The following is a 53696-nucleotide window of genomic DNA, read 5'->3' on the forward strand; positions in this document are numbered from 1 at the left end:
CGAGCTAGAGCGTCAGCGGGCCGAGCTTGACACCAGCATCGACGATCTGCGCGCCCTGCGCGGCACCGCGCATGACGAGCTGTCGCGCCTGACCGGGCCGGACACGCTCGGCTGACATCACGTCACGCTGCGCTCTGACGTGACGTTACATTTACGTTAACGTCAAGCACTCTACTAAGGTGGTCGGCAAGCCCCCAACTGCGTGGGACAGCCCCCGCGTGAGAGTGCCATGACCGATCCGACCGCCACCAAATCTGCCGAGACCCTGACCATCCGCGAGATGTGTGACAGCTTTGATGTCACCCCGCGGACGCTGCGGTTCTATGAGGCCAAGGAACTGCTTTTCCCGATAAGGGAAGGCACGAAAAGGCTTTTCACCCGCAAGGACCGCGCCCGGCTGACGCTGATCCTGCGCGGCAAGCGGTTCGGCTTCACGCTTGAGGATATCCGCCAGCTTCTGGGCATGTATGACCCGACCGGCTCGAATGCCGATCAGTTGGACAAGACCTGTGCCATTGCCCGCGAACGCCTTGCCCTGATGGAGGGGCAGCGCGCCGAACTCGACATCGCCATCACCGATCTGAAGGCCCAGCTTGCGGAGGGAGAGCGGCTTCTGGCCGCGCGCCGCAGGCAAGCGGCCGAGTGAACCGAACGACCAAGGGAGAGAGACGCCATGACCAGCTATACCGCCCCGCTCAAGGATATGCAGTTCCTGCTGCATGACGTGCTGAAACTCGCCGAACAGCCGATCCCGGGCTATTCCGACCTCGACGAAGGCTTCACCGCGGCCGTTCTGGACGAAGCGGGCAAGCTGGCCCGCGACGTGCTGGAGCCGCTGAATGCCGTGGGCGACCGCGAAGGCTGCGTGCTGGAAAACGGCGTGGTGCGCACGCCGACCGGCTTCAAGGCGGCTTTCGATCAGGTGCGCGACGGCGGCTGGACCGCGCTGGACTGTGACCCGGACTACGGCGGTCAGGGCCTGCCCTATATCATGGGCACCGCGGTGGGCGAGATCTTCGTATCGGCCAACATGGCCTTCAACATGTATCAGGGCCTGACCCATGGCGCCTATTCGGCGATCCACACCCATGGCTCGCCCGAGCAGAAGGCGAAATATCTGCCCAAGATGGTGTCTTGCGAATGGACCGGCACCATGAACCTGACCGAACCGCATTGCGGCACCGATCTGGGTCTGATGCGCACCAAGGCCGAACCGCAGGCGGATGGCAGCTACAAGATCACCGGCCAGAAGATCTTCATCTCGGCCGGCGAACATGACATGGCCGACAACATCATCCATCTGGTACTGGCCAAAGCGCCGGGCGGCGGCGAAGGGACCAAGGGCATCTCCCTCTTCATCGTGCCGAAATTCCTTGTGAACGAAGACGGCAGCCTCGGCGCCCGCAACCCGGTCTCGGTCGGCAAGATCGAAGAGAAAATGGGCATCCACGGCAACGCAACCTGCGTGCTGAATTATGACGGCGCGACGGGCTGGCTCTTGGGCGACCTGCACAAGGGGATGCGCGCCATGTTCACCATGATGAACGAGGCGCGGCTGGGCGTCGGCCTGCAAGGCTATGCCGTGGCCGAAGCCGCCTATCAGAACGGTCTGGCCTATGCGAAAGACCGGCTTCAGGGCCGCGACGTGACCGGGGTGAAGAACCCCTCCGGCCCGGCTGACCCGCTGATCGTGCATCCCGACATCCGCCGCAACCTGATGGAGCAGAAAAGCTTTGTCGAAGGCGCCCGCGCGCTGACCTTCTGGGCCGCTTCACTGATCGACCGCCACCGCCGGCTGGACGATGCCGCAGCGGATGGGCTGGTCTCGCTGATGATCCCGGTGATCAAGGGCTTCCAGACCGACAAGGGCTTTGAAATGGCGGTGCAGGCGCAACAGATCTGGGGCGGCCACGGCTATATCGAGGAACAGGGGATGAGCCAGTTCGTCCGCGACGCCCGCATCGCCCAGATCTATGAAGGCGCCAACGGGGTGCAGGCGCTTGACCTTGTGGGCCGCAAACTGGCCCAGGACGGCGGCAAACATGTCATGGCCTTCTTCGAGATAGTCAAGACCGAGGTGAAGGCGCATGACGGCGACGAGCGGATGAAGCCCTTCGCCGAGCCGCTAAAAGCCGCCTCCAAGCAATTGCAGGCCGCCGCGATGTTCTTCATGCAAAGCGGCATGAAGAACCCCAATGCCGCGCTGGCCGGGGCCTATGACTTCATGCATCTGATGGGCCATGTCTGCATGGGCCTGATGTGGACCCGCATGGCCAAGGCGGCGCATCTGGCGCTGGACGAGGGGCGCGGCGATGCCGCCTACCTCAAGACCAAGATCGCAACCGGGCAATTCTACATGGCCCGCCAGCTTCCGGCCTGCGCCACGCATCTGGCGCGGATCGAAAGCGGCGCCGATCCGGTGATGGCGCTGGCGGCCGAGGCGTTCTAGTCTTCGCGGGGTAAAATTCTTGAAGAAAGAATTTTGCCCCACCCCCAACCGGAGCCGCCCATGCCCAAACGCTTTCGCCTGACCCGCCGCTTCCCGGTCGCCATGACCGAAGACGGATACCGCCGCCTGAAACGCTTTGCGGGCGAGGCCGGGCTGGACGAGGGCGAGGCGCTGTCGTTCCTCTTCGAGCATTTCGACAGCGTGATGGACAAGGACAACCTCACCCACCGGCTGCGGTTGTTCAATTCGGAACTGGAGGGACGCAAACGGTAAGGGCGCGGGGGCGGAACCTGCGGATGCCTCCGGCGGGGATATTTTGGCCAAGATGAAAGGCGCTTTGGCTAAGGCTTTCATCTTGGCTCAAATATCCCGCGGGGGTGCGGGGGCGCGAAGCCCCCGTCAACGGCGGGCAGAGGCGGAACGATGGGAGGAATGCGATGACGATGCAGCTTTATTGCTTTGGCGAAAGCGGCAATGCCTATAAATGTGCTTTGGCCTTGCAGGTATCGGGGTCGGACTGGACCCCGGTCTATGTCGATTTCTTCAATGGCGAGGCGCGCAGCCCGGCCTTTCTGGCGATCAACGAAATGGGCGAGGTGCCGGTTCTGCGCGATGGCGCGGCGGTGCTGACGCAATCGGGCAATATCCTGTTCCATCTTGCAGCCAGGACCGGCCAGCTTGGTGGCGCGACCGAAGCCGAGCGGCAGGAAGTCTTGCGCTGGGTATTGTGGGACAATCACAAGCTTTCGGGTCAGGCGGGCACCTGCCGGTTCCTGATGAACTTCCTTGCTCCCGAAAAGCGTCCCGAAGGGGTTGCAGCCTTTCTGCAAGGCCGCCTCAAGGCCGCCTATACCGTGCTGAACCGCCATCTGGAGGGGCGGGACTGGATCGTGGGATCCGGGCCGACCCTCGCTGATCTAAGTTGCTGCGGCTATCTCTATTACCCCGAGCCCTTCGGCTTTGACCGCGCCGACTGGCCCCATATCGACCGCTGGCTGGACCGCATCGCGGCGCTGCCCGGTTGGAAACATCCCTATGATTTGATGCCCGGCAATCCGTCGGACCGGGCCTGAGGAGAACAGCATGACCGAAGCTTACATCTATGACGCCGTCCGCTCTCCGCGTGGCAAGGGCCGTCCCGATGGTTCCTTGCATGAGCTGACCTCGGTGGCCTTGTCGGCAAAGATCCTGAACGCGGTGAAAGAGCGCAACGGGCTTGAGGGCCATGCGGTCGAGGATGTGATCTGGGGCAATGTCACCCAGGTCGGAGAACAGGGCGGCTGCCTTGCCCGTTCGGCGGTGCTGCTGTCGGACCTTGACGAAAGCATCCCGGGTCTTGCCATCAACCGTTTCTGCGCCAGCGGGATGGAGGCGGTGAACCTTGCCGCCAATCAGGTGAAGGGCGGTGCGGGCAGCGCCTATATCGCCGGCGGGGTCGAGATGATGGGCCGCGTTGCCATGGGTTCGGATGGGGCGGCGATTGCCGTGGACCCCGGCCTTGCCATGAAGACCTATTTCGTGCCGCAGGGGATTTCGGCCGATATCATCGCCACCGAATACGGTTTCACCCGCGACATGGCCGATGCACTGGCGGTGGAAAGCCAGCGCCGCGCCGCCGAGGCGTGGAAAGACAACCGCTTTGCCAAATCCGTCGTCACCATCCGCGACCAGAACGGGCTGCCGATCCTGGCCCATGACGAATACATGCGCCCGGGCACCGATATGCAAAGCCTTGGCGCGCTGAAGGCCAGTTTCAAGGACATGGGCGAGGTGATGCCCGGTTTCGACAAGGTGGCGATGATGAAGTATCCGCATCTGGAGCGGATCAACCACATCCACCACGCCGGCAATTCCTCGGGCATCGTGGACGGGTCGGCGGCGGTGCTGATCGGCAATGCCGAGTTCGGCCGCGCCCATGGGCTGAAACCCCGGGCCCGCATCCGCGCCACCGCCAAGATCGGCACCGATCCGACCATCATGCTGACCGGCCCGGTGCCGGTGACCGAGAAGATCCTGCGCGATTCTGGCATGACGATCAGCGACATCGACCTGTTCGAGGTGAACGAGGCTTTTGCCTCGGTCGTGCTGCGCTTCATGCAGGCGTTTGATGTCGATCCGGCCAAGGTGAACCCCAACGGCGGCTCGATCGCGATGGGTCACCCCTTGGGCGCCACCGGCGCCATCATCATCGGCACCCTGCTGGATGAGCTGGAGCGCACGGGCAAGGGTGTGGGCCTTGCCACGCTCTGCATCGCCAGCGGCATGGGTGCTGCCACGATCATCGAGCGGGTCTGACCCATGCCGGACCGGCCCCTTTCCGCCGATTGCCGTAGCGTCACAAGGGATGTCCCCTTGAGAATGGTCAGTACTGTTGACCATATGCACGGCTTTGTAGCGGAGATGGGCCGTGCAGGCACAATTGTTGAATCTGATGTCGTGGCGGGCGGGATTGCTGCTCTCGGGCTGTCTGGATGCTTTGGCGAACGAGCATCTCTTGCCCTATGCGGTCTATTGCGGCGACCGTCTGGTGCCGCTGACCTCGCGGCGGGATTTGCTTCACGCGCTGGAGGGGCTGCATCTGCGGCTGATCGCTTTGGGCGCGCGGCGCCTGCAGCCGCGCATCACCACGCTGGGCCTGCCCCGCGGCAAGCGACAGCGCATCTGGGTCGAGTGGGAGGCCACGCTGGGCGACGGCTCGCGGCAGGTGGTGGCGCAGACCGTGGAATATCTGCGGCACACCGACAGCGGGCTGCGCGGCGAGATGACGGAATATACCTGCCTGCTGAAACAGGCGGCCTGAGCGGCGGGTGCCCTTCGGTCAGGCGCGGATTTGTCCTGCAACCAAAGGTGCAAGATGCCCAAGCTTGATTTGTCGAAAGTGCCCGTCAAAACCGGGTCGATCTATCCCGAACCCTATGCCACCATGATGAAGGGTCGCAGCAGCCTGCGCTTGGGCGATGCGGCGGGGCTGACGCAGTTCGGCGCCAATCTGGTGATCCTGGAACCCGGCGCGCTGTCGTCGCTGCGGCACTGGCACCTGAACGAAGATGAATTCGTCATGGTGACCGAAGGCGAATGCGTCATGGTGCAGGACGAGGGCGAGACCGTGATGCGCGCGGGCGATTGCGCGGGGTTTCCGGCGGGCTCTACCAACGGCCACCATTTCCTGAACCGCAGCGACAAGGTGGCCAAGTTCCTTGTCGTCGGCACCAAGGCCCCGCGTGAGGTGGCGACCTATTCCGACCATGATTTCCGCATCGAGATCGAGGGCGGCAAGGCGCGGTTCACCTACCGCGACGGCACCGAGTGGACGGGTGTGCGATGAGGGTCGATCCCGCCCATGCCCCCCTGCACCGGCAGGATGGGACCGAGACGCTGCATCTGTCGGATGCCGGCGGGCTGACGCAGTTCGGCGCCTATGTCGAGGTGCTGGCCCCCGGCGCCCGTTCCTCTGAACGGCATTGGCATTCGGCCGAGGATGAGTTCCTGGTCGTCTTTTCCGGCACCGCCACTGTGATGGATGAGGACGGCACACATGTGCTTTTCCCCGGCGATGCCTGTTGCTGGCGCCACGGGCAGCCGAACGCGCATCATGTGCTGAACGCGGGCGATGTGCCCCTGCGCTATCTGATCCTTGGCAGCCGGGTTCTGGGTGACATCTGCACCTATCCCGACAGCGGGCGGCGGCTGGTGAACACCGCCACGCGCTGGCAGGTCGAGGCGGCGGATGGCACGGTGCTGCGCGCGGGCGATCTGCCGCCGCACCTCTTGAACCTTGCGCCGGACTGGGGCCGGCCTTGGGACGGCATCCCCCTGCCCCGCATCCTGCGCGCCGACCGGCGGGAATGGGTGAGCGAAGACGCCTATGTCCACCCGATCCTTGGCGGCGGGCTTGGCCCCTATCGCCATTCGGTGCTGGGCGATCTTGGCGGCCTCAGCCAGTTCGGCGTGCATCTGGAGGAGTTGCCGCCCGGCAGCCGGTCCAGCTTCCGCCACTGGCATGAAGCCGAGGATGAGATGATCCTGATGCTCGAAGGCGAGGTGGTGCTGATCGAGGATCAGGAAACCCGGCTGGGCGAAGGCGATGCCGCCTGCTGGCCCGCGGCAAGCCCCATCGGGCATCAGTTGCACAACCGCAGCACCGCCCCGGCGCTGTATCTGACCATCGGCACCCGCCGGACGCGGGATGTCATCCATTACCCCGATCACGACCTGATCACCCACAAGGACGGCCCGGCGCGCGCCTATACCCACGCCGACGGCACGCCCCGCATCAAGGGAGAAGACAAATGACCGATTTCACCATGGCCACCGATGCCGATGGCGTCGCCACCATCACCTGGGACGTTGCCGCCAAGTCGATGAACGTGATGTCCACCGCAGGTTTCGCCTTGCTCTCTGATCTGGTGGATCAGGCGCTGGCCGATCCGGGGGTGAAAGGCATCATCATCACATCGGCCAAGAAGGATTTCGCGGGCGGCATGGACCTGAACGTCATCGCCCAGATGCGGGCGGGCGGCGCGCAGGCGATCTTTGACGGCGTGATGACCATGCACAAGGTGCTGCGCAAGATCGAGCTTGCGGGCATGGACCCCAAGACCAAGAAGGGGGCCAAGCCGATTGTCGCCGCCCTGCCCGGCACCGCGCTTGGCATCGGCCTTGAACTGCCGCTGTCCTGCCACCGCATCATCGCCGCCGACAATGCCAAGGCCAAGATCGGCCTGCCGGAAATCATGGTCGGCATCTTCCCCGGCGCGGGCGGCACCACCCGTCTTGCCCGCAAGATGGGCGCGATGATGGCCGCCCCCTTCCTGCTGGAAGGCAAGCTGTCCGATCCCAAGGCAGCCAAGGCCGCCGGCCTGATTGATGAGGTTGTGGCGCCCGAGGCGCTGCTCGCCCGCGCCAAGGAATGGGTGCTGGGCGCGAAAGACGCCGATCTGGTCAAGCCCTGGGACGACAAAGGCTACAAGATGCCGGGCGGCGCGCCCTATCATCCGGCGGGTTTCATGACCTTTGTCGGCGCCAATGCCATGGTGCATGGCAAGACGATGGGGGTTTATCCCGCGGCCAAGGCCCTGCTGGCGGCTGTCTATGAAGGCGCTCTGGTGCCTTTCGACACCGCCCTGCGGATTGAAGCGCGGCATTTCACCAGCGTGCTGATGAACCCGTCTTCGGCCGCGATGATCCGCAGCCTCTTCATCAACAAGGAGGCGCTGGAAAAAGGCGCCAACCGCCCCGAAGCGCCGGATCAGTCGGTGAAGAAGGTCGGCGTGATCGGCGCGGGGATGATGGGTGCTGGCATCGCCTATGTCAGCGCCATGGCGGGAATTGACGTGGTGCTGATCGACGCCGCGCAAGAGGCGGCGGATCGCGGCAAATCCTATTCCGAGGGGCTGCTGGACAAGGCGCTGCAACGCAAGAAGACGACGCCAGAGAAAAAGGCCGAAGTTCTGGCCCGCATCACCGCCACCACCGATTACGCCGCCCTTGCCGGTTGCGACCTGATCGTGGAGGCCGTGTTCGAGGATGTAAAGGTCAAGGCCGAGGTGACGGCCAAGGTTGAGGCCGCCACCGGCGCCGATTGCATCTTTGCCACCAACACCTCCACCCTGCCGATCACCGCATTGGCCAAGGCCAGCGCCCGGGCCGAGAATTTCATCGGCATCCATTTCTTCTCGCCGGTGGACAAGATGATGCTGGTGGAGATCATCAAGGGCAAGGCGACCGGCCCGCGCGCCGTGGCCAAGGCGCTGGATTACGTCCGCCAGATCCGCAAGACGCCGATCGTGGTGAACGACGCCCGCTTCTTCTACGCCAACCGCTGCATCATCCCCTATATCAACGAGGGCATCCGCATGGTGGCCGAAGGGGTGGAACCGGCGCTGGTGGAAAACGCCGCCAAGCTGGTGGGGATGCCGCTGGGCCCGCTGCAACTGGTCGATGAAACCTCGATTGATCTCGGCGTGAAGATCGCCAAGGCGACCCGCGCCGCCATGGGCGACACCTATCCCGATGGCGCCGTGGATGAGGTGCTGTTCTGGATGGCCGATGCGGGTCGTCTGGGCAAGAAGTCCAATTCCGGCTTCTATGCCTATGATGCCACCGGCAAGCGCGAAGGTCTGTGGGACGGGCTGGCGGCCAAGTATCCGGTTGCCGAGGCGCAGCCCGAGCTGACCCTTGTGCAGCACCGCCTTCTGATGGCGCAGGTGCTTGAGGCGGTGCGTGCGCTGGAGGAAGGCGTGCTGACCGACATCCGCGAAGGCGATGTGGGGGCCATTCTGGGCTGGGGCTTTGCGCCCTGGTCGGGCGGGCCGTTCTCGTGGCTGGATATCATCGGGGCGCTCCGTGCGGTCGAGATTTGCGACAGCCTGACGGCGACCTTCGGCGACCGCTTTGCCACGCCCGCCCTGCTGCGCGAGATGGCGGCCAAGGGGGAAACCTTCTATGGCCGCTTCGGCGGCGCGGCCAAGGCCGCCTGATCACCCGCGGCGGAGGGCGGCCAGCGCCGCCCCCGCCTCTTCGGCCAGCTCGCAGGCCAGCATCTGCCGCGCGGTCGCTTCGGACAGTTCGGCAAAGCCCGGGCTGTCCCAAAGACCGCCCGCCTCTGGCCCCGGACAGGCCAGCATCATCCCCGGCCCGGCATGGATCACCGCCGCCCGGTCCAGCAGCGGCACCACCAGTGGTGCCGGCGCCGCGATGCGCCGCACACCGCGCCAGCCTTCGGCCGCGGCGACCGGCATCAGAACCAACGCCTCGCCGCAGATTGCCTCGGCCATGTCGCAGTCGATCAGCACCCGCAGCCCGGGCGGCAGCCAGAGCGCCTTGCGGTTGCCCAGCGCACCGGGCGGCAGCAGCATCCGCTCTTGCCCGCGCCGGCGCCTGAGGCCCAGAAGCCGCACGGCGCCCGAAGCCGCCCAGATCAGCGCGCCGGGTTGCAGCATCCGCATGTCGCGCCAGCCGCCGGGCGTGGCCACCGCCAGCCCCGCCGGCACTCCTGCCTCTGCCGCCTCGTCGCTGCGCACCATGGCCCGCTCCTTCCGCCCCTGCTTGACGCGGGCGGCGGGAAGGGGTGGGACGGGAATGTGTCGGGCTGGCGGAGATTGACTAAAATGCCCGCGATCAGGGATCGAAGGTATAGCCGAACCGGGCGATGTCGGCGGCGCAGAGATCGGCAATCAACGCGCGGTCGGCATCGCGGAAATAGCCCCGCCAGTCACGGTCACGCGCGCTGTCGTTGATGCGCGGCAGCACCGGCAGGCGAAACCCCAGATGCGCCTCGAACGGCGCAAGATCGCTGGCCAGATGCTCCAGCCGGGCGAAAAGCGTGGCCCGCTCGGCCCCCGAACGGTCGCGCAGATAGGCGCCATAGGGCCAGAGGCGAAAGGCGGTCATGGTCTGCGGATGGTGCAGGAAATCGCTGAACGACAGGGCCTTGGCCAGCCCGACCGCCGGATGGGCAAAGCCCTGCATCCGCAGCCAGTGGTAATAGCTGACCGCGCGGTCCCAGGGGTTGCGCACGAGGGCGAGGGTGAAGAACCCCTCCATCCCCGGCACTGCACCTTCGATATCGGCAAGGGTGGAATGTTTCCACAGCCGCCCCGGCGCCTGCAGCGCCTTGACCCGGCCCCGCCGCGCCCGGGCCTTGGGCGTGTCGCCGATCAGGATATCCTCCTTCATCGCCCGCGCCTCGAGCGCCAGCGACAGGGCGGTGCCCCCGGTCTTGGGGATATGCACGAAGACATAGCGCCGCCCCGGAGAAATGATCATGGCCGACCTTCCGAACAGGGGCCGACCTCGGGGGCATCGAGCCCCCTCGGCCGGCGTTGCCACGCGCCGTTGAGGCCGGTCACCCCGGTGCTGCATTTGCACCTTTCGAAATACTCCCCGCGGAGCGTTCTGCGCAAACCGCAAGTGCCTCCGGCGGGAGTATTTGGGAAAGGTGCAAACATGGGTCTTACACCGGATTGGGCAGCGGGCGCCCTTCGGCAAAGGCGATGAGATTGTCGAGCGCCATCAGCCCCATCGCCTCGCGCACCTCCAGCGCCGCCGTGCCGAGATGGGGCAAGAGGGTGACGTTTTCCAGCGCAATTAGGCCGGGGTGGACCTCGGGTTCGCATTCATAGACATCCAGCCCCGCCCCCGCGATCTGCCCGGTTTGCAGTGCGGCGACCAGGGCCGCCTCATCCACCACATCGCCGCGGCTGATGTTGATCAGGATACCGCCGGGCGACATCTGCGACAGGGTTTCCGCGTTGATCAGGTGGCGGGTGGCGGCGCTACCCGGCACCGCGACCACGACGAAATCCGCCGCCAGCGCGGCGGCCAGCGGCACCTGCCGGGCGGGCAGGCCCGGATCGGCCAAGGGCGAGCGGTTGTGGAACACCACCTCCATGCCGAAACCGTAATGGCCGCGCCGGGCGATGGCCTGTCCGATACGGCCCAAGCCGATGATGCCCAGCCGCTTGCCGGTCACATGGCGGCCCAGAAGTTGCGTCGGGGTCCAGCCGCCCCAGCCTCCGGCCCGCAACAGCCGCTCCCCCTCGCCGGCGCGGCGGGCCGTCATCAGGATCAGCGTCAGCGCGATATCCGCGGTGGCATCGGTCACGGCGCCGGGGGTGTTGCTGACCTGCAGCCCGGCGGCCCGGGCCGCTGCCACGTCGATATGGTTATAGCCCGCGCCGAAATTGGCGAGGATGCCGGCGCGCGGCCGTGGCACATCGGCAAAGACCGCCGCCTGAAAGCGGTCGCCCAATGCGGGCAGGATCAGGTCGAAGTCGCGCAGCGCCGCGCGCAGCTCGTCCGCGCGCATCGGGCCGTCGTCACGCAGGGTCACCGCAAAGCGAGTCCGGGCGGCGGAAAGCACCCTGTCAGGCAGGCGGCGGGTGATCAACAGGCTCTTCAAAACAGCTTGCCGCCCAGCGGCACCTCCTGCCCCGGGCCGATCAGCACCACCTCCCCTTCGGCATCGGGCAGGCCCAGCACCAGAACCTCGCTCAACACCTTGCCGATCTGGCGCGGCGGGAAATTGACCACCGCCAGCACCTGCCGCCCGATCAGGGCTTCGGGCGTGTAATGCCGGGTGATCTGGGCGGAAGAGCGTTTCTCGCCGATCTCGCCGCCGAAATCGACCCAGAGCTTGAAGGCCGGTTTGCGCGCCTCGGGGAAGGGTTCGGCGCGGGTGATCCGGCCGACGCGGATATCCACCTTGGCGAAATCGTCATAGGTGATCGTCATTTGCCGAGTTCCGCCCCGCGCGCCGCCGCCGCCTTGAGCGCGCGTTCCATCAGCGGCGGCAAGCCGGTGTCCGGGTCCATCAGATGGACCAGCGCCGCCGCCGTGGTGCCGCCCGGGGAGGTCACGTTGATGCGCAGTTGCGCCGCCGGTTCCGGCGCGCGGAAGGCCAGTTCCCCGGCGCCGCACACCGTGGCGCGGGCCAGTTGCATCGCCACCTCGGGCGCAAGGCCCATGGCCACGCCCCCCGCCGCCATCGCCTCGATCAGGTGAAAGACATAGGCCGGGCCGCCGCCCGAAAGGGCCGTCACGGCGTCAATCTGATGCTCGCCCTCAAGCTCAACCACCTCGCCCACGGCGCGCATCAGTTCCCCCGCCAAGGCCAGCCCTTCGGCCCCGGCGCGGGCATTGGCGCAGATACCGGTGATGCCGCGCCCGACCATGGCCGGAGTGTTGGGCATGGTGCGCACTATGGGGGTATCGACGCCGAACACCTGCGCGAAGGTGGCGATAGAGGTGCCTGCCGCGATCGAGACCACCAGCGTTTTGCCATTGCCCATCGCCTGCAGCGCGGGCAGCGCCGCCCCCATCATCTGCGGCTTGACCGCAAGCAGCAGCACCGCAGGCGCCTTGGGCAGGTCGGTGTTCAGATGGACGCCGGTGGATTTCAGCCAGTCACTGGGATGGGGTTCCAGCACCCAGACCGACGCGGGCGGCAATCCCGCCGCCAGCCAGCCCGCCAAAAGGGCGGAACCCATCTTGCCACATCCCAGAAGAACCAGCCCGCCTTGGGCAACCCGCTCCAGCGCCATCAGAAACCCTCCATTTCGGAGGGCAGGTTAGGCGCGACCGTATGCCTCGGCAATGGCCACTTTCATCGCATCCGCCGGGCTGCGGTCGCCCCATGACACCAGTTGAAACGCCGGATAGAAGCGTTCCGCCGCCAGAACCGCGCTGGAAATCAGCCGGTCGATCTGCTCGAACCCGGCGATCTGGCCACCAGCCAGACACAGGCCATAGCGCCAGACCATCAGCTTCTGCTCGGTCCAATAGGTGAAGGCGCCGGTCCAGACCATGTCATTGCAGCGGTTCAGAACATCGTATAGTTCACCCATCCGCGCTTCGGGCGGTTCCATTTCGAAGGTGCAGATGAGCCGCAGGGTTTCATCCTGCGCCGACCAGGCAAGGGTCAGGGAATAGGTGCGCCACTGGCCTTCGACCGCCATGGCGATCTGGTCATCGGTTACCCTGTCGAACTCCCAGTCATGATGGGCGGCAAGGTCTTCGACGATGTCGATGGGGTGCAGGTCATCCGACAGCAGGAAATCTTCTGAAATCGACATGCGCCCCCTCACGATCAAGCCGGTAACGAAAGCAGCTCCGCTACAGGCTGGGTGTTTGGCAATAAGCTGCGTCACCTGACGAAACCCTTACTAGATATTGAAAGGGGTCGGGAAGCCTGTAAAGGGATTTCTGGGCAAATCTTCTGTGGACAAACGGTTTTTCCGGCCTCTGGCCCGGGCCGCGGGCCTTGCCTTGTCGCGGTCGGCGGCGGGCAATCGGCTTCGGCAATCTTCCGCCTGCAACTGCGGTTGCAGAGACGGAAAATCTGCCGTTGGATCAATGGAATTGCGCCTGACAGCCAGTCAGATGCGGCAAGGCCCTCGGGCCATCACATACAGGAGTTCACGATGTCCGACACAACCGGCTACAGCCGCCTTCAGATTGCCCTGCACTGGTCAGTGGCGCTGCTGGTGGCCTATAACTACATCTTCGGCGAAGCCGCCGGAGAGGCGTTCGACCAGATCATCGAGGGAGAGGGCGGCGCAGCCCCGGGCACGCCCTTGCATATTTGGGTCGGGCTGGCGGTGCTGGCGCTGGTCGTGCTGCGGCTGGTGGTGCGCTTTGCCCAAGGGGCGCCCGCGGCCGAGGCCGGGCTTCAGGGGCAATTGGCAAGCTGGGGGCATCGGCTCCTGTATGTGCTGATGCTGGCGGTGCCGGCGGGCGGCGCGGTGGCGTGGTTCGGTCTGAACGAAGAGGTGGGCGACATTCACGGCGCCGCCGCAAATGCGCTGATGATCCTTGCCGGGCTTCATGCCGTCGTCGCGCTGGGGCATCATTTCGTGCTGAAGGATGGCATCCTGATGCGGATGCTGCGCGCCCGCTGAGGCCGGCGGGGGCCGCCCCGGCGGGCGCCCCCCGCGCGAGGGATCAGTCCTGTTCGGCCAGCCAGCGCTCGGCATCCAGCGCCGCCATGCAACCCATTCCGGCGCTGGTCACCGCCTGACGATAGACATGGTCGGTCAGATCGCCCGCAGCAAAGACGCCCGGGATAGCGGTGCGGGTGGTGCCCGGTTCGACCTGCACATAACCGCCGTTGTGCAGCGGCAGTTGGTCCTTCACCAGTTCCGAGGCGGGCGCATGGCCGATGGCCACGAAGAAGCCGTGGCAGGGCACGTCCTTCACTTCGCCGGTTTTCAGGTTGCGGGTGCGCACCGCGGTCACGCTGGCCGGAGCTTCGCTGCCCAGAACCTCGGTCACTTCGCTGTCCCAGAGCATTTCGATCTTGGGATGCTTGAACAGGCGGTCCTGCATGATCTTTTCGGCACGCAGACTGTCGCGGCGGTGGATCAGCGTGACCTTGGTGGCGAAATTGGTCAGGAACAGCGCCTCTTCCACGGCGGTATTGCCGCCGCCGATCACCACCACCTCTTTGCCGCGATAGAAGAATCCGTCGCAGGTGGCGCAGGCCGAGACGCCGAAGCCCTTGAACTTTTCCTCGCTCGGCAGGCCCAGCCATTTCGCCTGCGCCCCGGTCGCCAGAATGACGGCATCGGCGGTATAGGTGGTGCCAGAATCGCCCTGCGCGGTGAAGGGCCGCTTTTGCAGGTCAAGGCTGGTGATGTAGTCACCGATGATCTCGGCCCCCATCGCCTCGGCATGGGCCTGCATGTTGACCATCAGGTCCGGGCCCTGGATGTGCTTTTCGCCCGGCCAGTTTTCCACCTCGGTGGTGATGGTCAACTGGCCACCGGGTTGCAGCCCCTGCACGAGGATCGGGGCCAGCATGGCGCGGGCCGAATAGACCGCCGCCGTATAGCCCGCGGGGCCGGAGCCGATGATCAGAACCTTGGTATGGCGCGTCTCGCCCATGATGTCTCTCCGGGATTCGTCGCGGCAGATATAGGCGCTTGGGCCGGGGCGCGGAAGGGCTGCACGCGGGCGCACGGTTTTGCGGCGCAAGTCGCAAGGACGCGAAATAATCGGGCGTCCGCGCGAAATATTATTGCGCGCGATGCCGCGCGGGCCTATCAAGCGCCCAAAAAGGAGACATCCGATGGCCGCGCCGAAGCTGGACCCGATCGACCGCCGCATTCTGGCCGAGTTGCAGGCAGACGGGCGGATGACGAATGTCGAACTGGCCAGCCGGGTCGGAATTTCGGCCCCGCCCTGCCTGCGCCGCGTCCGCACGCTGGAGGAAGAGGGCTATATCAAGGGCTATCACGCCGATATCGACGCCCGCGAACTGGGCTTCGAGGTGCGGGTCTTTGCCATGGTGCGGCTGCGCAGCCAGGCCGAGGTGGACCTTTCGGCCTTTGAGCAACGCTGCCGCGACTGGCCCTTGGTGCGCGAGTGCCACATGCTGAACGGCGAGATCGACTTCATCCTGAAATGCGTGGCGCCCGATCTTTCGACCTTCCAGAACTTCCTGACCGAGCAACTGACCTCGGCCGACAATGTGGCATCGGTGAAAACCAGTCTGGTGATCCGCTGCGCCAAGGATGAACCGGGCCTGCCCTTCGACGTGCTGGAAGCGCGGCTGGCAAAGAACGCCTGACTTCGCCCCCGGGGTGCCGGTCCTGCCGCGTTGCGCGCGGGTTCGCTCCGCGGGGAGTATTTGAAGAAGGGCAATTGGCTCAGGGTTCGGGCAGGTCTTGCAGCTCCTGCTCCAGAAACCGCTCGAACGCGTCGAGATCGACCGGCTCGAACTGGCCAAATCCCTGCATCCAGACCGAAGCGGCGCGCAGACCCGCCGGCTCCAGCTTGCACCAGATCACCCGCCCATGTTTCTCGCGGCTGATCAGGCCGCTGGCGGCAAGGATACCGAGGTGCTTTGAAATGGCGGTCAGGCTCATCTCGAACGGCGCCGCGACATCGGTGACGGCCATGTCATCTTCGAGCAGCATGGCCAGAATGGCCCGGCGGGTCGGGTCGGCCAGAGCGGCGAAAGTGGCGGAGAGCGGATCGGGGGCGGGATCGGACATGGGCGCAGTATCCGGGGCGGCGGAACCATGGTCAACCGAAAGGTTGAACATGCCGGGGCAGCCAATTGCGCCGCCAACGGTGAGCCCGGCGACGGCAGCATTCCGATAGACCATTTCATTTCAATGCCTTGCGAGCATTGTCGCAGGGGATTTCCCGGGTTGACTCACAGCGCCGTGACCCGTAGTTCTGCGCCAACTCTTCCAAGGGGTTTTTGCCATGGTTTCCGAGGCTGACCGCGCCCGACTTGCGGCGCTGGACGAACGGATCGCCAAGGCGAAAGGGGCGCAGGAACCTGTGTCGAACCCGCAGGGGGACCACTATTCGCAGGCGCAGCTTGCCTGGCGGATGGTGATCGAGCTTGTGGCCGGTCTGACGATCGGCTTCGGCATCGGATACGGGCTGGACTGGGCCTTTGGCACCATGCCGGTGTTTCTGGTGCTGTTCATCTTCGCGGGGCTGGCGGCCGGGGTGAAAACCATGCTGCGCTCGGCGAGGGAAGTGCAGGAAAAGACGGTCGCCGAGGCGACCAAACGAGGGGAAGACGGTCGTGGCAGGTGAAGCTCAAGCACATGGTGAAGGCGGACTGGCGTTCCACCCGCTGGACCAGTTCAAGGTTACGCCGCTGTTCGGCGACGGGCCGATCGAGTGGTATACCCCGACCAACGTGACGCTGTGGATGGCGCTGGCCGCCATCGTGATCATCCTGGTGTTCGCCGTCGGCTCGAAGGGCCGCGCCCTGATCCCGTCGCGGGTGCAGTCGCTGGGCGAGATGGCTTACGGCTTTGTCTACAAGATGGTTGAAGACGTGGCCGGCCATGACGGCGCCAAGTTCTTCCCGCTGATCATGACGCTGTTCCTGTTCATCCTGTCGGCCAACATGCTGGGCCTGCTGCCCGGTTCGTTCACGCCCACCTCGCATATCGCGGTCACGGCCATTCTGGGCTTTGGCTTCTTCATCTTCGTCACGGTGCTGGGCTTTGTGAAGAACGGCGCGCATTTCCTCGGCCTCTTCTGGATGTCGGATGCGCCGCTGATCCTGCGCCCGATCATCGCCGTGATCGAGGTGATCTCCTACTTCGTCCGCCCGGTCAGCCACTCGATCCGTCTTGCGGGCAACATCATGGCCGGTCACGCCGTGATGAAGGTCTTCGCGGCCTTCGCCCCGATGATCCTGATCTCGGCCATCGGCGTGGTCGTCACGCCGGTCTCGATCCTGGCCATCACCGCCATCTATGCGCTGGAGGTGCTGGTCGCCTTCATCCAGGCCTATGTTTTCACCATCCTCGCCTGTGTTTACCTCAAGGATGCGCTGCATCCGGGTCACTGATCCGCAGGCCGGTCCCCTACCCCTCTATTCCATCGTAAGGAGAAGTCACATGGAACTCGTCGCAGCCGCAGCTCTGGGCAAATTCATCGGCGCCGGTCTGGCCGCCATCGGTTCGGGCGCTGCCGCCATCGGTGTTGGCAATGTCGCCGGCAACTTCCTGGCGGGCGCCCTGCGCAACCCGTCGGCCGCCGGTTCGCAAACCGCGACCCTCTTCATCGGTCTGGCCTTCGCCGAAGCTCTGGGGATCTTCTCGTTCCTCGTCGCGCTTCTGCTGATGTTCGCCGTCTGATCTGACCATCGCATCCTTACGGTCAGGGATGGCGCCGCGTTGCGCCATCCCTGAAACTCCAGAAGGGTCCGACGGAGGACAAGATGACCACCACCAACACCACGACCGAAGCGGTGGCAGGCGCCGCGGAAGCCGGGCATGAAGCAGCCAAGGCAGGGATGCCGCAGCTCGATTTCTCGACCTTCCCGAACCAGATCTTCTGGCTCCTCGTCACGCTTCTGGTGATCTACTTCGTGCTGTCGCGCGTGGCCCTGCCGCGCATCGGCGCCACGCTGGCCGAACGCAAGGGCGCGATCACCAATGACCTCGCCGCTGCCGAAGAGCTGAAGCTCAAGGCTGTTGCCGCCGAAAAAGCCTATAACGACGCGCTGGTTTCGGCCCGGGTCGAGGCGGGCAAGATCGTGGCGCAGGCCAAGGCCGACATCCAGAAAGATCTGGATGCCGCCATTGCCAGAGCCGATGCCGAAATTGCCGCCAAGGCGGCCGAGTCGGAAAAGTCGATCGGCGAAATTCGCGCCGGTGCGCTGGAGGCCGTGACCGCGGTTGCCACCGACACCGCGGGCGAGCTGGTCGCCGCTCTGGGGGGCAAGGCCGATGCCGCTGCCGTTCAGGCCGCCGTTACCGCCGCGCTGAAAGGGTAAGCCATGAAGAAACTTGTCCTTTCCCTGTCGCTTCTGGCTGCTACGCCGGCCATGGCTGCTTCCGGTCCGTTCTTTTCGCTGCACAACACCAACTTTGTTGTGGCGATTGCCTTCCTGATCTTCGTCGGCATCCTCTTGAAGTTCAAGGTTCCGGCCAAGCTGGGCGGGATGCTGGATGCCCGTGCCGCCCAGATCAAGGCCGAGCTGGACGAAGCCAAGGCGCTGCGCGAAGAGGCGCGGGTTCTGCTCTCCTCCTACGAGAAGAAGCAGAAAGAAGTGCAGGAGCAATCCGAGCGCATCGTCGCCGCCGCCAAGGAAGAGGCGCTTGCCGCTGCCAAACAGGCGAAGGAAGACCTGACGGCTTCGATTGCCCGCCGTCTGGCGGCTGCCGAAGACCAGATCGCCTCGGCCGAGAAATCGGCGATCCGCGAAGTGCGCGAACAGGCGGTTCAGGTTGCCGTCGCCGCTGCGGGCAGCATTCTGGCCAAGCAGTCCAGCGCAGCTTCGGCTGCGGCTTCGATCGACGACGCCATTGGCCAGGTCGAAGCGAAGTTCCACTGATATTGCCGGCCTACCAGCACGCCGAAGGCCCGGGTCAGCCCGGGCCTTTTGCTTTTCAGCGGCTGCGTTCGTGTTCAAGACGCTGGCGGGCGATTTCCTCGTTCCGGGTGGCGCGGCTCTGGTCGGTCATCGACTGGCGGACGTAATCCATATGCTGCGCCACCGCTTCACGCGCGGCGGCACCGTCGCGGGCCTGCAGGGCGGAATTGATAGCCCGGTGCTGATCCAGCAACTGGTCACGGGTCATCCGGTTGCGGAACATCATCTGGCGATTGTAGAAGACCCCCTGCCGCAGCAGCTCATACATCGAGCGCATCATGTGCAGCATCACCACGTTATGGCTGGCCTCGATGATCGCCATGTGGAAATCGGCATCCAGCCCTGCCTCTGCCGTGGGATCACGCTTTTGATGCGCCGCCTCCATCTTGGCAAAGATGGTGTCGATCACCTCAAGATCGGTGTCCGAGCCGTGCCGCGCCGCCCGCTCGGCCGCCAGCCCCTCCATGTCGCAGCGAAAGTCGATGTAATCCGCGACCGCTTCGTCATGGGCGGCGAAAAGGTCGATCAGCGCCGGAGAAAAGGCCGATCCCAGCACATCACCCACGAAAATCCCGGCATTCGGGCGGGCCTCCAACAGGCCGCGGGCCTGCAACTCGGCCACCGCTTCGCGCAGCGACGGGCGCGAGACGCCAAACCGTTCGGACAATTCCCGCTCTGACGGCAGGCGCTCACCGGGGTGCAGAATGCCGCGCAGGATCAGAAGCTCGATCTGGCTGACCACGCCGTGCGACAGTTTTTCGGCTTCGATTTTCCGAAACGGCATGATTGAGGCCCCCGATTGGTCGGATGATATGACCAATTTGCGGTTGCCTCAATGTCAAAGGGCCGGAAAATCCGGCCCTTTGCACAGAAATCCGGCAACTGTCAGCGCGTCGGGCGAATGATGATCTCGACCCGGCGGTTCTGGGCCTGACCTTGCGGCGTCAGGTTCGAGGCGATCGGCTGATCCTCGCCGCGGCCGATGGTGGCGATCCGGCTGGACGGCACACCCGAGCCCATCAGAACCCCCGCCACCGAAGCGGCGCGGCGCTGCGACAGATCCTGATTATAGGCGGCGGTGCCGGTGTTGTCGGTATGGCCGATCACCTGAATCGTCGAATTCGGGTATTTCAGCAGCGATTGCGCCACCGCCTGCACGTCACGCGACAGGTCGGGCCGCAGGGCGGCGCTGTCGGTGGCAAACAGCACATCCTGCGGCATGTTCACGACCAGATAGTCGCCATAATTGGTCACGGTGATGTTCGGGTTCGAGAAGGAATTGCGCATCTCAGACGCCTGTCGGTCAAGATCCTGACCGATCAGCGCCCCTGCCCCCGCACCCAGCGCGCCGCCCAGAATGGCGCCCTTCAGCTTGTCATCACCCTTGGCGATCGAAGCCCCTGCCGCCGCACCGATCAGGCCGCCGATCACGGCGCCATTCTTGGTCCGGGCGTTGGGATCGTCCGGGTAGGCTGCGGGGTCGACACAGGCCGTCAAGGCCAATGCGCTGGCAATGCTCAGGAAAATCGGAGTCTTCAAAGTCATTTGGCTGCCTCGTCTGCTGCACGGGCCCGTTGCGGGCCTCGGCCTGCTTATATCAGCCTTGGCGACAGCGATACAGGGCCGCCCCCCTTCGGGGCAGGTTTCCGCCCATCACGAAGCTGTGCGGACATCATCGCGTGCCGCCTCCCAGGCGAGAATGGCACGCTTGACCGGCAGTCCCCAATGGTAGCCGCCAAGGCCGCCGTCGCGGCGCAGCGCCCGGTGGCAGGGGATCAGGAAGCTGACCGGATTGCGCCCCACCGCCGTTCCCACCGCCCGCACCGCGCGGGGCAGACCGACCGCGCCCGCGATCTCGGAATAGGTGGTGACATGGCCCGACGGCACCCGCATCAACGCCTCCCAGACCTTGATCTGGAACGGCGCGCCGATCAGATGCAGCGCCGCCTCCCCCCCTGCCCCGAAGGCTGCCGCGACCCAGGGGCGCAGCGCCTCGGGGTCTTCGGTGTAACGGGCCTTCGGCCAGCGGCGGGTCAGATCCTCCATCGCGGCCTCGGCGCCCATCTCGGCGGCGAAACCCAGACCGCAGATGCCCTTGTCGGTCCCCATCACCAACGCCGGACCAAAGGGGCTGTCGAACCAGCCCCAGCGGATCACCAGCCCTTCACCCGCGCGGGCATAGTCGCCGGGGCTCATCGCCTCCCACCGCAGGAAGAGGTCGTGCAGCCGCCCGGTGCCGGAAAGCCCGGTCTCCAGCGCGGTTTCCAGCACGGTGAAGCGGTCGGCCAACAGGCGGCGGGCGTGATCCAGCGTCAGATATTGCTGATAGCGTTTCGGCGAGATGCCGACCCATTGCGAGAAAACCCGCTGGAAATGCGCGGGCGACATGCCCATCTGCGCGGCAAGGTCATCCAGCGTCAGACCGGGCCCACCGGCATCGATGATCTTCAGCGCGCGGGCGATGACGGCGTAATGATAGGCGGGGCTTTGGTCGGTCATGTCGGTTCTCCTGCCGCCAGATTAACGGATGCCCCCCGCAAGGCGACCCGAATCCTGCGGCAAGGTCGCTTGCCCGGGCGGCAGCCATAGTGCATATCGCGGCTATGGTCCGCCAACTCGATTATCCCGCGATGCAACGCATCTTCGCCCGGTTCCAGGCCCTGGAACCCGAGCCGAAGGGAGAATTGGACCACACCAACGCCTTTACCCTGCTGGTGGCCGTCGCCCTTTCGGCGCAGGCGACGGATGTGGGGGTGAACAAGGCCACCCGCGCCCTGTTTCCCATTGCCGACACACCGGAAAAGATGCTGGCCTTGGGGGAAGAGGCGCTGATCGGCCATATCAAGACCATCGGCCTTTACCGCAACAAGGCAAAGAACGTGATCCGCCTCAGCCAGCTTTTGGTGGATAACTTCGGCGGTCAGGTGCCCTCTTCCCGCGCGGCGCTGCAATCGCTGCCGGGGGTGGGGCGCAAGACGGCCAATGTCGTGCTGAACATGTGGTTCCGCCAGCCGGCGCAGGCGGTGGATACCCATATCTTCCGCCTCGGCAACCGCTCCGGCATCGCGCCCGGCAAGGACGAGGTGGCGGTCGAGCGCGCCATCGAAGACAATGTGCCTGCCGAATATCAGTTGCACGCCCATCACTGGCTGATCCTGCACGGCCGCTATATCTGCACCGCCCGCAAGCCCCGCTGTGGCATCTGCCCGATCCGCGAGGGCTGCCTTTTTGAGGACAAGACCCCATGAAGCGTTATCAGGTCGTCGGCATCGGCAATGCCATCGTCGATGTGTTTTCCCCCGCCGACGACAGTTTTCTGGAACTGATGGGGATTGAGAAGGGCATCATGCAACTGGTCGAGCGCGAGCGGGGCGAGCTGCTTTACGCCTCGATGAAAGACCGGGTGCAGGCGCCGGGCGGCTCGGTCGCCAATACGCTGGCGGGGCTTGGCAATCTGGGGCTGACCACGGCCTTCATCGGGCGGGTGCATGATGATGCGCTTGGCCGTTTCTATGCCGACAGCATGGCGGCGCAGGGCACCGATTTCGTCAATGCTCCGGTGCCCGGCGGAGAATTGCCCACCTCGCGTTCAATGATCTTCGTGGCGCCGGATGGCGAGCGGTCGATGAACACCTATCTCGGGATTTCGTCCGAGCTGGGCCCCGAGGATGTGGCCGATGACGTGGCCGGACAGGCCGATATCCTGTTCCTCGAAGGCTATCTTTATGACAAGCCCAAGGGGATGGCGGCTTTTGAGCGGGCCGCGAAGCTCTGCCAGCAGAACGGCGGTCAGGCCGGGATCGCCCTGTCGGACCCGTTCTGCGTGGACCGTCACCGCGGTGATTTCCGCCGTCTGGTGCGCGACCTCGACTATGTGATCGGCAACGAGCATGAATGGTCGTCGCTCTATCAATGCGACCTTGAGGCGGCGCTGGCGCAGGCGGTGCAGGATGCCGGGCTGGTGGTCTGCACCCGGTCCGGCGACGAGGTGATCCTTCTGCGTGGGGCGGAGCGGGCCGTGGTGCCGGTGCGCCGCGTGGTGCCGGTCGATGCCACCGGCGCGGGCGACCAGTTCGCGGCGGGCTTCCTCTATGGCCTCTCCACCGGGCGCGGGCTTGACGTGGCGGGTCGCATGGGCTGCGTTGCGGCCGCCGAGGTGATCAGCCATTACGGCGCCCGCCCCGAAGCCGATCTGTCTGACCTCTTCGCCCGGGCTGGCCTGATCTAGCGCACCGCCTCCAGCACAGCGTCTTTCATGCGGCAATCGCGCAGGGTGTCGGCGCCGCAGCGGCGCGGGGCAAGGTCGGCGGTCAGGCACAGGCGGACCTCTTCGATCATGCCCTGATCGCAGGTGACGGTGATCTGGTCCGCCTTCAGCCCCGGATTGGCCTCCAGAAAGGCCGCCTCGACCACTTCGGCAGGCACGCGCAAATCCTTGCTGATGCGGGCGAAAACCGGCGGGATCGTCACGCTGTCATAGGCGCGGCGCGACAGGGCGAAATAATCCGGCGCCGACAGGGCGGTGCAGCGGCCATGTTTCTTCCATTCGTAAAAGGCCAGCCCTGCGCCGCCCATGATATCGGCCATCGCCGCCGTCTCGCCCCGGGTGGGGTCACGCTCGCCGGTGCGGCAATAGCTGGGCCAGCCGGCTTCATGCTGCGGCCAGAGCCCGTGCAGCGTGAAGGTCAGGCCGCGCCCCGCATCGCATTGCGGATCGCCCCGCCCGTCGCCCACCAGCGCGCACCAGTTGGCCGACCAGGAAAGCGACAGGACATAGTAATCGAAATCCCCGGCCCGCTCCCCCTCCGCCCGCGCGGTGGCGGGCACAACGGCGCCCGCCAGACAAAACGCAGCGAGCCAGCCCCAAAGAAATCGCATTTTCCCTTTTCCTCTGCCCGAAATCGCACTATATGACCGCTTGAATTCCCTGAAAACGTGGAAGTCGCGGCCCCGGTCGCAGCCGTTTTCCCGGCCCGGGAAAGATTTGTAAAGCCCGCCCTGCCGTGGGCATGAAACTGAAAGGGTGTCCGATGACGAAGCCGCTCATGGCCAAGGCCACTGCCGTCTGGCTTGTCGATAATACCACGCTGACCTTCCGTCAGGTCGCCGATTTCTGCGGCATGCACGAGCTTGAGGTGCAGGGCATCGCCGATGGCGATGTGGCGACGGGAGTGAAGGGGTTCGATCCGGTTGCCAACAACCAGCTTGACGCGATCGAGATCGAGAAGGGTCAGAAAGACCCGCTCTACAAGCTCAAGCTGAAATACAACGCCGCCGCCGTGGGCGAGGAAAAGCGCCGCGGCCCGCGCTATACCCCGCTGTCCAAGCGGCAGGACCGCCCGGCGGCGATCCTCTGGCTGGTCAAGTTCCACCCGGAACTGTCGGATGGCGCCATCGGCAAACTGGTCGGCACCACCAAGCCGACGATTCAGGCGATCCGCGAGCGGACGCATTGGAATATCAACAACATCACCCCCGTCGATCCGGTTGCGCTGGGTCTGTGCAAGCAGTCCGAGCTGGATACTGCCGTTCAGGCCGCCGTGCGCAAGAAGGCCGCCGAAGGCGTGGTGATGACCGATGACGAACGGCGCAAGCTGGTCTCGACCGAACAGTCGCTGGGCATGGCACCCGAAGCCCGCGTGCCCACCGGAATGGAGCTTTTCGGCGAGCCCGAGGAAGACCGCCGCACCGCCGCCGATTTTTCGGATGCGGAAAGCTTCTTCAACCTGCCGCAGGGCAGCGACGATGACGAGGATGAAGCGGAAGACCCGCGCAGCCGCTGATCCGCGGTGCGCAGCAAATCAGGGCTGCCCCGCGGGGCGGCCCTTTTCTTTGCCCTGTCCGTTTGCAGAACGTCGGTGCCGATCTCCTGATCGGGGCGGCGGATCAGTGGGCCATCAGCACCGGAAGCTCGGCCTGTTCCAGCATGTTGCGGGTGGACCCGCCCAGAATCGCCTCGCGGAAGCGGGAATGGCCATAGGCCCCCATCACCAGAAGATCGGCATTCTGGTCGGTGGCGTGGCGTGACAGCACCTCGGACACCCGCGGCAGCGACCGCGCCAGCACCGACACTTCGGCATGAACGCCGTGGCGCACCAGCATCTGACACAGCAAACCGCCCGGGTCCGACCGTTCCGGCCCATGCGGCGGCGGATCGACCACGGTGATGTCCACCATATCCGCCCCCTTCAGCAGCGGCAGCGCCGCCCGGGTCGCGGCCATCGCCTCGGCGCTCTGGTTCCAGGCCAGAATCACCCGGCGCGGCAGGCCGCCCGCGGGCAACCCGCTGGCGGGCAGCACCAGCACCGGCACCTTGGCGTCAAACAGCGCCGCTTCGACCACCGCTTCGCTGTCCACACCCTTGCCCGGCCCATAGGGCCGCGGCAGAACCACCAGATCGGCAAAGCGGGCGCGCTGCGCCACCACGCCGGTCAGCGCGCCGATCTGCGTGACCGCCGCCTCAAGCGCCCAGCGCAGATCGCCGGTTTCGGCCGCCAGCGCCGTCCGCGCCGCAGCTTCGATGGCGCGCGCATCGGTTTCGGCCCGCTCTGTCGCCACCTCCATCAGCACCGCCCCGGCGCCGATATAGGAATAGCCAAGCTGCGTGCGGTCCACCCCCAGCACAAGAATGTCGAGATGGGCATCCTGTGCCCGGGCCAGCCGCGCCGCCGAACCGATGGCAAGCGCCGCATCGGCCGCCGCCGTCAGCACCGTCAAAATTGTCTTGTAGGCCATCGGAAGTCCCTCCGCTTGTGTTAGCCTTGAGATGTCAACCATGGCATGGCGCGGCGGCTGGGCGCATTGACCTCGATCAAGGGGATCGCGCAACATCGTTGACATGGATCAAGGCCCGGTTTCGCCGCGCCTGCGAGAAGCATAGCAGTCAGAAGCTCCTGGCCGAAGTCCGAGTCGCATACTGCGCAGATTTCGGCGGACGGACCCGGACAAAAAGACGAAGGGACGCAACATGTGGGACTACATTAAGCTGATCGTGCTTGGTGCCGTCGCGGTCATTGCCGCGATTGCCGCCAATTACGCGCATGATCTGGCGTATATGGTGAACGCCCTTGTCGTCATGCTCGCCGCTGCCATCACCTTCGTGTGGCAGTTGCGTCATGTCGGCGAGCCGGCGGTTCATCCGGCCAACGAATATCTGGACGGCGTCGTGCGCGCCGGGGTTATCGCCACCACCTTCTGGGGTGTGGTCGGTTTCCTCGTCGGCGTGGTCATCGCCTTCCAGCTTGCCTTTCCGGCATTGAACCTTGGTGCCGTGACAGAAGGCATCCTGAACTTTGGCCGCCTGCGGCCCTTGCACACCTCGGCGGTGATCTTTGCCTTCGGGGGCAATGCGCTGATCATGTCGGCGTTCTATATCGTTCAGCGCACCACGGCGGCGCGGCTGTTCGGGGGCAACCTCGGCTGGTTCGTGTTCTGGGGCTGGCAGTTGATGATCGTTCTGGCGGCGACCAGCTATATTCTGGGCGGCACGCAGGGCAAGGAATATGCCGAAACCGTCTGGTATATCGACTGGTGGATCGTTGTGGTCTGGGTCGCTTTCCTGCTGACCTTCATCGGCACGCTGTGGAAGCGCAAAGAGCCGCATATCTATGTGGCCAACTGGTTCCTGCTGTCGATGATCGTCACCGTGGCGATGCTGCATGTGGTCAACAACCTGGCCATCCCGGTGTCTTTCCTGTCCTCGCAATCGGTTCCGGTGTTCTCGGGCGTGCAGGATGCCATGACGCAATGGTGGTATGGCCACAACGCCGTGGGCTTCTTCCTGACCGCGGGCTTCCTGGGCATGATGTATTACTTCATTCCCAAGCAGGTCGAAAAGCCGGTCTTCAGCTACAAGCTGTCGATCATCCACTTCTGGGCGCTGATCTTCCTTTATATCTGGGCCGGTCCGCACCACCTGCACTATACCGCGCTGCCTGACTGGGCCGCGACACTGGGCATGGTGTTCTCGGTCATGCTGTGGATGCCGTCCTGGGGTGGCATGATCAACGGCCTGATGACGCTTTCGGGCGCCTGGGACAAGCTGCGCACCGATCCGATTGTCCGCATGATGGTGGTGTCGGTCGGCTTCTACGGCATGTCTACCTTTGAAGGCCCGATGATGTCGATCAAGGCGGTCAACAGCCTGTCGCACTATACCGACTGGACTATCGGCCACGTCCATTCCGGCGCCTTGGGCTGGAACGGCATGATCACCTTCGGCGCGCTTTACTTCCTCACGCCGCGCCTGTGGAACCGCGACGGGCTTTACAGTCTGAAACTCGTGAGCTGGCACTTCTGGCTCGCCACCATCGGCATCGTGCTTTACGCCTCGTCGATGTGGGTGACAGGCATCATGGAAGGTCTGATGTGGCGTGAAGTGGATGCCAACGGCTTCCTCGTGAACGCCTTCGCCGACACGGTGGCTGCAAAGTTCCCGATGAACGTGGTGCGGGGTCTGGGCGGTCTGATGTTCCTGACGGGGGCACTGATCATGGCCTACAACCTTTGGATGACCGTTCGCGCACAGCCTGCAAAGGCCCCGGTGAACGCCAACAACTACGTTCCGGCGGAATAAGGGGGCATGGGAAATGGCATTTCTTGACAAACACAAGGCAATCGAAACCCACGCCACGCTGCTTCTGGTGCTGTCCTTCCTGGTGGTGACCATCGGTGGTCTGGTTCAGATCGTTCCGCTGTTCTACATCGAGAACACCATCGAAAAGGTGCAGGGCGTGCGGCCCTACACCCCGCTGGAACTGGCGGGGCGTGACATCTACATCCGCGAAGGCTGCTATGTCTGCCACAGCCAGATGATCCGCCCGATGCGGGATGAGGTCGAACGCTATGGCCATTACTCGCTGGCGGCGGAATCGATGTATGACCACCCGTTCCAATGGGGCTCCAAGCGGACCGGGCCAGATCTGGCCCGTGTCGGCGGCCGCTATTCCGATAGCTGGCACGTCGATCACCTGATGGACCCGCAATCGGTGGTGCCGGAATCGATCATGCCGAAATACAGCTTCCTGCTGAACAACGTGATCGACGGCAATTATATCGGCGACGTGATGAAGACCCACCGGATGGTCGGTGTTCCCTACACCGACGATATGGTCACCGAAGCCAAGGCCGACTTTGCGGCGCAGGCCGACCCGAATGCCGACAGCGAAGGCTTGCAGGCGCGCTATGGCAATGCGGCTTTCGGGGTGCGTGACGTGACCGTCTCGAACTTTGACGGCCAGCCGGAGCTGACCGAGATGGACGCGCTGGTGGCCTACCTTCAGGTTCTGGGCACCATGGTCGATTTCTCGACCTTCACGCCCGATCCGACGCGGTAAGGGGGCAGATATGGACATGTATAGTCTGCTGCGCGAGTTCGCGGATAGCTGGGCGCTGATCGTCCTGACGCTGGTGTTCCTGGGGGTGATCCTCTGGGTGCTGCGTCCGGGCAGCCGGTCGCTTCATGCCGATGCGGCAAATGCGATCTTCCGCAACGAAAAGAAACCCGCCGGCGATGCTGAGGTGCGCAGCACCCCCGCCACCCGGCCCGTGAAGGAGGCGTGAGACCATGTGCGCCAAACAAGTCAAGAACGTGCAGGGCGAAGTTCCGACAACCGGCCATGAATGGGACGGGATTCAGGAATTCGACAATCCCATGCCGCGCTGGTGGGTGTGGATGTTCTACGCCACCATCGCCTTTGCGGTCTGGTATGTCATCGCCTATCCGGCATGGCCGCTGCTGAACAGCGCCACGCAGGGCTATCTGGGCTATGACACCCGGCAAGAGGTCGAGGCAGAGATCAAGCGGTTCGACGATGCCAATGCGGCCATCAAGGCCAAGCTGGTTGCCGCCGATCTGGGCGCCATCGCCAAGGATGACACGCTGAACCAATATGCCACCGCCGCGGGGGCAGCCGTGTTCCGCACCTGGTGCGCCCAGTGCCATGGTTCGGGTGCAGCCGGGGTTCAGGGCAAGGGCTATCCCAACCTCCTGGATAACGACTGGCTCTGGGGCGGGGCGATCGAGGATATCCACACCACGATCAGCCATGGCATCCGCAACACCACCGATGCCGATGCGCGGTATTCGGAAATGCCGAAATTCGGCGTGGACGGGCTGCTGGAACCCGCCCAGATCGAGGAAGTGGTCGAGCATGTTCTGGCCATCTCTGGGCAAGAGCATGACGCGGCCAAGGCGGCAGCCGGGGCCACCGTCTTTGCCGACAACTGCGCTGCCTGCCATGCCGAAACCGGCACCGGCGACCGCGCACAGGGCGCGCCGAACCTGACCGACGCGATCTGGCTTTATGGCGGCGACCGGGCGACGATCAACCACACGGTCACCTACGCCCGTTTCGGCGTGATGCCGTCCTGGACCGGGCGTCTGTCCGAAGACGAAATCCGCGCCGTGGCAACCTATGTCCACAGCCTCGGCGGCGGTGAATGATCTGACCCTGCGGTCAGGCGGAAAGGGGCCCCTCGGGGCCCCTTTTCATTTCAGAACCGGCCCTCACCCGGGCGCGGCAGCAACCAATGCGGCGGCGCCGGCCAATCGCGTGAGGGTTGCGGCGGGGCATCGCGCCATTCGGTGCGGGTGGCGATCCTGAAAGTCTGAGCAAGAAGGGTCAACATGGCGGTATCCTTTGGGCAGTGGTTTCTGTCCTTGAATATCTGCGAAATTCGCGCATCCTTCCAATCAGACGATTATTGACTCCGTAAGGCAGGCTTACATGGACATCTGGCGCAATCTTCCACCGCTGGCGGCGCTGCGTGCCTTTGCGGCCTGGGCCGATTGCGGGTCGATGACGGCGGCGGGGGCGGCGCTGAACGTCTCCCATGCGGCGATCAGCCAACAGATCCGCGCGCTTGAGGCACATCTTGGCCTTGCCCTGGTGGACCGCAGCATGACCCCGCCCACCCCCACCCCCGATGGCGCCCAACTGGCCGAGGTAGCCCGCGCCGGTTTTGCCGCCATGGCGCGCATGGTGGCCGAGCTGACGGGTGCCGATGCCGCAAGACCGCTGCAAATCACCACCTCGCCCGGTTTTGCCTCCGCATGGCTCTTGCCCCGGCTGGGCCGGTTCCGCGCCGCGCATCCCGCCATCAGCCTGATGCTCGACCCGACCCCGGCGCTGTGCCCGCTGACACCCGGCGGCATCGACATCGCCCTGCGCTATGGCCGCGGCGATTGGCCGGGGCTTGAGGCGCATCTGATGATCCCGACGCCGCTTGTGGTCGTGGCGGCCCCCGATCTGGTCCGCGGCATTCCGGCCGATGACCTGCGCGCACTGGCCCGCCTGCCGTGGATCGACGAAACCGGCGCCGATGATTCCGTCGCCCTCTTCGATCGTCATGGCTTGCAGCGTGAGGGCGGCGGCGTGGTCGCCCTGCCCGGCATGTTCAAGATCGAGGCCGCCCGGGCGGGGCAAGGCATCGCCGTGACCTCGCGCATGTTCGTTCAGGCCGATATCGCGGCGGGCCGCCTGCGCGTGCTGCATGAAATCCTGAACGGCAAGGCGTATTGGCTGGTCCACCGGCCCGGAGTGCTGCGTCCGGCAGCCCGTGCCTTTGCCGGCTGGGTCTTGCGCGAGGCGGCGCAGCACATGGCCGAATGCCGGGCCGAAGACGGTGGAATTGCCACCACCATTTGACACAGGTCAAAGACGGCCCGCCGCGATTCCCGCAAGGTCACAGGCGAGCCACAGCGCAAGCTTGGCCCGGCACCGGCGCCCCTGTCCTGTTCGCGCGTTTCCTGGGGGCGCCGGCGCCTCTCTTTCCTCAGGAAAAAGGCCCATCGGCAGCCCACCCTCCCCCGCGCTGCCATGCCGCGTTGAAAAAATGCCCCCGGGATAGATAATTGATGCAAGTCAAGGTGCCCCCCGGCGCATCGGCCCATACCCAAGCCTGTAAGCCTAGGCAGAATCCCGGAGCCTCCTCCCGTGTCCACCACACCCGCAAAAGAACCCAGCCTTTATGTCGCACGCGAGCCGATCTTTCCAAGGCGGGTCTATGGCCAGTTCCGCAACCTGAAATGGTGGCTGATGGCCGTTCTTCTGGGCATCTATTACCTGACGCCATGGATCAGATGGGACCGCGGCCCGAACCTGCCGGATCAGGCGGTGTTGCTGGATTTGGCCAACCGGCGCTTTTTCTTCTTCATGATCGAAATCTGGCCGCATGAATTCTATTTCGTCGCGGGCCTCCTGATCATGGCTGGGCTGGGGCTGTTCCTGTTCACCTCGGCCGCGGGGCGGGTCTGGTGCGGCTATGCCTGCCCGCAGACGGTCTGGACCGATCTTTACATTCTGGTCGAACGCTGGATCGAGGGCGACCGCAACGCCCGCATCCGCCTGCACCGGCAGAAATGGGATGCCGAGAAGATCCGCAAGCGGCTGGTGAAATGGACGGTCTGGCTGCTGATCGGTCTGGCAACCGGCGGGGCCTGGATTTTCTACTTCACCGATGCCCCCAGCCTGTTCTGGGCGCTGCTGGACGGCACGGCGCATCCCGTTGCCTACACCACCATGGCGATTCTGACGGCGACGACCTTTGCCTTTGGCGGCTTCGCACGGGAACAGATGTGCATCTATGCCTGCCCGTGGCCACGGATTCAGGCCGCGATGATGGATGAAGACACGCTGACGATCGGTTACCGCGAATGGCGGGGCGAACCGCGCGGCAAGCAGAATGTCGCGGGCAACGGCGACTGCATCGACTGCATGGCCTGCGTCAACGTCTGCCCCATGGGCATCGACATCCGCAACGGTCAGCAACTGGCCTGCATCACTTGCGGCCTGTGTATCGACGCCTGTAATGACATCATGGACAAGATCGGCAAGCCGCGCGGGCTGATCGGCTATCTGGCACTGACCGACGAGACCGCCGAACGGGCCGGCAATCCGCCGAAATCCGTCTGGCGGCATGTCTTCCGCCCGCGCACCGTGCTTTACACCGCGCTCTGGTCGGCGGTGGGGGTCGGTCTTGTCGTGGCGCTGTTCCTGCGCACCGAGATCGACGTGAACGTGACCCCCGTGCGCAACCCGCAATATGTGATCCTGTCCGATGGCGCCGTGCGCAACACCTATGACCTGCGCCTGCGCAACAAACATGGCGAGGATCACTGGTTCGCCTTTGCCGCAACCACCAACGGCGGCGAGGTGTTCGTGCTGTCGCTTGAGGGGGAAGACATGCTGAAGGTCAAGGTTCCCGCCAACCAGACCCGCACGCAGCGCCTTTACATCACCGCGCCCAGCGGCAGCATCGCCGCCACGCGCGACCGCACCGATGTCCGCATCTGGATTCAGGATCTCGGCTCGGATACCCTGCCCGGGACGGACCGGGTTCACAAGGATACGGTCTTCAACGGAAAGGCGCAGTAAGATGGGCGAGCTGACCGGCAAACACGTTCTGGGCATCACGGTGGGCGCCTTTTCCATCATCATCGCGGTCAATGTGCTGATGGCGTTCAAGGCGGTTTCGACCTTTCCGGGGCTTGAGGTGGCCAATTCCTATGTCGCCTCGCAGACCTGGGATGCCGATATGGCGGCGCAAAAGGCGCTTGGCTGGAAACTGGCCGAGGAATACGACGAGAAGAGCGGCGAGTTGCGCCTGACCTTCACCGATGCCAGCGGCGCCCCGGTGCAGCTTGCCGGGCTGAACGTGCTGATCGGCCGTCCGACCGAGGCCGCCGATGACCAGACCCCGGATTTTGCCCGCGAAGCGGGGGTTTATGTGGCCCGCACCAGCCTTGCCCCCGGCAAATGGATGCTGCATGTCGAGGCGCTGGCCCAGGACGGCACCCCCTATCGCCGCCGCATTGACCTTCTGGTCGAGGGTTGAGGGATGAGCGCCGCGCCCGGCTCGCAAAGCTTTGATCCGCAGGAGTTCGGCACTGTCGGCGCGGCTTCGGCCTGTCCGGCCTGCGTCGCCGCCCCTTCGGCCGAGCGTCTGGCACAGATGGCGCAGCCGCAGCACGCCCGGCTGATGTTCTCGCTGCCAGCGGTGCATTGCGCGGCCTGTATTTCGACGGTCGAGAACGCCGTGCAGGCGCTGCCCGGCGTGCAATCGGCGCGCGTCAACCTGACCCTGCGCCGCGTGTCGGTCGAGGCCGATGCCGATGTGACGGCGCCGGACCTGATCCGGGTGATGCAGGGCGTCGGCTATGAAGCGCATGAACTGGACCCGGGCCTGTTGTCGGCGACCGAGACCGACAAGCAAGGCCGCGACCTTCTGATGCGGCTGGGGGTGGCGTTCTTTTCGATGATGAACGTCATGCTGTTGTCGGTCGCCGTCTGGTCGGGGGCCGAGGCTGCGACACGCGACCTCTTCCACTGGATTTCGGCGGCCATCGCCATTCCAACGGTGATCTTTGCCGGGCAGCCCTTCTTCAAATCCGCCTGGGCGGGGCTGAAGGTCGGGCGGCTGGGGATGGATTTCCCGATTTCGCTGGCGCTGGTTCTGGCCTCGTCGATCTCGCTTTATGAAACCATCCATTCCGGCCATCACGCCTATTTCGATGCCGCTGTGATGCTGTCGTTCTTCCTGCTTCTGGGCCGCTATCTCGATCACCGCACCCGCGCCGTGGCCCGTTCCGCAGCCGAGGAACTGGCCGCCCTGGAGGTGCCCCGTGCAACGGTTCTGGTCGAGGGGGCCGAGGTTGTCCGCGCCATTACCGAGGTTGTCGCGGGCGATCTGGTGCGCGTGCGCCCGGGCGGGCGGATGCCGGTGGACGGCGTGGTGGAAAGCGGCACCTCCGAGGTGGACCGTTCGCTTCTGACCGGGGAAAGCCTGCCGGTCTTTGCCGGGCCGGGCAGCAGTGTTTCGGCGGGGGAAGTGAACCTGACCGGCCCCCTCACCCTGCGCGTGACGGCGGCGGGCAAGGACAGCAGCCTGCACCGCATGGCCGATCTGGTTGCCGTGGCCGAAAGTGCGCGCACGAAATACACCACCTTGGCGGAACGTGCGGCAAGCTGGTATTCGCCGCTGGTGCATCTGCTGTCGTTCAGCGCCTTTGGCTTCTGGATGTGGAAGACGGGCGGCGATCTGCGCTTTGCCATCAACATTTCGGCGGCGGTTCTGATCATCACCTGCCCCTGCGCGTTGGGTCTGGCGGTTCCGGCGGTGGTGACATCGGCTTCGGGGCGGCTGTTCCGCAAGGGCCTCTTGATCAAGCATGGCACCGCGCTGGAACGGCTGGCGCAGGTCGATACGGTGGTCTTCGACAAGACCGGCACCCTGACCATGGGCGCGCCCGAGGCGACCAATCTGGCCGACCATCCCCGCCCGGCGGTTGAGGTGGCGGCGGCTCTGGCCATGGCCTCGTCCCATCCGCTGGCCACGGCACTGGCCGAGGCCGCGCGTGCCGCGGGCATCCACCCGGCCCGGGTGGAGGAGCTGCGCGAAGTGCCGGGCTACGGGATCGAGGGGCTTTGGAAGGGGCAGCGCGTGCGCCTTGGCCGGGCCGACTGGTGCGGCGGCGAGGGCGTGGCGATGACCGCCACCTATCTTTGCACCGGCGAGGGTCGCGCCCGCGCCTTTACCTTCACCGACCGGCTGCGCCCGGGTGCCGAAGCGGCAATTGCCAGCCTCAAGGCCCAGGGCATGGCGCTGCGGCTGATTTCGGGCGACAGCGCGGGGGCCGTGGCCGCCCTTGCGGCCCGCGTCGGCGTTGCCGACTGGACGGCAGGCGCCCTGCCCGCCGAAAAGGCGGCGCTTGTCCGCGACCTGACGGCGGCCGGTCACCGGGTTCTGATGGTGGGGGACGGGCTGAACGACACGGCGGCGCTGGCCGGGGCGCATGTCTCGATCTCGCCCGCGTCGGCGCTGGATGCGGCGCGGACGGCTTCGGATATCGTGCTTTTGGGGCAGGATATGGCGCCGATCGGCGATGCGCTGCGGATCAGCCGCCAGGCCACGCGCCGCATTGTCGAGAATTTCGGCCTGTCGGCAGGCTATAACGTGATCGCCGTGCCGCTGGCGCTGGTGGGCATGGCAACGCCGCTGGCGGCGGCGCTGGCAATGTCGCTGTCGTCGATTACCGTTTCGCTGAACGCGCTGCGGCTGAAATAGGGAACGCCATGGAAATCCTGTCCTTCCTGATCCCGATTTCGCTGATCCTTGGCGGCATAGGGCTTGCCGCCTTTGTCTGGGCGATCAGGACCAAGCAATTCGACGATCCGGCAGGCGATGCCAACCGCATCCTGACCAAGGATTGGGACGACCACCCCCGGCCCTGAGCAGGCGCTAGGCCCGTCCGGCCTGCGCCGAAAGCGAAATCGGGTCGATCCCCATGATCCGCAGTGCGCCCGACCATTTGGCGCCGTCATCCTCGCCAAAGACCAGCGCCGGTTCGGGGTCGCAGGTGAGCCAGTCATTGCGGGCGATCTCGCCCTCCAACTGCCCCGGCCCCCAGCCGGAATAGCCCAGCGCCAGAAGGGCCCGGTGCGGCCCGGCGCCGCGCGCCATCGCCTCAAGCACGTCCAGCGTGGCGGTCATGCCATAGCCGCCGCCAATGCGCATCGTCGCCGCCTCGCTGCGGAAATCGCGGCTGTGCAGCACGAAACCGCGCCCCCGCTCGACCGGGCCGCCAAAATGCACACGGATGTCGCGCCCTTCGGGGGCGCGGGGAATTTCCAGATGTTCCAGAAGGTTGGCAAAAGACAGGTCCGGCACCAGCTTGTTGATGATCAGGCCCATGGCGCCGTCATCGCTGTGCGCGCAAATCAGGATCACCGCCCGGTCAAAGCGCGGATCGCCCATGCCCGGCATCGCCACCAGAAGCTTGCCCGAAAGGTCCATGATTCGCCCTCCTGTCCCGCTGTCGCCCCCAAGATGGGCGCTGCGCGCCTGTGTCTCAACCCCGCGCCTCGCCCAAAGTTGATTTCCCCTTCCGACGCCATCGCCTATGGTCGCGGCATGAAGTTTGCCGCCCTCAGCCTGTTTCTCGCCCTGACGCCGCCCGCCCTTGCCATGACGCAGGACGAGGTGCTGACCGCAACCCTGCTACCCGGATGGCGGATGGAGAACGGCCATCAGATGGCCGCCCTGTCGCTGACCCTTGCGCCGGGATGGAAGACCTATTGGCGCAGCCCGGGCGAGGCGGGGATTCCGCCGCTTTTCGACTGGTCGGGGTCCGACAACATCGCTTCGGTGCGGCTGCATTGGCCCAGCCCTTCGGTGTTTCACACCAACGGGATGCAGACGGTGGGTTACCATGACCGGCTGGTGCTGCCGGTGGAAATCACCCCGATTGACCCTGCGCGCCCGATCACCGTGCGCTTGCAGGTCGATCTGGGGGTTTGCAGCGACATCTGTATGCCTGCCGCGCTGTCCCTTGCCGGTGAGCTTCCGGCCAAGGGCACGCCGGATGCCGCGATCCGCGCCGCCTTGGGCGAGCGTCCCCGCAGCGGGCGCGAAGCCGGGCTGCGCGATATTGACTGCCGGATCGAACCGATCCGCGACGGGCTGCGCCTGACCGCCGATATCGACCTGCCCCGGCGGGGCCGCGACGAGGTGGTGGTGTTCGAAAGTGCGGGTTCGCGCGTCTGGGTGTCCGAGGCGGTCACCGAACGGCAGGGCGGGCGGCTGGTTTCCACCGCTGATCTGGTCGGCCCCGGCGGCGCCCCCTTTGCGCTCGATCGCAAGGGGGTGACCGTGACTGTGCTGGGGGATGGCCCTGCGGTGGAAATCGCGGGCTGCCCAGCGCCCTGAATCAGCCCTGCGGCGACATCGCCTTGCGCCGCTGCGCCCGTTCCAGCCCAAGCTTGCGCTCGCGCCAGATGATCAGGACACCGGCCAGCACCACCAGCGCCGCGCCGCCCAACATGGTCCAGCTTGGCACTTCGGCAAAGACGTAATAGCCGATCAGCAGCGCGAAGATCATCGAGGCATAGTCGAACGGCGCCACAACCGAGGCATCCGCCTCGCGGTAGGACGAGGTCAGCAGAATCTGCCCCACCCCGCCCAACAGCCCCGCCCCGATCAGCGTGACGGCTTCCAGCGGCGTCGGCACCACCCAGCCAAACGGCAGCGTCAGGAACGACAGCCCCGTCGCCGTCAGCGAAAACCAGAAGACGATGGCAGGGGTCCGCTCTGTCAGCACCAGCTTCGAGACGAAGACCTGCGCCAGCGCGGCAAAGACCGCACCGCCCAGCACCAGCATGGCGCCAAACGCCTCACGGTGGCCGGTGGTTTCGCCCTCGATCAGGGTCAGCCGCGGCGACAGCACGATCATCACCCCGGTCAGACCCAGAATAACGGCGGTGATGCGGAAGGCCCGCACCTCTTCGCCCAAGAACATTGCGGCGAAGATCACCGTCAGCAGGGGTGCTGCATAGCCGATGGCCGTCACCTCGGGCAGCGGCAGATAGCCAAGCCCGGCAAAGCCAAGGCCCATGGCACAGGTGCCCATCAGCCCGCGCCAGACATGGCCCAAGGGGTTGACCGTGCGAAAGCCGGTGCGCAATTCGTGCCGCATCATCAGCCAGACCACGATCACCGGAATGGCGAAAAAGCTGCGGAAGAACACCGCCTGCCCCGCCGGAACATGGGCAGCCGTGGTCTTGATCATCGCCGACATGACGATGAAGATCAGGACCGAGCCAAGTTTAAGGCCAATGCCGCGCAGAGGTCGCATGGCGCCTTCCTGTCACGCCCGCGGGGCGCGGGCAAGGGTCGGGGCCTTGGCAAGCCCCGCCATTCGCGGGATGCTGCGGCGAAACAGCCGGAAGGAACGCCCCATGCCCGATATCCAGCCCGCCGCATCTCTGGCCCGGCGCATCGCACAAGGCCGGGGTCTGGAACCCGCCGATCTGGTGCTGAAAGGCGGCCGGGTGTTCGATCTGATCACCGGCGAGTTGGTGGAAACCGATGTGGCGATCTGCGGCGATACCATTGTGGGCACCTTCGGCAGCTATCAGGGCCGGCGCGAGGTGGATGTGACGGGCAAGGTTCTGGTGCCCGGTTTCATCGACACCCATCTGCATATTGAATCCAGCCTTGTGACCCCGTTCGAGTTTGACCGCTGCGTGTTGCCGCGCGGGGTGACCACGGCGATCTGCGACCCGCATGAGATTGCCAATGTCTGCGGGCTGGAGGGCATCCATTACTTCCTTGAGGCTTCGGTTCGGACGCTGATGGATATAAGGGTGCAGCTTTCGTCCTGTGTGCCCTCGACCCATATGGAGACCACCGGCGCGCGGCTTGAGGCGGCGGACCTTGTGCCGCTGATCGACCATCCACGGGTGATCGGGCTGGCCGAATTCATGAATTACCCCGGCGTTCTGATGCAAGACCCCGGCTGCATGGCCAAGCTTGAGGCATGGGCTGGCCGACACATCGACGGCCATTCCCCCCTGCTGCGCGGCAATGACCTGAACGGCTATATCGCCGCAGGCATCCGCACCGAGCATGAGGCGACCACGGCGGAAGAGGGGCTGGAAAAGCTGCGCAAGGGAATGCGGGTGCTGATCCGCGAGGGGTCGGTTTCCAAAGACCTGCACGCGCTGGCACCGTTGCTGACCGAACGGCATTCGCCCTATCTCTGCCTTTGCACCGATGACCGCAATCCATTGGACATTGCCGAGCATGGCCATCTGGACTGGATCATCCGCACCGCGATTGCCCTTGGCGCCCCGCCGCTGGCGGTCTACCGCGCGGCCAGCCTTTCAGCCGCCGAAGCCTTTGGCCTCAAGGACCGCGGGCTGATCGCGCCGGGCAAACGCGCCGATATCGCGGTGATCGACGGGCTGGAAGGCTGCCATGTGGCGCAGGTCTTTGCCGGTGGGGTGGAGGTGACCGAGGCCGCCTTTGCCGCGCGTGGGACGATCCCCTCGGTCGCACGCCATTCGGTCAAGGCGCCCACCGTGACCGCCGCCGATTTTCGCACCGGCGGCAACCGGGTGGAGACGCCGGTGATCGGGATTGTGCCCGGCAAGATCATCACCCCACACCTGACCTTCGATATCGCGCCGCAGGATGGCGACAAGAAACCCGACCTTTCCCGCGATCTGGTGAAAATCGCGGTGATCGAACGGCATGGTGTGAACGGCAACAAGGCCACTGGCTTTGTCCAGGGCTTTGGGTTGCAACGCGGCGCCATCGCCTCGACCGTCTGCCATGACCATCACAACATCGCGGTGGTGGGGGTGGATTATGCCGATATGGCGCTGGCCGCGAACCGGCTGGGCCAGATCGAAGGCGGCTTTGTGGTGGTCGAAGGTGGCAAGGTTCTGGCCGAACTGGCGCTGCCGGTGGCCGGGCTGATGAGTCTTGAACCGTTCGAGACGGTCCACCACGACCTTGTGGCGCTGCGGGCAGCGGCGAAATCGCTAGGCGTGGTGCTGGAAGAACCCTTCCTGCAACTGGCCTTTCTGGCGCTGCCGGTGATCCCGCATCTGAAGATCACCGACCACGGCATGGTGGATGTGGACAGGTTCGAAATCCTGCCCTGAGGTTTAATGCACGCTGACCGGCGCGAAATCGTGCTGGCGGGCCAGAAGGAAAGCCAGATCGCGGTCAGCGACCAGCGCCAGCCGCTCGCCATCGGCGCGGTGGACGGAATAGACCGTCTCAAGCCCGTCGATCTGGGCGCGCACCTCATCGGGCAATTCGGCCACCGCCACCGGGCGGACATAGACGATTGCCGGGCCGGCTTCGGGAAGCCCTGCGTATTTCACATCCATTTCACTCTCCTCACTTGCGGCCGATGCGGATGGTCTGCACCACGGTTTCGGGAACCGCGCGGCGCAGGTCGATGTTCAACAGCCCATGGTCCAGATTGGCCCCCGCCACCTCGACCCCATCGGCCAGCACGAAGCTGCGCTGAAAGGCGCGCGCCGCGATGCCCCGGTGCAGGAAAACCCGCTCCCCGCTGTCTTCGGCCTGCCGGCCCCGGATCACCAACTGGCGGTCTTCGACCGTGATCGCCAGATCCTCGTCGCGGAAGCCCGCGACGGCCAGGGTAATGCGATAGACATTCTCGGCCACCGCCTCGATGTTGAAGGGCGGATAACCTTCGGAAGCGGTCTTGGCGGTGCGCTCGACCAGACGCTCAAGCTGTTCGAACCCCAGAAGATAGGGATGCGCGCCGAAGGTGAGTTTCGTCATCGGACTGTCCTTTGAAAGCGACATATCTGCCGGGCCCCGTCCGGGCACCCGACACCGGAAATATGGGGGGCGGGGATCGGGGCTGCAAGGGATTCGCGGCGCGGGGGAATGCGGGAAAATTTGATCAATCCGGCAATATTTTCCGCCGAATACGGGCCGAATCGCTGTATCCTTCAGGAAAGCCAAGAAGACTGGACCTGATCCTGCCATGAATGCCCCCAGCGAAATGAACTTTGAAGAGATGGTCCGCGTGAAGATCGAGGTGCTGCGCCGCGAGCATCGGGATCTGGATGCGGCCATTCATGCGCTTGAGGAAACCGGGCGGCCGGACCAGCTTACCCTGCGGCGGCTGAAAAAGCAGAAGCTGGCGCTGAAGGATCAGATCACCCGGCTGGAAGATCAGTTGATCCCCGACATCATCGCGTGAATTGCAGAGTCGGGGTGAACCCCGACCTACGGGGTCAATCTTGTCCATCCCACTTGCCGCCCCCGCCCCCACGGGGTAATCCGCCTGAAAAGACAGGAGGCGCGCATGGCCGTGGATGTCGGGATCATCATGGGAAGCCAGTCGGACTGGCCGACGATGAAGGAGGCCGCGCTGATCCTGGATGCGCTGGGGGTTTCCTACGAGACCAAGATCGTCTCGGCCCACCGCACGCCGGACCGGCTCTGGACCTATGGCAAAGAGGCGGCGGGGCGCGGGCTGAAGGTGATCATCGCGGGCGCGGGTGGTGCCGCCCATCTGCCGGGAATGATGGCCTCAAAAACGCGAATTCCCGTGGTGGGCGTGCCGGTGCAGACCAAGGCGCTTTCTGGCGTGGACAGCCTGTATTCCATCCTCCAGATGCCCAAGGGTTACCCCGTCGCCACTATGGCGATCGGTGCTGCGGGCGCTGCCAATGCCGGGCTGATGGCGGCGGGCATTCTGGCGATTTCCGATGCGGCCCTTGCCGAACGGCTCGACGCCTGGCGTGCAGCCCTTTCCGCCTCGATCCCGGAGGAGCCGAAGGATGAGTGAGATGCTGCCGCAAGGCGCGACCATCGGTATTCTGGGCGGCGGGCAATTGGGCCGGATGCTGTCGGTGGCGGCCAGCCGCCTTGGCTTCAAGACCCATATCTATGAACCTGCCGCGAACCCGCCGGCGGCCCATGTCGCCGACCGGGTGACCACGGCGCCCTATGAAGACCTTGCCACCCTGCGCGCCTTTGCCGCCGCGGTCGATGTGGTGACCTATGAATTCGAGAATGTCCCGACCGAGGCGCTGGACGCGATCGAGGCTTTGCGCCCGATCCGCCCCAACCGCCGGGCGCTGGCCATCAGCCAGGACCGCATTCTTGAGAAGGATTTCCTGACCGGACTTGGCCTGACCTGCGCGCCCTATGCTGCGGTCAGCACCGCTGCCGATCTGGACGCGGCGCTGAGGAAGGTCGGTCACCCGGCGATCCTGAAAACCACCCGGCTGGGCTATGACGGCAAGGGGCAGGCGCGGATCATGTCGCTGGCCGATGCGCCGGGTGCCCTTGCCGCGATGAAGGGTGCGGCTTCGGTTCTGGAAGGCTTCATCGACTTCAGCCACGAGGTTTCGGTGATTGCGGCGCGCGGGCTTGACGGCTCGGTCGCCTGCTATGATCCGGGCGAGAATGTGCATAAGGACGGCATCCTTGCCACCACCACCCTGCCCGCCCGCCTTTCCCCCGGCCAGCGCACCGATGCCGTGCTGCTGGCGGCGCGTATCCTGAACGCGCTGGATTATGTGGGCGTGATGGGGGTGGAGTTGTTCGTCACGCCGCAGGGCCTGATCGTGAACGAGATCGCGCCGCGCGTCCATAACTCGGGCCACTGGACGCAGAACGGCTGCGCGGTGGACCAGTTCGAACAGCATATCCGCGCCGTTGCGGGCTGGCCCCTTGGCGACGGCAGCCGCTTTGCCGATGTGGTGATGGAGAATCTGATCGGCGACGACATCCTGCGCGTGCCGCAGATCGCGCGCGAACGCGACGCCGCGCTGCATCTCTATGGCAAGGCCGAAGCCCGGCCCGGGCGCAAGATGGGCCATGTCAACCGGATCATCCGGCGCACCTGAACGGCTGACGGGGCGCCCGGCCCTGCCGTCGCTGCCTCCGGCGGGAGTATTTCGCAAGGTGCAATCCCGGCGCGGAATGCCGCCGGGATCAGCTACAGACGATGGCCACCACCATGAACTTGCATTTCGGGCCGGACTTTTCGGCGGGTGCCGGTGCCGGGGTGGGGGCAGCTTTCTGGGTGGTGGTGCCGGTCGATTTCTTGGTGCTGGTGCCCGAAGATTTCTTCTTGGCGGCGACGGGTTCGGGCTTGCAGGTCTTTTCGGGCTCTTTGGTCAGGGCAAGCCAGACCTCTGCCGTCGGCTCCAATTCGCCGGCCTCGGCCTTTTTGGCGGTGTAATAGCGCCGCATCGCGTTGCGCGACCCGTTGCCCCAATCGCCATCAACCGCCATCGCATAGCAGCCGATCCGTTTCAATTCATCCTGCACGGCGCGGGGCAGATCGGCGGCAGCGGGCGGTTGCGGACCACCGGACGGGGCGGCGTCGATGCCGGCAATATGCGAGGGGGTCGCGGGAACCGCGCTGATCACCGACAGATTTCTGGTTTCGGACGAGAGCGCCGCCAGACGCAGCGGGCTCAACTCATCCAGAATGATGCTGTCATCCTCGGCCGTGTCGAAAGCCGGCAGACCGGCCAGCACTTCGGCATCGGCATCGGCGGCGGCGGGCGGCACGAAATAGAACTGGCTGCGCAGCGAGGATTGCTCCCATGGGGTCTGTTTGCCGCCGGTCGCCGTCTCGACCTCATTGCGGACCTCGATCATCAGGTCCGACAGGCTTTGCTCCGGCTGGGCGATATGGGCCAGAAGGGCGGCGGTGAAGGGGCTGCTGTCTTCGGTCGTGCCCTTGTCCCACGCCACCTCGCCCGGGGCGGTGGCAAAGGCGACAAAAGTGCCTGCCCCGCCGTCATACTGCGCCAGCCCGGCATCGGTCTGCCCGCGTAGCGCCTGCGGCAAGGGATCGGTCCGGCAGGCATCCAGAAAGATCAGCAACTGCCCCTCGGCGGGTTTCAGCCGCGCCGCGATGGCATTCAGTTCGACCGTTTCCGAAATCAGCGCCTCGGCGCTGTCCAGCCGGGCGGTGACCGGCACCAGCCGGTTGACCCCGCCCGCCTGAAACGCATGGCCCGCATAATAGAACAGAACGGTTTCGGCCTGTGCCGCCTGTGCTGCGAACGTGTCCAGCACGGCATCGAACACGCCCGGATCGGCGTCGGTCAGCACCGTCACATCAAAGTCGAGATCGCGCAGGGCACTGGCCAGAGCCTGCGCATCCTTCACCGGCGTCGAGAGGCCGGGCACATGGGCATAAGCCTCGTTTCCGACCACAAGCGCCAGCTTTCTGCCGGTTTCGGCCAGAGCCGGCACGCCAGCCAGCGCGACAAGCACCATGGCCAGAACGGCGCGGGCAAGGTGGGCGAAGAACCGATGGATCATGCTGCGCTTCTCCTCAAGGCTGGTTCAGCCTAGCGCGAAAGCGGCCCCTTGGCGAGTGCGGCGAACCTTACCTTGGGGGCGTTTCGGCTGTGGCCGGTTCCGGGGTGTCGGTGTCTTCCTCGCCTTCGGCCAGACGCGCCCGGGCCAGACGGGCCAGCGTTTCATAGCGGCCACGGAACTCTTCCAGACTGCGCTCGTCCAGCTCTTCAAGATCGAGAACGGCATTATGGGCGCCCTTGGTGGCGCGGATCAGCTCGTCCAGCTTCAACTGGATCGCGGCGGTGTCGCGGTTCTGGGTGTTCTGGATCAGGAAGACCATCAGAAAGGTGACGATGGTGGTGCCGGTGTTGATCACCAGTTGCCATGTGTCGGAATAATCGAACAGCGGCCCGGTCACGATCCAGACCACAATCACGCCCACGGCAAGAAGGAAGGTGCCCGGACGCCCTGTCAGCCGGGAAATGGTCTTGGCGGTGGCGGCATAGTGGGAACGAAGACGCATCCGGGGCCTCCTGCGGGTGGCCCATCCTGCGGCGGCGGATCGGGCGGGACAAGGGGCAATCCCCCTGCCCCGCCCGGTGGCGTCACAGATCGGCGGGCAGCAATTCGGCCGGCAGGTTCTGATAGGCGACGGGGCGCAGCCAGCGGCGGATCGACAACGTGCCGACCGAGGTGGCGCCGAAATTGGTCGAAGCCGGATAGGGCCCGCCATGGACCTGCGCATCCACCACCTCGACCCCGGTCGGGAAACCATTGGCCAGCACCCGGCCCGCCTTGCGCTCCAGCACCGGCATCAGGAGACGCGCCTGCGGGTAATCGGCAGGGTCGACATGCAGGGTGCAGGTCAACTGCCCCTCAAGATGGCTGGCGACGGCCTGCATCTGGGCAAAGTCGCGCACCCGCAGGATCAGGCCCAGCGGCCCGAAGACCTCTTCGCCCAAGGCGTGATTGACCAGCCAGTCATCGCCCGACACCTCAAACAGATAGGGCGTGGCCTGCCGCAGGTCGCAGACCGAGGTCAGGACGGCACGCACCCCGGCGCTGCCCGCAATCCGGTCACGGCCCGCGCGATAAGCTTCGGCGATGCCATCGGTCAACATGGTCTGCGCGCCGACCTTGCCCACCGCCTCTTTGGCGGCGGCAATGAACGCCTGCGCGTCCGGCCCGTCGATCACCACGGCGATGCCGGGATTGGTGCAGAACTGGCCCGCCCCCATGGTGAGCGACCCGGCCCAGCCGGCGGCCAGCGCGGCACCCCGCGCGGCCAGCGCGGCGGGCATGAGGAACATCGGGTTGACCGAACCCAGCTCACCAAAGAACGGGATCGGTTCTGGGCGCCGCGCGCAAAGGTCAAACAGCGCCCGGCCACCGCCAAGGCTGCCGGTGAAACCGACGGCCTTGATCAGGGGATGCTGCACCAGCGCCTCACCCACATCGCGCTTGCCGCCCTGCACAAGGCTGAAGACGCCCGGATGCAGGCCCAGCGCCTTGATCGCGGCATCAATCGCCTGCGCCACGATCTCGCCGGTGCCGGGATGGGCGGAATGGCCCTTGACCACCACCGGACAGCCCGCCGCCAGCGCCGAGGCGGTGTCGCCCCCCGCCGTCGAGAAGGCCAGCGGGAAGTTCGAGGCGCCGAACACCGCGACCGGCCCGATCGGGCGCTGCATCATGCGGATTTCCGGGCGCGGCGCGGGCTGACGGTCGGGCAGCGCCGGGTCGTGCCGCCGGTCCAGATAATCGCCCTTGCGGATATGGGCGGCGAAGAGGCGAAGCTGGCCCGTGGTGCGGCCCCGCTCCCCCTCAAGCCGGGCGGCGGGCAGGCCGGTTTCCGAGGTGCCGATGGCGGTAATCTCGGCGCCCCGCGCCTCGATCTCATCGGCGATACGGTCAAGGAAGGCGGCGCGCTGATCGCGGGTCAGGGCAGAAAAACTGGCAAAGGCCGCTTCGGCGCCCTGCACGGCGGCATCGACATGAGCCGGGGTGCCCACGGCAAAGCTCAGCGCGGGGCCGCTGGCCGGAGAGGAAAGGAAGGTCGCGTCGCCCGCAACCCATTGGCCCGCGATCAGGTGATGTCCGGTCAGCATGTTGTGCTCCTTGCTGGCGGCGGACCGGGGGTTTCACACCCCCGGACCCCCGTGGGATATTTGGGCCAAGATGAAGCCTAGAAGTGGAACGGATCGGTCACGATGCGGCGCCCGAGGGTGAGGGCGTCGGCGACATGGACCATCGGGGCAAGGTCCACCTCGGACTGACCAGCGGCGACCAGTTCGGCCATGCGGGCATAAAGAGCCGGATATTCGCCCATGATCGAGGCTTCGCCCGCCACCGGCTTGCCGTGGAGTTCCAGCACGTTGCCGCCCATCCGCAGCACCAGCGGCCCCCGGTCGGTTTCCACCGCGATGTCCCAGGTTTGCGGCCCGGTCTGGCGCCAGTCGAAATCGGCGGTGACATTGCCCGAGAAGGTCAGGTCCGCCGCGATCGGCGTCTGGCGGTTTTCGGGAAAGGTCAGGGTGGCGGCGGTCAGATGCACCGGCTGCGGCAGGATATGGGTCAGGATCGACAGCGCGTTGCTGCCCGGATCGAACACGCCCATGCCGCCGGGTTCAAACACCCAGTCCTGCCCGGGATGCCATTTGCGGACATCCTCGCGCCAGGTGATATGCGCCTCGATCACCGCCTTGTCGGCCAGCCAGGCTTTGGCGGCGGCCACCGCATGGGCCATGCGGCTGTGCCATGTGGTGTAGAGCGTGACACCCTGCTCCGCCGCAAGGGCGGCCAGTTCATGAACCTCGGCAAGCGTCGCGCCGGGGGGTTTTTCCAGCATCACATGGCGCCCCGCCAGCAGCGCTGCCTCGGCATAGGCAAAGCGCGGCACCGGCGGCAGGCAAAGCGAGACGGTCTCCACCTCGGGATGCGCCTCCAGCATGGCGGCAAGGTCGGTATAGGCGGGCACGCCCGGCACCGATCCCTGACGCGAGACGGTGGCGGCCAGATGCCAGTCGGCGCTGGCCGCGATGGCTGGCACATGCTGATCCACCGCGATCTTGCCGATACCCACAAGGGCGACGTTGCGCGGTGCCATCAGTGGGAATCCTTGCCCACCGGCGCCCCGCGGCAGCCCTTGAGGAAGTCGAGGTCGGCGCCGGTATCAGCCCCCTGCACATGGCTTTGGTGCAACCAGGCATAGCCGGATTGATACAGCTCATGCGCCGGGGTCCATGCAGCGAGGCGCGCGGCCAGCTCCTCGTCCGAAATATCCAGATGCAGGCGGCGGTTCGGCACGTCCAGTTCGATGAAATCGCCGTTCTGCACCACGGCCAGCGGGCCACCCGCCGCCGCTTCGGGCGAGGTGTGCAGGCAGACGGTGCCATAGGCGGTGCCCGACATGCGGGCATCGGAAATGCGGACCATATCGGTGATGCCCTTGCGCAGCACCTTGGGCGGCAGGCCCATGTTGCCCACCTCGGCCATGCCCGGATAGCCCTTTGGCCCGCAGTTCTTCAGAACCATGACGCAGGTTTCGTCGATGTCCAAAGCCTCGTCATTGATCTTGGCCTTGTAGTCGTCGATATCCTCGAACACCACGGCGCGGCCCCGGTGGGTGAGCAGATGGGACGAGGCGGCAGAGGGCTTCAGCACCGCCCCTTTCGGTGCCAGATTGCCCTTCAGCACCACCACGCCGCCCGATTTCGCCAGCGCCTTTTCGGCGGGCAGGATCACCTCTTCGTTGTGGTTGGTCACGTCCTTGACCTGATCCCACATCGACTGCCCCGAAACGGTCAGCGCATCCTTGTGCAGAAGACCCGCCTCGCCCAGCCGCTTGATCACCACCGGCAGGCCACCGGCATAGAAGAATTCTTCCATCAGATATTTGCCCGAGGGCATCAGGTTCACCACCGTCGGCACGTCGCGGCCACAGCGGTCCCAGTCGTCAAGGGTCAGGTCCACGCCGACCCGGCCCGCGATGGCCAGAAGGTGGATCACCGCATTGGTGGAACCGCCGATGGCGGCATTGGTGCGGATGGCGTTTTCAAACGCCGCCTTCACCATCACGTCCGAAGGCTTCAGGTCATCCTTGACCATCTGCACGATGCGGCGGCCCGACATCTGCGCCATGACGCGGCGGCGGCTGTCCACCGCCGGGATGGCGGCATTGCCCGAAAGCGCCATGCCCAGCGCCTCGGCCATCGAGGCCATGGTGCTGGCGGTGCCCATGGTGTTGCACGAACCGGCCGAACGGCTCATCGAGGCTTCGGCCTCGGCAAATTCGTCTTGCGTCATCTCGCCGGCCTTCACGGCTTCGGAGAATTTCCACAGATGGGTGCCCGACCCCACCCGCTCACCCTTGTAATAGCCGTTGAGCATCGGCCCGCCGGTGACCACGATCGACGGCAGGTCGGTCGAACCCGCGGCCATCAGCAGGCTGGGCGTGGTCTTGTCGCAGCCCACCAGCAGCACGCAGCCATCCATCGGCTGGCCGCGCATCTGCTCTTCCACCGACATGGCGGCAAGGTTGCGGAACATCATCGCCGTGGGCCGGAACGCGCTTTCCGAGGTGGAGAAGGCGGGAACCTCCACCGGGAAACCGCCCGCCTCATAGACGCCACGCTTCACGAATTCGGCCAGCACATTCAGATGGGCGTTGCAGGGCGTCAGCTCGGACCAGGTGTTCAGAATGCCGATCACCGGGCGCCCGTCGAACAGGTCATGTGGAAAGCCCTGATTCTTCATCCAGCCGCGATGATAGATCTGGTCGCGGCCATTGCCGCCAAACCAGTCCTGCGAGCGCAGTCTGCGCGGCCAGGGGGCGGGGGTAAAGGTCATGGCATCCTCACAGGGTTTGAACGGTCACCGCACCCGGGGTCGCGGGGGCGAAGGCCAGGGGGTTGGTCAGCGGCAGGCCAAAGGGCGCCGCCTCAATCTCGAACGTGTCGCCCGCGGCGGTCTTGATGCCATCGGCGAAGGACAGGGTGGCGGTGCCGAACATATGCACATGCAGATCGCCCGGTTGACGGAACACGTCATATTTGAAGTGATGGTGTTCCAGATTGGCATAGGTGTGGGACATGTTCGCCTCGCCCGACAGGAAGGGCTTTTCCCAGATCACCGCGCCATCGCGGCGGATGCGGCTGATGCCACGAATGTCGGCAGGCAGATCGCCCACCAGCAGTTCGGGGCCAAAACTGGCCACCCGCAACTTGGAATGGGCGAGCCAGAGGTAATTCACCCGCTCTGTCACATGGTCAGAGAATTCGTTGGCAAGCGCCCAGCCGATCCGGTGCGGCGTGCCGTCCGGGCCGATCAGGTAAAGGCCCGCAATCTCGGGCTCTTCGCCGCCATCTTCGGCAAAACCCGGCGCGGTCAGGGCCTGTCCCGGGGCGACGGCGGCATGGCCGTTGCCCTTGTAGAACCATTCCGGCTGCACACCCACGGCACCCGCCGCCGGGCGCCCGCCCTCAAGCCCCATGCGGAACATCTTCATGCTGTCGGTCAGCGTCTCGGCCCCGCCTTCAAGCTTGGCGTGCATCGCGTCGCGGGCGGCGGCGCTGCCCAGATGGGTCAGGCCGGTGCCCGTCAGATGCATATGCGCCGGGTCGGGATGGGTGACGGGCAGCGCCAGCCGCCCTTCCTCTGCCGCGCGCACCAGATCCACCGGCGCGCCAAGGCCATGGGCCGCAATCACCTGCGCCAGAGATCGCCCGGTCGCCACCGCCTCACCCGCCAGCGCATAGGTAGAGGTGGCGCCACGAACCTCGGCCGCTTCGGAACCGTCGCGCACCACGACGGCAAGGCTGCCATCGGCACGGTGGATCTGCGAAATCAGCATCATCGGCCTCATTTGTTCTTGTTGTAGACGTCGAAGATCACGGCAACCAGCAGCACCAGCCCCTTGATCATCATCTGATAGTCCGAGCCGATGCCAAGGATCGACATGCCCATGTTCATGACACCCATGATCAGCGCACCGATCACCACGCCCACGATCTTGCCCGAGCCGCCCGTCATCGAGGCGCCGCCGATGAAGACCGAAGCGATGGCATCGAGTTCAAATCCGGTGCCGGCCTTGGGCGTGGCGCTGTTCAGGCGGGCGGTCACGATCATGCCCGCCAGCGCCGCCAGCACGCCCATGTTGACAAAGCACAGGAACACCAGCCGGTCGGTGCGGATGCCCGAAAGCTTGGCCGCCTTTTCATTGCCGCCAAGGGCATAGATGCGCCGGCCCGTCACGGTGTTTTCGGTGAAGAAGGCGTAAAGTGCCGTCAGCACCGCCAGCACGACCATCACATTCGGCAAGCCCCGGAACGAGGCGAGTTGCCAGCCGACAAAGGCCGTCGCGGCGGCGATGATCAGGTTGCGCGCCCAGAAGAGGCCCGAGGGTTCCGGCGTGATGCCGAATTCAGCATCGCGGGCCCGCGCCCGCAGGCCCAGCCAGAGTTGCAGCCCGATGGCAATGGCAATCACGATCAGCGTCAGCCCATGCGGCCGCCCGATACCCGTCAGGTCAGGGATGAAGCCGTTCGACAGCGCCTGAAACCCCTTGGGGAACGGCCCGATGTTCTGGCCGCCCAGCATCCACATCGTGGCGCCGCGAAACACCATCATGCCCGCCAGCGTCACGATGAAGGACGGGATGCGCCAGAAGGCCACCCAATAGCCCTGCGCCGCCCCGATCAATCCACCGACAACCAGCGTCAGCGGAATGACGATGTAGAACGGCAGGCCGACATTGACCGTAAGCCATGCCGCCACCGCGCCGGTAAAGGCCGCGACCGAGCCGACAGACAGGTCGATATGGCCCGCGACGATCACCAGAAGCATCCCCAGCGCAAGGATGATCACATGGCCGTTCTGCAGGAAGATGTTGGTGATGTTCTGCGCCTTGAGAAAGCTCACCGGCTGCGGCTGCAATTGCAGCAGAACCGAGAACAGCACCACGATGGCGACCAGCGCCACCAGCATTCCGTTCTCGCGCAGATGCCCGCCCAGATGGGCACCAAGGCCCTTTTGTTCTGCCATCACGCAGCCTCCCCTTCCCCGGCCATCTGGCCATTGTCCTTTATGATCAGGGCCATGATCCGCTCCTGGCTGGCTTCCTCTGCGGAAAGCTCCCCCACGATGCGCCCCTCGTTCATCACATAGATGCGGTCACACATGCCCAGAAGCTCGGGCATTTCGGAGCTGATCATCACGATGCCGCGGCCCTGCGCCGCCAGATCGTTCATGATCGAATAGATTTCAAACTTGGCACCCACGTCGATGCCGCGGGTCGGCTCGTCCAGGATCAGCACCTGCGGATCGGTGAAGAGCCATTTCGACAGCACCACCTTCTGCTGATTGCCGCCCGACAGGTTCACCACCTTCTGCTGCACGCCGGGGGTGCGGATCGCCATGGCCTTGCGATAACGCTCGGCCACCTCGGTTTCGCGCCGCTTGTCCAGCACGCCGCGCCGCGACACGCCGGGCAGATTGGCCAGCGTCACATTGCGCACGATGGGTTCTTCCAGCACCAGACCCAGCACCTTGCGGTCCTCGGTCACATAGGCCAGCCCCGCCTCCACCGCCTTGGCCACGGTCGAGGTATCGGCAGGCTTGCCACCCATGGTCACCTGCCCGGTGATGTCGCGGCCATAGCTGCGGCCGAACAGGCTCATCGCCAGTTCGGTGCGCCCCGACCCCATCAGCCCGGCGATGCCGACGATCTCGCCCTTGCGGACATTGAAGGCGGCGCCCTTGATCACCTGACGGCCCAGTTGCTCGGGGTGCCAGACGTTCCAGTCTTTCACCTCCATCAGCACCTCACCCGGGTTAGGCACCCGTTCGGGGTAACGATGCGCCATGTCGCGGCCCACCATGTCGCGGATGATGCGGTCTTCGGAAATCTCGTGCTTGTCCATGGTGGACACGGTTGACCCGTCGCGAATCACGGTGATGCGGTCGGCGACGCGGGAAATCTCGTTCAGCTTGTGGGAAATGATGATCTGCGTCACCCCCTGCGCCTTCAGCTCCAGCATCAGGTCCAAGAGCTTCTGGCTGTCGTTTTCCTGCAAGGCGGCGGTGGGTTCGTCGAGGATCAGCAGGCGCACATCCTTGGCCAGCGCCTTGGCAATCTCGATCAGTTGCTGTTTGCCGACGCCCAGCTTTTCAACCTTGGTGGTCGGCGCCTCGTCCAGCCCGACCTTTTTCAGCAGTTCGCCGGTTTTCTGGAACGCCAGCGCCCAGTTGATCACGCCGCGCTGCGCCACCTCGTTGCCCAGAAACAGGTTCTCGGCGATGGACAGAAGCGGCACCAGCGCCAGTTCCTGATGGATGATGATGATGCCCCGCGCCTCGCTGTCGCGGATGTTGCGGCAGGCCAGAGGGGCGCCGTCATAGATGATCTCGCCCTCATAGGAACCATGGGGATAGACCCCCGACAGCACCTTCATCAGCGTGGATTTTCCGGCGCCGTTTTCGCCGCAGATCGCGTGAATCTCACCCGGTGCGACGGTCAGGCTGACATTGTCCAGCGCGCGCACCCCCGGGAAGACCTTGCCGATCCCCCGCATTTCCAGCAATGCCGTCATGGTATCCCCCCGCAAAGAACCGTGCCCGCCGCTCGGGAGCGGAGGGCGGGCACGGCGGTCGTGTCGGTTACTTCAACTGGTCGGCAGTGTAATAGCCGGAGCCGACAAGCACAGCCTCATAGTTCGAGGCATCCACCGGCTGGCTGGCCAGCAGATAGGACGGCACGACCTTCACGCCGTTGTCATAGGTCTTTTCGTCGTTGATCTCGGGCGTGCCGCCCGACAGGATCGCGTCCACCATCTTGACTGTGACCTTGGCCAATTCGCGGGTGTCCTTGAAGATCGAAGAATACTGCTCGCCCGCGATGATCGACTTGATCGAGGGCACTTCGCAGTCCTGACCCGTGACGATCGGCATCTTCAGGTCGCCCGAGCCATAGCCCACGCCCTTGACCGAGGACAGAATGCCGATCGACAGCCCGTCATAGGGCGACAGCGCGCCGTGCAGAACCTTGTCGCCGTAGTTGGCCGACAGAAGGTTGTCCATCCGGGCCTGCGCCACGGCACCGTCCCAGCGCAGGGTGCCGACCACGTCCATGCCCGACTGGCCCGACGGGATCACGATGTCCCCGGCGTCGATCATCGGTTGCAGCACCGACATTGCGCCATTGTAGAAGAAGAAGGCGTTGTTATCGTCCGGGCTGCCGCCGAACAGTTCGACATTCCACGGCTTGGTGTCGGCAAAGCGCTCTTTCAGGCCCTTCACCAGCGATTCCGCCTGCTGCACACCCACGATGAAGTTGTCGAAGGTCGCGTAGTAATCGACATCGCCCGAATCGCGGATCAGGCGGTCATAAGCGATAACCTTGATGCCCGAAGCGGCGGCATTGGCCAGCGCGTTCGACAGGGTGGTGCCGTCGATGGCCGCGATGACCAGAACCTTCACGCCCTTGGTGATCATGTTCTCGATCTGGGCAAGCTGGTTCGGGATGTCGTCTTCGGCATATTGCAGATCGGTGCCATAGCCGGCAGCGGTGAATTGCTCGACCATCGCGGCGCCGTCCGAAATCCAGCGGGCCGAGGATTGCGTCGGCATGGCGATGCCCACGGTGCCCTTGTCCTGCGCAAAGACCGGCAGGCTGATCGCCGACGAAGCCACGGCCGCACCGCCAAGCGCCAGAAGCGCCCTTCTTGAAACTTGCATGTTCTTTCCTCCCTGGCCGCGCTGCGCGGCGAAAACCCCACGGTCCCGTCAGGCTGGCCCCTCCAAGACCGTGGCGCACTCTTGCAATGTCAGAACATATCCGTCAAATCAGGTTATCATATGTTCACATGGCTAAATTGTAATGTTTCCAACCGCTGATCACCTGTTGCAACGCGGCCTGAAACTCAGCCATCTGCGCTTTCTGGCGGCCCTGATGGAAACCGGCCAGATCACCCAGGCGGCAGAGCGGATCGGCATTGCCCAGCCCGCCGCCTCGCGCCTGCTGGCCGAGGTCGAGGGGATCGTCGGCGCCCCAGTGCATCTGCGCACCGGGCGCGGCATGCGGTTGACAGCCGTTGGCCTTGCCTTGGCCAGCCGGGCGCAACGCATCCAGATCGAGTTGCGCGATGCCGCCCGCGACATGGCCGAGGTGGTTTCGGGCGCCGTGGGCCATGTGCGCATCGGCTCGGTCACCGGCCCGGCCATCGACCGGGTGCTGCCGGTGCTGCGCAGCGCCCGGCTGACCGCACCCAAGATCACGGTCGAGGTGATCGTCGCCCC

General features: G+C 65.2%; 62 protein-coding genes (2 of these 62 only partly in view). 35 read left to right on the forward strand and 27 right to left on the reverse strand.

The features are described from left to right. From HS053_RS06440 to HS053_RS06485, 10 genes are all read left to right on the forward strand, one after another. A protein-coding gene (locus HS053_RS06440) for a MerR family transcriptional regulator (protein ID WP_174210387.1) crosses the window boundary here: on the forward strand, positions 1-115 show its 3' end. It extends 281 nt beyond the left edge of the window; the window shows 115 of its 396 coding nt (coding positions 282-396); its start codon lies off the left edge, out of view; it ends in the stop codon at positions 113-115. 114 nt (positions 116-229) lie between these two features. Next, positions 230-646: a MerR family transcriptional regulator gene (locus tag HS053_RS06445; RefSeq protein WP_174210388.1), complete on the forward strand. Its 417-nt coding sequence runs from the start codon at positions 230-232 to the stop codon at positions 644-646. A 27-nt stretch (positions 647-673) separates the two neighbouring features. Further along, positions 674-2449, forward strand: coding sequence for an acyl-CoA dehydrogenase C-terminal domain-containing protein (locus HS053_RS06450; RefSeq protein ID WP_174210389.1), 1776 nt, complete (start codon positions 674-676; stop codon positions 2447-2449). Positions 2450-2509: 60 nt separating this feature from the next. Next, positions 2510-2722 carry a hypothetical protein gene (locus tag HS053_RS06455; RefSeq protein ID WP_174210390.1) on the forward strand — a complete coding sequence of 71 codons (213 nt, stop codon included), beginning with the start codon at positions 2510-2512 and terminating at the stop codon, positions 2720-2722. A gap of 164 nt (positions 2723-2886) precedes the next feature. Continuing rightward, entirely contained in the window at positions 2887-3522 is a 636-nt protein-coding gene (locus tag HS053_RS06460) for a glutathione S-transferase family protein (protein ID WP_174210391.1), read from the forward strand. A gap of 10 nt (positions 3523-3532) precedes the next feature. After that, entirely contained in the window at positions 3533-4744 is a 1212-nt protein-coding gene (locus HS053_RS06465; protein WP_174210392.1) for an acetyl-CoA C-acetyltransferase, read from the forward strand. Between the two features lie 136 nt (positions 4745-4880). Then, positions 4881-5249 carry a hypothetical protein gene (locus tag HS053_RS06470; RefSeq protein WP_174210393.1) on the forward strand — a complete coding sequence of 123 codons (369 nt, stop codon included), beginning with the start codon at positions 4881-4883 and terminating at the stop codon, positions 5247-5249. 54 nt (positions 5250-5303) lie between these two features. Then, the gene (locus HS053_RS06475; protein WP_174210394.1) at positions 5304-5774 is read left to right on the forward strand and encodes a cupin domain-containing protein; all 471 of its coding nucleotides are present in this window, start codon (positions 5304-5306) and stop codon (positions 5772-5774) included. Continuing rightward, positions 5771-6742: a cupin domain-containing protein gene (locus HS053_RS06480; protein WP_241699765.1), complete on the forward strand. Its 972-nt coding sequence runs from the start codon at positions 5771-5773 to the stop codon at positions 6740-6742. The genes HS053_RS06475 and HS053_RS06480 overlap by 4 nt, the downstream gene beginning before the upstream one ends. Then, positions 6739-8928: a 3-hydroxyacyl-CoA dehydrogenase NAD-binding domain-containing protein gene (locus tag HS053_RS06485; protein WP_174210395.1), complete on the forward strand. Its 2190-nt coding sequence runs from the start codon at positions 6739-6741 to the stop codon at positions 8926-8928. The genes HS053_RS06480 and HS053_RS06485 overlap by 4 nt, the downstream gene beginning before the upstream one ends. Here the strand turns inward: HS053_RS06485 and HS053_RS06490 are convergent, their stop codons facing one another. The 6 genes from HS053_RS06490 to HS053_RS06515 form a co-directional block, all read right to left on the reverse strand. Then, positions 8929-9474, reverse strand: a complete 546-nt coding sequence (locus HS053_RS06490; protein ID WP_174210396.1) for a hypothetical protein — start codon at positions 9472-9474, stop codon at positions 8929-8931. Positions 9475-9568: 94 nt separating this feature from the next. Further along, positions 9569-10216 (reverse strand): sulfotransferase family protein, encoded by a 648-nt coding sequence (locus HS053_RS06495; protein ID WP_174210397.1) that lies wholly within the window; start codon positions 10214-10216, stop codon positions 9569-9571. A 187-nt stretch (positions 10217-10403) separates the two neighbouring features. Continuing rightward, a complete protein-coding gene (locus HS053_RS06500; protein ID WP_174210398.1) occupies positions 10404-11351 on the reverse strand; it encodes a 2-hydroxyacid dehydrogenase in 948 nt (315 codons plus the stop codon). Next, positions 11348-11683, reverse strand: a complete 336-nt coding sequence (locus tag HS053_RS06505; RefSeq protein WP_174210399.1) for a tRNA-binding protein — start codon at positions 11681-11683, stop codon at positions 11348-11350. The genes HS053_RS06500 and HS053_RS06505 overlap by 4 nt, the downstream gene beginning before the upstream one ends. Next, positions 11680-12492 (reverse strand): pyrroline-5-carboxylate reductase, encoded by an 813-nt coding sequence (proC, locus tag HS053_RS06510; RefSeq protein WP_174210400.1) that lies wholly within the window; start codon positions 12490-12492, stop codon positions 11680-11682. Before proC ends, HS053_RS06505 begins: the two co-directional genes overlap by 4 nt. 27 nt (positions 12493-12519) lie before the next feature. Beyond that, a complete protein-coding gene (locus HS053_RS06515) occupies positions 12520-13023 on the reverse strand; it encodes a type III secretion system chaperone family protein (protein ID WP_174210401.1) in 504 nt (167 codons plus the stop codon). A 348-nt stretch (positions 13024-13371) separates the two neighbouring features. On the opposite strand from HS053_RS06515, the gene HS053_RS06520 reads away from it, so the two are divergent. Next, positions 13372-13848, forward strand: coding sequence for a cytochrome b (locus HS053_RS06520; RefSeq protein WP_174210402.1), 477 nt, complete (start codon positions 13372-13374; stop codon positions 13846-13848). Positions 13849-13891: 43 nt separating this feature from the next. Here the strand turns inward: HS053_RS06520 and trxB are convergent, their stop codons facing one another. Further along, positions 13892-14833 (reverse strand): thioredoxin-disulfide reductase, encoded by a 942-nt coding sequence (trxB, locus tag HS053_RS06525; RefSeq protein ID WP_174210403.1) that lies wholly within the window; start codon positions 14831-14833, stop codon positions 13892-13894. A gap of 184 nt (positions 14834-15017) precedes the next feature. On the opposite strand from trxB, the gene HS053_RS06530 reads away from it, so the two are divergent. Next, positions 15018-15518 (forward strand): Lrp/AsnC family transcriptional regulator, encoded by a 501-nt coding sequence (locus tag HS053_RS06530; protein ID WP_174210404.1) that lies wholly within the window; start codon positions 15018-15020, stop codon positions 15516-15518. Positions 15519-15597: 79 nt separating this feature from the next. On the opposite strand, the gene HS053_RS06535 is transcribed toward HS053_RS06530, so the two are convergent. Then, the gene (locus HS053_RS06535; protein ID WP_174210405.1) at positions 15598-15945 is read right to left on the reverse strand and encodes an ArsR/SmtB family transcription factor; all 348 of its coding nucleotides are present in this window, start codon (positions 15943-15945) and stop codon (positions 15598-15600) included. Between the two features lie 217 nt (positions 15946-16162). On the opposite strand from HS053_RS06535, the gene HS053_RS06540 reads away from it, so the two are divergent. From HS053_RS06540 to HS053_RS06560, 5 genes are all read left to right on the forward strand, one after another. Then, the gene (locus HS053_RS06540; RefSeq protein WP_174210406.1) at positions 16163-16504 is read left to right on the forward strand and encodes an AtpZ/AtpI family protein; all 342 of its coding nucleotides are present in this window, start codon (positions 16163-16165) and stop codon (positions 16502-16504) included. Beyond that, positions 16494-17273, forward strand: a complete 780-nt coding sequence (locus HS053_RS06545) for a F0F1 ATP synthase subunit A (protein ID WP_174210407.1) — start codon at positions 16494-16496, stop codon at positions 17271-17273. The genes HS053_RS06540 and HS053_RS06545 overlap by 11 nt, the downstream gene beginning before the upstream one ends. Before the next feature lie 49 nt (positions 17274-17322). Beyond that, complete coding sequence (locus HS053_RS06550; RefSeq protein ID WP_174210408.1) at positions 17323-17562, forward strand: F0F1 ATP synthase subunit C; 240 nt, start codon at positions 17323-17325, stop codon at positions 17560-17562. Positions 17563-17645: 83 nt separating this feature from the next. Continuing rightward, entirely contained in the window at positions 17646-18203 is a 558-nt protein-coding gene (locus HS053_RS06555) for a F0F1 ATP synthase subunit B' (RefSeq protein WP_174210409.1), read from the forward strand. A gap of 3 nt (positions 18204-18206) precedes the next feature. Further along, positions 18207-18764 carry a F0F1 ATP synthase subunit B gene (locus HS053_RS06560; protein WP_174210410.1) on the forward strand — a complete coding sequence of 186 codons (558 nt, stop codon included), beginning with the start codon at positions 18207-18209 and terminating at the stop codon, positions 18762-18764. Positions 18765-18819: 55 nt separating this feature from the next. Here HS053_RS06560 and HS053_RS06565 read toward each other — a convergent pair whose 3' ends face one another. The 3 genes from HS053_RS06565 to HS053_RS06575 form a co-directional block, all read right to left on the reverse strand. After that, positions 18820-19587 (reverse strand): FadR/GntR family transcriptional regulator, encoded by a 768-nt coding sequence (locus HS053_RS06565; RefSeq protein WP_174210411.1) that lies wholly within the window; start codon positions 19585-19587, stop codon positions 18820-18822. Positions 19588-19688: 101 nt separating this feature from the next. Then, positions 19689-20348, reverse strand: a complete 660-nt coding sequence (locus tag HS053_RS06570) for an OmpA family protein (RefSeq protein ID WP_174210412.1) — start codon at positions 20346-20348, stop codon at positions 19689-19691. 108 nt (positions 20349-20456) lie between these two features. Beyond that, positions 20457-21302, reverse strand: coding sequence for a methylated-DNA--[protein]-cysteine S-methyltransferase (locus HS053_RS06575; protein WP_174210413.1), 846 nt, complete (start codon positions 21300-21302; stop codon positions 20457-20459). Positions 21303-21406: 104 nt separating this feature from the next. On the opposite strand from HS053_RS06575, the gene nth reads away from it, so the two are divergent. Beyond that, positions 21407-22051 (forward strand): endonuclease III, encoded by a 645-nt coding sequence (nth, locus tag HS053_RS06580; RefSeq protein ID WP_174210414.1) that lies wholly within the window; start codon positions 21407-21409, stop codon positions 22049-22051. After that, entirely contained in the window at positions 22048-23031 is a 984-nt protein-coding gene (locus HS053_RS06585) for an adenosine kinase (RefSeq protein WP_174210415.1), read from the forward strand. Before nth ends, HS053_RS06585 begins: the two co-directional genes overlap by 4 nt. Here the strand turns inward: HS053_RS06585 and HS053_RS06590 are convergent. Further along, a complete protein-coding gene (locus HS053_RS06590) occupies positions 23028-23681 on the reverse strand; it encodes a ribonuclease T2 family protein (protein WP_174210416.1) in 654 nt (217 codons plus the stop codon). The genes HS053_RS06585 and HS053_RS06590 overlap by 4 nt on opposite strands. 152 nt (positions 23682-23833) lie before the next feature. Between HS053_RS06590 and HS053_RS06595 the strand changes: the two genes are divergently transcribed. Further along, a complete protein-coding gene (locus tag HS053_RS06595) occupies positions 23834-24586 on the forward strand; it encodes a DUF1013 domain-containing protein (protein ID WP_174210417.1) in 753 nt (250 codons plus the stop codon). Between the two features lie 103 nt (positions 24587-24689). On the opposite strand, the gene HS053_RS06600 is transcribed toward HS053_RS06595, so the two are convergent. Continuing rightward, positions 24690-25538, reverse strand: coding sequence for a universal stress protein (locus HS053_RS06600; protein WP_174210418.1), 849 nt, complete (start codon positions 25536-25538; stop codon positions 24690-24692). A 232-nt stretch (positions 25539-25770) separates the two neighbouring features. On the opposite strand from HS053_RS06600, the gene ccoN reads away from it, so the two are divergent. From ccoN to ccoP, 4 genes are read left to right on the forward strand one after another with little or no spacing between them, the layout of a single operon-like run. Continuing rightward, entirely contained in the window at positions 25771-27378 is a 1608-nt protein-coding gene (gene ccoN / locus HS053_RS06605) for a cytochrome-c oxidase, cbb3-type subunit I (RefSeq protein ID WP_174210419.1), read from the forward strand. 13 nt (positions 27379-27391) lie between these two features. Further along, positions 27392-28138, forward strand: a complete 747-nt coding sequence (ccoO, locus tag HS053_RS06610; protein ID WP_174210420.1) for a cytochrome-c oxidase, cbb3-type subunit II — start codon at positions 27392-27394, stop codon at positions 28136-28138. 10 nt (positions 28139-28148) lie between these two features. Continuing rightward, entirely contained in the window at positions 28149-28364 is a 216-nt protein-coding gene (locus HS053_RS06615) for a cbb3-type cytochrome c oxidase subunit 3 (protein ID WP_174210421.1), read from the forward strand. A gap of 4 nt (positions 28365-28368) precedes the next feature. After that, positions 28369-29247 (forward strand): cytochrome-c oxidase, cbb3-type subunit III, encoded by an 879-nt coding sequence (ccoP, locus tag HS053_RS06620; protein WP_174210422.1) that lies wholly within the window; start codon positions 28369-28371, stop codon positions 29245-29247. Positions 29248-29297: 50 nt separating this feature from the next. Here the strand turns inward: ccoP and HS053_RS22490 are convergent, their stop codons facing one another. Beyond that, positions 29298-29432, reverse strand: coding sequence for a hypothetical protein (locus HS053_RS22490; protein ID WP_277817043.1), 135 nt, complete (start codon positions 29430-29432; stop codon positions 29298-29300). Between the two features lie 98 nt (positions 29433-29530). Between HS053_RS22490 and HS053_RS06625 the strand changes: the two genes are divergently transcribed. The 5 genes from HS053_RS06625 to ccoS all read left to right on the forward strand — a co-directional run bounded on the left by HS053_RS06625 (position 29531) and on the right by ccoS (position 35035). Then, positions 29531-30451 (forward strand): LysR family transcriptional regulator, encoded by a 921-nt coding sequence (locus tag HS053_RS06625; RefSeq protein ID WP_174210423.1) that lies wholly within the window; start codon positions 29531-29533, stop codon positions 30449-30451. 288 nt (positions 30452-30739) lie between these two features. Continuing rightward, positions 30740-32179, forward strand: coding sequence for a cytochrome c oxidase accessory protein CcoG (gene ccoG / locus HS053_RS06630; protein WP_347233302.1), 1440 nt, complete (start codon positions 30740-30742; stop codon positions 32177-32179). A 1-nt stretch (position 32180) separates the two neighbouring features. After that, a complete protein-coding gene (locus HS053_RS06635; RefSeq protein WP_174210424.1) occupies positions 32181-32639 on the forward strand; it encodes a FixH family protein in 459 nt (152 codons plus the stop codon). A gap of 3 nt (positions 32640-32642) precedes the next feature. Further along, complete coding sequence (locus tag HS053_RS06640; RefSeq protein WP_174210425.1) at positions 32643-34868, forward strand: heavy metal translocating P-type ATPase; 2226 nt, start codon at positions 32643-32645, stop codon at positions 34866-34868. Positions 34869-34876: 8 nt separating this feature from the next. Then, positions 34877-35035: a cbb3-type cytochrome oxidase assembly protein CcoS gene (gene ccoS / locus HS053_RS06645; protein WP_174210426.1), complete on the forward strand. Its 159-nt coding sequence runs from the start codon at positions 34877-34879 to the stop codon at positions 35033-35035. Between the two features lie 7 nt (positions 35036-35042). Here the strand turns inward: ccoS and HS053_RS06650 are convergent, their stop codons facing one another. Further along, positions 35043-35597, reverse strand: coding sequence for a YqgE/AlgH family protein (locus HS053_RS06650; protein ID WP_174210427.1), 555 nt, complete (start codon positions 35595-35597; stop codon positions 35043-35045). A gap of 117 nt (positions 35598-35714) precedes the next feature. Here HS053_RS06650 and HS053_RS06655 point away from each other — a divergent pair, with 117 nt between their 5' ends. Then, on the forward strand, positions 35715-36509 hold the full coding sequence (locus HS053_RS06655; protein ID WP_174210428.1) for a protein-disulfide reductase DsbD domain-containing protein: 795 nt from the start codon (positions 35715-35717) through the stop codon (positions 36507-36509). A gap of 1 nt (position 36510) precedes the next feature. On the opposite strand, the gene HS053_RS06660 is transcribed toward HS053_RS06655, so the two are convergent. Beyond that, entirely contained in the window at positions 36511-37434 is a 924-nt protein-coding gene (locus HS053_RS06660; protein WP_174210429.1) for a DMT family transporter, read from the reverse strand. Positions 37435-37537: 103 nt separating this feature from the next. Between HS053_RS06660 and ade the strand changes: the two genes are divergently transcribed. Next, a complete protein-coding gene (gene ade / locus HS053_RS06665) occupies positions 37538-39250 on the forward strand; it encodes an adenine deaminase (RefSeq protein ID WP_174210430.1) in 1713 nt (570 codons plus the stop codon). Between the two features lie 3 nt (positions 39251-39253). Here the strand turns inward: ade and HS053_RS06670 are convergent, their stop codons facing one another. Then, entirely contained in the window at positions 39254-39481 is a 228-nt protein-coding gene (locus HS053_RS06670) for a DUF1150 family protein (protein WP_174210431.1), read from the reverse strand. Positions 39482-39491: 10 nt separating this feature from the next. After that, on the reverse strand, positions 39492-39905 hold the full coding sequence (locus HS053_RS06675; protein WP_174210432.1) for an Hsp20 family protein: 414 nt from the start codon (positions 39903-39905) through the stop codon (positions 39492-39494). A 208-nt stretch (positions 39906-40113) separates the two neighbouring features. Here HS053_RS06675 and HS053_RS06680 point away from each other — a divergent pair, with 208 nt between their 5' ends. The 3 genes from HS053_RS06680 to HS053_RS06690 all read left to right on the forward strand — a co-directional run bounded on the left by HS053_RS06680 (position 40114) and on the right by HS053_RS06690 (position 41989). After that, the gene (locus HS053_RS06680) at positions 40114-40332 is read left to right on the forward strand and encodes a YdcH family protein (protein WP_174210433.1); all 219 of its coding nucleotides are present in this window, start codon (positions 40114-40116) and stop codon (positions 40330-40332) included. A 105-nt stretch (positions 40333-40437) separates the two neighbouring features. Then, positions 40438-40923 (forward strand): 5-(carboxyamino)imidazole ribonucleotide mutase, encoded by a 486-nt coding sequence (purE, locus tag HS053_RS06685; protein ID WP_174210434.1) that lies wholly within the window; start codon positions 40438-40440, stop codon positions 40921-40923. Beyond that, a complete protein-coding gene (locus HS053_RS06690; RefSeq protein ID WP_174210435.1) occupies positions 40916-41989 on the forward strand; it encodes a 5-(carboxyamino)imidazole ribonucleotide synthase in 1074 nt (357 codons plus the stop codon). The genes purE and HS053_RS06690 overlap by 8 nt, the downstream gene beginning before the upstream one ends. A gap of 88 nt (positions 41990-42077) precedes the next feature. Here HS053_RS06690 and HS053_RS06695 read toward each other — a convergent pair whose 3' ends face one another. The 9 genes from HS053_RS06695 to chvE all read right to left on the reverse strand — a co-directional run bounded on the left by HS053_RS06695 (position 42078) and on the right by chvE (position 53135). Beyond that, entirely contained in the window at positions 42078-43424 is a 1347-nt protein-coding gene (locus HS053_RS06695) for a caspase family protein (protein ID WP_174210436.1), read from the reverse strand. Between the two features lie 67 nt (positions 43425-43491). After that, on the reverse strand, positions 43492-43926 hold the full coding sequence (locus HS053_RS06700; RefSeq protein ID WP_174210437.1) for a low affinity iron permease family protein: 435 nt from the start codon (positions 43924-43926) through the stop codon (positions 43492-43494). Positions 43927-44008: 82 nt separating this feature from the next. After that, positions 44009-45511 (reverse strand): aldehyde dehydrogenase (NADP(+)), encoded by a 1503-nt coding sequence (locus HS053_RS06705; RefSeq protein WP_174210438.1) that lies wholly within the window; start codon positions 45509-45511, stop codon positions 44009-44011. 77 nt (positions 45512-45588) lie between these two features. Then, entirely contained in the window at positions 45589-46509 is a 921-nt protein-coding gene (locus HS053_RS06710; RefSeq protein WP_174210439.1) for a Gfo/Idh/MocA family protein, read from the reverse strand. Beyond that, entirely contained in the window at positions 46509-48251 is a 1743-nt protein-coding gene (gene araD / locus HS053_RS06715; RefSeq protein WP_174210440.1) for an L-arabinonate dehydratase, read from the reverse strand. The genes HS053_RS06710 and araD overlap by 1 nt, the downstream gene beginning before the upstream one ends. Before the next feature lie 7 nt (positions 48252-48258). Next, on the reverse strand, positions 48259-49254 hold the full coding sequence (gene araD1, locus HS053_RS06720; RefSeq protein ID WP_174210441.1) for an AraD1 family protein: 996 nt from the start codon (positions 49252-49254) through the stop codon (positions 48259-48261). A gap of 8 nt (positions 49255-49262) precedes the next feature. Then, complete coding sequence (gene mmsB / locus HS053_RS06725; RefSeq protein WP_174210442.1) at positions 49263-50444, reverse strand: multiple monosaccharide ABC transporter permease; 1182 nt, start codon at positions 50442-50444, stop codon at positions 49263-49265. Continuing rightward, positions 50444-51991 (reverse strand): multiple monosaccharide ABC transporter ATP-binding protein, encoded by a 1548-nt coding sequence (mmsA, locus tag HS053_RS06730; RefSeq protein ID WP_174210443.1) that lies wholly within the window; start codon positions 51989-51991, stop codon positions 50444-50446. The genes mmsB and mmsA overlap by 1 nt, the downstream gene beginning before the upstream one ends. 67 nt (positions 51992-52058) lie before the next feature. Continuing rightward, a complete protein-coding gene (gene chvE / locus HS053_RS06735; protein ID WP_174210444.1) occupies positions 52059-53135 on the reverse strand; it encodes a multiple monosaccharide ABC transporter substrate-binding protein in 1077 nt (358 codons plus the stop codon). A 142-nt stretch (positions 53136-53277) separates the two neighbouring features. Between chvE and HS053_RS06740 the strand changes: the two genes are divergently transcribed. Then, positions 53278-53696, forward strand: the 5' portion of a protein-coding gene (locus HS053_RS06740; protein WP_174210445.1) for a LysR substrate-binding domain-containing protein. The gene runs 529 nt beyond the window's last position; the window shows 419 of its 948 coding nt (coding positions 1-419); it begins with the start codon at positions 53278-53280; the stop codon falls past the right edge of the window.

This window comes from Tabrizicola fusiformis (assembly GCF_013328815.1).
Taxonomy (GTDB): domain Bacteria; phylum Pseudomonadota; class Alphaproteobacteria; order Rhodobacterales; family Rhodobacteraceae; genus Fuscibacter.

Excerpts from the sequence above, each read along its gene's own strand:
- purE (WP_174210434.1), top strand. The coding sequence starts at position 40,438 with ATGGCCGTGGATGTCGGGATCATCATGGGAAGCCAGTCGGACTGGCCG.
- HS053_RS06445 (WP_174210388.1), top strand. The coding sequence starts at position 230 with ATGACCGATCCGACCGCCACCAAATCTGCCGAGACCCTGACCATCCGC.
- HS053_RS06690 (WP_174210435.1), top strand. The coding sequence starts at position 40,916 with ATGAGTGAGATGCTGCCGCAAGGCGCGACCATCGGTATTCTGGGCGGC.
- HS053_RS06490 (WP_174210396.1), bottom strand. The coding sequence starts at position 9,474 with ATGGTGCGCAGCGACGAGGCGGCAGAGGCAGGAGTGCCGGCGGGGCTG.
- HS053_RS06585 (WP_174210415.1), top strand. The coding sequence starts at position 22,048 with ATGAAGCGTTATCAGGTCGTCGGCATCGGCAATGCCATCGTCGATGTG.
- HS053_RS06705 (WP_174210438.1), bottom strand. The coding sequence starts at position 45,511 with ATGCTGACCGGACATCACCTGATCGCGGGCCAATGGGTTGCGGGCGAC.
- HS053_RS06635 (WP_174210424.1), top strand. The coding sequence starts at position 32,181 with ATGGGCGAGCTGACCGGCAAACACGTTCTGGGCATCACGGTGGGCGCC.
- HS053_RS22490 (WP_277817043.1), bottom strand. The coding sequence starts at position 29,432 with ATGTTGACCCTTCTTGCTCAGACTTTCAGGATCGCCACCCGCACCGAA.
- HS053_RS06560 (WP_174210410.1), top strand. The coding sequence starts at position 18,207 with ATGAAGAAACTTGTCCTTTCCCTGTCGCTTCTGGCTGCTACGCCGGCC.
- HS053_RS06450 (WP_174210389.1), top strand. The coding sequence starts at position 674 with ATGACCAGCTATACCGCCCCGCTCAAGGATATGCAGTTCCTGCTGCAT.
- HS053_RS06695 (WP_174210436.1), bottom strand. The coding sequence starts at position 43,424 with ATGATCCATCGGTTCTTCGCCCACCTTGCCCGCGCCGTTCTGGCCATG.
- HS053_RS06680 (WP_174210433.1), top strand. The coding sequence starts at position 40,114 with ATGAATGCCCCCAGCGAAATGAACTTTGAAGAGATGGTCCGCGTGAAG.
- HS053_RS06535 (WP_174210405.1), bottom strand. The coding sequence starts at position 15,945 with ATGTCCGATCCCGCCCCCGATCCGCTCTCCGCCACTTTCGCCGCTCTG.
- mmsB (WP_174210442.1), bottom strand. The coding sequence starts at position 50,444 with ATGGCAGAACAAAAGGGCCTTGGTGCCCATCTGGGCGGGCATCTGCGC.
- HS053_RS06505 (WP_174210399.1), bottom strand. The coding sequence starts at position 11,683 with ATGACGATCACCTATGACGATTTCGCCAAGGTGGATATCCGCGTCGGC.
- ccoS (WP_174210426.1), top strand. The coding sequence starts at position 34,877 with ATGGAAATCCTGTCCTTCCTGATCCCGATTTCGCTGATCCTTGGCGGC.
- HS053_RS06480 (WP_241699765.1), top strand. The coding sequence starts at position 5,771 with ATGAGGGTCGATCCCGCCCATGCCCCCCTGCACCGGCAGGATGGGACC.
- HS053_RS06655 (WP_174210428.1), top strand. The coding sequence starts at position 35,715 with ATGAAGTTTGCCGCCCTCAGCCTGTTTCTCGCCCTGACGCCGCCCGCC.
- HS053_RS06640 (WP_174210425.1), top strand. The coding sequence starts at position 32,643 with ATGAGCGCCGCGCCCGGCTCGCAAAGCTTTGATCCGCAGGAGTTCGGC.
- araD (WP_174210440.1), bottom strand. The coding sequence starts at position 48,251 with ATGACCTTTACCCCCGCCCCCTGGCCGCGCAGACTGCGCTCGCAGGAC.
- proC (WP_174210400.1), bottom strand. The coding sequence starts at position 12,492 with ATGGCGCTGGAGCGGGTTGCCCAAGGCGGGCTGGTTCTTCTGGGATGT.
- HS053_RS06540 (WP_174210406.1), top strand. The coding sequence starts at position 16,163 with ATGGTTTCCGAGGCTGACCGCGCCCGACTTGCGGCGCTGGACGAACGG.
- HS053_RS06470 (WP_174210393.1), top strand. The coding sequence starts at position 4,881 with ATGTCGTGGCGGGCGGGATTGCTGCTCTCGGGCTGTCTGGATGCTTTG.
- HS053_RS06555 (WP_174210409.1), top strand. The coding sequence starts at position 17,646 with ATGACCACCACCAACACCACGACCGAAGCGGTGGCAGGCGCCGCGGAA.
- HS053_RS06515 (WP_174210401.1), bottom strand. The coding sequence starts at position 13,023 with ATGTCGATTTCAGAAGATTTCCTGCTGTCGGATGACCTGCACCCCATC.
- HS053_RS06465 (WP_174210392.1), top strand. The coding sequence starts at position 3,533 with ATGACCGAAGCTTACATCTATGACGCCGTCCGCTCTCCGCGTGGCAAG.
- HS053_RS06595 (WP_174210417.1), top strand. The coding sequence starts at position 23,834 with ATGACGAAGCCGCTCATGGCCAAGGCCACTGCCGTCTGGCTTGTCGAT.
- nth (WP_174210414.1), top strand. The coding sequence starts at position 21,407 with ATGGTCCGCCAACTCGATTATCCCGCGATGCAACGCATCTTCGCCCGG.
- HS053_RS06700 (WP_174210437.1), bottom strand. The coding sequence starts at position 43,926 with ATGCGTCTTCGTTCCCACTATGCCGCCACCGCCAAGACCATTTCCCGG.
- ade (WP_174210430.1), top strand. The coding sequence starts at position 37,538 with ATGCCCGATATCCAGCCCGCCGCATCTCTGGCCCGGCGCATCGCACAA.
- HS053_RS06670 (WP_174210431.1), bottom strand. The coding sequence starts at position 39,481 with ATGGATGTGAAATACGCAGGGCTTCCCGAAGCCGGCCCGGCAATCGTC.
- HS053_RS06650 (WP_174210427.1), bottom strand. The coding sequence starts at position 35,597 with ATGGACCTTTCGGGCAAGCTTCTGGTGGCGATGCCGGGCATGGGCGAT.
- HS053_RS06550 (WP_174210408.1), top strand. The coding sequence starts at position 17,323 with ATGGAACTCGTCGCAGCCGCAGCTCTGGGCAAATTCATCGGCGCCGGT.
- HS053_RS06660 (WP_174210429.1), bottom strand. The coding sequence starts at position 37,434 with ATGCGACCTCTGCGCGGCATTGGCCTTAAACTTGGCTCGGTCCTGATC.
- chvE (WP_174210444.1), bottom strand. The coding sequence starts at position 53,135 with ATGCAAGTTTCAAGAAGGGCGCTTCTGGCGCTTGGCGGTGCGGCCGTG.
- HS053_RS06710 (WP_174210439.1), bottom strand. The coding sequence starts at position 46,509 with ATGGCACCGCGCAACGTCGCCCTTGTGGGTATCGGCAAGATCGCGGTG.
- HS053_RS06460 (WP_174210391.1), top strand. The coding sequence starts at position 2,887 with ATGACGATGCAGCTTTATTGCTTTGGCGAAAGCGGCAATGCCTATAAA.
- HS053_RS06485 (WP_174210395.1), top strand. The coding sequence starts at position 6,739 with ATGACCGATTTCACCATGGCCACCGATGCCGATGGCGTCGCCACCATC.
- HS053_RS06475 (WP_174210394.1), top strand. The coding sequence starts at position 5,304 with ATGCCCAAGCTTGATTTGTCGAAAGTGCCCGTCAAAACCGGGTCGATC.
- HS053_RS06600 (WP_174210418.1), bottom strand. The coding sequence starts at position 25,538 with ATGGCCTACAAGACAATTTTGACGGTGCTGACGGCGGCGGCCGATGCG.
- HS053_RS06675 (WP_174210432.1), bottom strand. The coding sequence starts at position 39,905 with ATGACGAAACTCACCTTCGGCGCGCATCCCTATCTTCTGGGGTTCGAA.
- ccoN (WP_174210419.1), top strand. The coding sequence starts at position 25,771 with ATGTGGGACTACATTAAGCTGATCGTGCTTGGTGCCGTCGCGGTCATT.
- HS053_RS06590 (WP_174210416.1), bottom strand. The coding sequence starts at position 23,681 with ATGCGATTTCTTTGGGGCTGGCTCGCTGCGTTTTGTCTGGCGGGCGCC.
- mmsA (WP_174210443.1), bottom strand. The coding sequence starts at position 51,991 with ATGACGGCATTGCTGGAAATGCGGGGGATCGGCAAGGTCTTCCCGGGG.
- ccoP (WP_174210422.1), top strand. The coding sequence starts at position 28,369 with ATGTGCGCCAAACAAGTCAAGAACGTGCAGGGCGAAGTTCCGACAACC.
- trxB (WP_174210403.1), bottom strand. The coding sequence starts at position 14,833 with ATGGGCGAGACGCGCCATACCAAGGTTCTGATCATCGGCTCCGGCCCC.
- HS053_RS06530 (WP_174210404.1), top strand. The coding sequence starts at position 15,018 with ATGGCCGCGCCGAAGCTGGACCCGATCGACCGCCGCATTCTGGCCGAG.
- HS053_RS06570 (WP_174210412.1), bottom strand. The coding sequence starts at position 20,348 with ATGACTTTGAAGACTCCGATTTTCCTGAGCATTGCCAGCGCATTGGCC.
- HS053_RS06565 (WP_174210411.1), bottom strand. The coding sequence starts at position 19,587 with ATGCCGTTTCGGAAAATCGAAGCCGAAAAACTGTCGCACGGCGTGGTC.
- HS053_RS06575 (WP_174210413.1), bottom strand. The coding sequence starts at position 21,302 with ATGACCGACCAAAGCCCCGCCTATCATTACGCCGTCATCGCCCGCGCG.
- HS053_RS06615 (WP_174210421.1), top strand. The coding sequence starts at position 28,149 with ATGGACATGTATAGTCTGCTGCGCGAGTTCGCGGATAGCTGGGCGCTG.
- araD1 (WP_174210441.1), bottom strand. The coding sequence starts at position 49,254 with ATGCTGATTTCGCAGATCCACCGTGCCGATGGCAGCCTTGCCGTCGTG.
- HS053_RS06455 (WP_174210390.1), top strand. The coding sequence starts at position 2,510 with ATGCCCAAACGCTTTCGCCTGACCCGCCGCTTCCCGGTCGCCATGACC.
- HS053_RS06625 (WP_174210423.1), top strand. The coding sequence starts at position 29,531 with ATGGACATCTGGCGCAATCTTCCACCGCTGGCGGCGCTGCGTGCCTTT.
- ccoO (WP_174210420.1), top strand. The coding sequence starts at position 27,392 with ATGGCATTTCTTGACAAACACAAGGCAATCGAAACCCACGCCACGCTG.
- HS053_RS06495 (WP_174210397.1), bottom strand. The coding sequence starts at position 10,216 with ATGATCATTTCTCCGGGGCGGCGCTATGTCTTCGTGCATATCCCCAAG.
- HS053_RS06520 (WP_174210402.1), top strand. The coding sequence starts at position 13,372 with ATGTCCGACACAACCGGCTACAGCCGCCTTCAGATTGCCCTGCACTGG.